The sequence below is a fragment of the Luteimonas composti genome, assembly GCF_042678665.1.
Taxonomy (GTDB): Bacteria; Pseudomonadota; Gammaproteobacteria; order Xanthomonadales; family Xanthomonadaceae; genus Luteimonas; species Luteimonas composti.
This window is the reverse complement of record NZ_JBHTKU010000001.1, coordinates 955781-1010967: the sequence shown is the minus strand read 5'-3', so window position 1 is coordinate 1010967 and position 55187 is coordinate 955781. Positions and strand designations below refer to the sequence as shown.

Here is a 55187-nt window from a genome sequence, read left to right as displayed (position 1 = left end):
GCGCGGCCGTACCGGGACGAAGTGCAGTACTGGAACATCAACCCGGGCGCGACGTTCTGGTTCGGCGAGAATGACGGCATCAAGCTCGACGTGCAGGCCAACTGGAGCCGCAGCTGGTTCTTCCGCGAGTCGCCGACGATCATGCCGGCCTCGCCGTTCACCACGGTGGAGTACCGCAACGACGGCAACCACCCGGTGTTCGAGCCCACCGGCCTGGACCTCAACGATCCCGACGCCGGCTGGCGATGGGAGGGCGGCCGCGTCAACCTCAACAACGAAAAGCGCGTCACCGAGGCCGGCCGCCTGCGCGCAGACCTGCAGTTCGGCGAGGACGACCGCAACATCAAGGTGGGTGTGTCGCAGGACCGCTTCCGCCGCACCATCGTCGGCTTCGACAACAGCGCCGCCTGGCAGGCCAACGCGTTCCAGGCCGTTCCCAACGGCGAACTGCCGAACTTCCTGCGTCCCGGTCCCTACGGCTTCATCACCGTGGACTTCGACCGGTTCATGGACGCGACCAACTACGGCCAGTTCTTCGACGAGGCGCCGGAAGTCAATTCCTCGCAGTCGGTGGGCGCCGCGACCGGCGGCGTGGACGAGAAGAACACGTCGGCCTACGTCGAGTTCAATGGCGAGACCGAGATCTGGAACCGCAACCTGCGCTTCAACGGCGGCGTGCGCTACGTCGAGACCGACCAGGAGATCAGCGGCCCGGTCACCCTGGGCAGCGTGCGAGCCTGGCAGACGCTGGGCAGCACCTACGACGAATGGCTGCCCTCGTTCAACGTCGCCTGGGACGTGGCGGACAACTGGGTCCTGCGCCTGGCCAGTTCCCGCACCATGACCCGCCCCAACCCGCGTTCGATGCTGCCCGCGACGACGTTCTCCGACCCGTCCGCGGAGATCGCCGACCAAGGCAACCCCAACCTCTCGCCATACCTGTCGACCAACTTCGACCTGGGCCTGGAGTGGTACACGGGCAACGAGGGGCTGGTGGCGCTGACCATGTTCAACAAGCGCGTGTCCGGCTATACCTACCAAGGCGTCAATGTGCGGCCGTTCCGCGACCTCGGCATTCCGCTCGACGCGCTGACCGAGAACCAGCTGGCCGCGCTCAACGCCAACGGCGGCCTCGACGCCCCGATCAACGTGCGCCAGCAGGTCAATGCCGACGCCACGCTGGACATCCAGGGCTGGGAGCTGATCTGGGTGCAGCCGCTCGACTTCGTGTTCGAGGGCCTGGGCTTCATGGCCAACTACACCGATATCGACCTCGAACCCACGGGCCAGGAAGCCGGCCAGCTGGCGGGCAACCTGTTCGGGATCGCGCCGGTGATGTGGAACGCCACCGCCTACTGGGAGAACGACGTCGCGTCCGTGCGCCTGTCCTACAACTGGGTGGAGGGTTCGGCCCAGCGGGCGCGTGGCAACAACGAGGGCGGCATCAACTACGGCCAGTACTTCGGGGAGGATCGCGGCCAGTTCGACCTGTCGGCGAGCTACACCCTGTCTTCGCTGCCGTCGCAGCCGCAGCTCACCTTCAACGTGCTGAACATCACCAACGAGCAGACCCGCAACTACATCTCGTTCCCGAACGTGCCGGGCGAGATCTACGAGCCGGGCCGGACCTTCCTGGTCGGGATCCGCGGGACCTTCTGACGGCGGTGCCTTTTTACTCCCCACGATCCTCCCGGCGGCGAGTGCCCGCCGGGCGGATCGTGTTTTTTTTGTGCGGTGGGCGGGGCAGGGGCGGCGTGGTTGCACGGACAACCATCGCGCGGCGCGATTCCGAACGCCGCGCACGACATGCCATAGTTTGGATAGGTCCGTCGATTTCATCGGGGCGTGCGCTTGCGCGCCTCCGCCACGGTTAGGATAGGTGCGACCGGCGGTCGGTTCCGCCAGCGCGTACAGCAGGGGTCATTCTTGAATACGAGTACCGAGCGGCTATCGGTCACCGAAAAGGTGGGTTACAGCCTTGGCGACCTTGCAGCCAACCTCATCTTCCAGACGTTGATGACGTTCCTGGCGTACTTCTACACCGACATCTACCGCATCCCCGCCGCGACCGCAGCCACCATCATCTTCGTGGTCGGCCTGCTGGGCGCGTTCGTGTTCACGCCGCTGGTGGCGGTGCTGGCAGACCGCACCAGCACCCGCTGGGGCAAGTTCAGGCCCTGGATCCTGTGGACCGCGGTGCCGTTCGGCGTGCTGTCGCTGCTGGCCTTCAGCACCCCGGACCTGGGCGCGCAGGGCAAGGTGTTCTACGCCGCCGCCACCTATACCCTGCTGGTGCTGGTGTACGCGGCCAACAACCTGCCGTATTCGGCGCTCAGCGGCGTGCTCACCGGCAACATGGGCGAGCGCAACAGCCTGTCGGCCTACCGCTTCGTGGCGGTGATGGTGGCGCAGCTGGTGGTGCAGGCGCTGTTGCTGCCGCTGGTCAACATCCTGGGCGACGGCGACCGCGTGCGTGGCTTCGAGAACACCATGCTGCTGTTCGCGGTGGTCGGCACCGTGTTCTTCCTCATCACCTTCCTCACCACCCGCGAGCGCGTGGTCCCGGCGCAGGAGCAGAAGTCCAGCATCGGCCGCGACCTGGCCGACCTGGCCGGCAACCGGCCCTGGCTGGTGGTCCTGCTGGTCACGATCCTGGTGTTCACCACCCTGGCGCTGAAGGGCGGCACCTACGTCTACTACTTCGAGAACTACCTGCAGGAGCCGGCGATGGCCCGCTTCCTGGACTCGATCGGCTTCTACAGCGTGCTCGGCGGGATCAACTCGGCGCTGGTCGGCATGGGGCTGGCCGGCTTCGAGCTGCCGGAGGACGCGACCACCTCCGCCTTCGGCCTGTTCAACGCCGGCGGCATCGTCCTGATGGTGGTGGGGATCGGCTTCTCGCGGAAGCTGGCCGACCGCTTCGGCAAGCGCGATGTCTTCGGCGTGTTCCTGGTCATCTCGACCCTGTTCATGCTCGCCTTCTACATCATCCCGCCGGACCGCATCGGCCTGGTGTTCGGCGCGCAGATCCTGCACGGCTTCTTCTACGGCATCACCATCCCGCTGCTGTGGGCGATGGTGGCCGACGTGGCCGACTATTCCGAGTGGAAGAACCACCGCCGCGCCACTGCCATCATCTTCTCGGCCATCCTGTGCGGCCTGAAGGTGGGCCTGAGCGTCGGGGGCGCCCTGGTCGCCGGCATCCTCGCCCATTACGGCTACGACGCCGACCTGCCGGCGCAGGCCCCCGACACGGTCGATGGCATCCGCCTGGCGGTGAGCCTGTACTGCTCGGCGCCGTTCCTGGTGGCCGCAGCCCTGCTGTTCTTCTACAAGATCAACAAGCCGATGGAATCGCAGATCGAGCACGACCTGGCCGCGCGCCGCGTCGCCCGGCCGGCCTGAACCATCGGCAGAGCAACCGAGGATTTCCATGGCAGACCGCGAATACACCGAGGCCGAACTGAAGGCGCTGGCCGACAAGGCCATTTCCCAGCCCCTGGTGCGCCACATCTACACCGCCGACCCGTCGGCCCACGTGTTCGAAGGGAAGCTGTACATCTATCCCTCGCACGACATCGAGGGCGGCACCGCCTTCGACGACGACGGCGGCCACTTCCAGATGCGCGACTACCACGTGCTGCGCCAGGATTCGCCGGACGGCCCTGCCACCGACTGCGGCCTGGCGCTGGACATCAGGGACGTGCCCTGGGCCGACCGGCAGATGTGGGCGCCGGACGCGGCGACCAGGGACGGCAGGTACTACTTCTATTTTCCGGCCAAGAAGGCGGACGGCCTGTTCCAGATCGGCGTTGCCGTGGGCGATCGCCCGGAAGGCCCGTTCAAGCCGGAGCCGGAGCCGATCGCCGGCACGTACTCGATCGACCCGGCGGTCTATGCCGATGCCGATGGCGCGCACTACATGTACTTCGGCGGCATCTGGGGCGGGCAGCTGCAGAAGTATCGCGACAACGCCTACGACGCCGCGCACGAGGAACCGGTGGGCGATGCGCCCGCGCTCGGTCCGCGCGTGGCCCGGCTGTCGGACGACATGAAGCAGCTGGCCGAACCGAGCCGCGAGATCGTGATCCTCGACGAGCACGGCCAGCCGCTGCGGGCCGACGACCACGACCGGCGGTACTTCGAAGGCCCGTGGATGCACAGGTACCAGGGCAAGTACTACCTGTCGTACTCGACCGGCAACACCCACTACCTGTGCTACGCGGTTGGCGACAGCCCCTACGGGCCGTTCACCTACGGCGGACGCATCCTCGAGCCGGTGCTGGGCTGGACCACGCACCATTCGATCGTCGAATTCGACGGCCGCTGGTGGTTGTACTACCACGACTCGCTGCTGTCTGGCGGGGTGACCCACCTGCGCGCGGTGAAGGTGGCCGAGCTCGAGTACGACGCCGACGGCGGTATCCGCACCCTGCGTCCCTATGGCTGAAGACGCGGAGCGCGCCGGTGCGCTGACGCTCTTGGCGCCCGGCCCGCTGCTGACGATCGGCAACGGCGCGCTGTCGGTCGACATCGCGCCGCAGGCCGGCGGGCGCATCGCCCAGATCCGCTGCGACGGCGTCGAGCAGCTGGTCGGCCATGGCGAGCACGGCAGCGATGCGGCCATCGCCTGGGGCTGCTACCCGATGGTGCCCTGGTGCGGCCGCATCCGTGGCGGCCGTTTCGCGTTCGCGGGACGCTCCTACGTCGTGCCGCCCGACCTGGGCGACCACGCGATCCATGGCGTCGGTTACGTCATGCCCTGGGCCGTGACGGCGCAAGGGGCGGAGCATGTCGAGATGACGCTGGCGCTGCCGACGGATGCGCGCTGGCCGTTCGGAGGCGTGGCGAGCCAGCGAGTCCGGTTGCAGGGCAGGGCGCTGCGCCTGTCGCTGGCGGTCCAGGCGACGGACCAGTCCATGCCCGCGTCGCTGGGCTGGCATCCCTGGTTCCGCAAGCCCGAACGGCTGGAGTTCTCGCCGGAGGCGATGTATCCGCGCGACCGGCACGGCATGACCGTGCTACCCGCGGGGCCTGTCCGGCCCGGGCCCTGGGACGACTGCTTCGTGAACCGGCGCGAGGTGGTACTGCATCGCGGCGGCCAGCGGCTGGTGGTGTCCTCGGACTGCACCGACTGGGTGGTCTACGACGCGACGGCGCATGCCACCTGCGTCGAGCCGCAGACCGCGCCGCCCGACGCCTTCAACCTGCTGCCGGACCTTGCGCTGCAGCCAGGCGAGACGTTGTCGATGGACTGCACCCTGCGCTGGGATTGACCCGCTCGCCTGGGAAAGCGGGGGACAGGCGGGAGTCCATGGCAAATGCCCCGCTTCTGCGCGGGGCATTCGCGATCCTGCGTTGTGCGTGCGTCAAGCCGCTTCCTGCGCGGCCCGCTGGTTGCCGCCGCCCTCTGCCAGCAGGGTGAGCTTTTCGTCGGTCGACTTTTCCTCAGCCAGCGTCTCTTTCAGCAGCGCGAGCGCCTCGGTATAGCCAAGCTGCTTGGCCAGCGCGCAGAGCGTGCCGTAGGCCGCGATCTCGTAGTGCTCGACCTTCTGCGCTCCGCCGATCAGGGCCGCATCGCGCAGGGCACCGGCCTCGATGGAATCGATGACCTCCTTGCCCTCTTCGACCAGGCCTTCCATCGCAGCGCACTTGATGCGCTTGAGCTTGATGTCCAGCACTTCGACCACCTGGTCGATGCGCTCGATCTGGCCCTGGGTTTCTTCCAGGTGCAGTTCGAAGGCGGCGACCAGCTCGGGCGCCTCCGCGGCGCGCGCCAGGCGCGGCAGCGCCTTGGTCAGCTGCTTCTCCGCACTGTAGATGTCGGAGAGTTCGTGGATGAAGAGTTCCTCGATGGATTTGACTGCCATGTGCGTCCCTCGCGGACGGGGGTGGAGCGGCGACTGTAGGTAGAGGAGGACGAAAGACCGGTGAAGGATCGACGCCACCCGCTTCACCTTCGACAAACGCTTCTCCGGCGCACCGGCCCCCGCGGGCGATGCTGCGATCCGCGGGCGACGGCCTGGGTCTTCGCAACGCCTGCGACGGCGCGCGTGCAACCTGGCTGCCGTTCGAAGCACCCACCGCAATGCCGGCCTGCTATCTCTACATCCTGCCGCTGCCCAACGAGGACCTGGCCAAGGTCGGCATCTCGGTCGATCCGCTGGCGCGGGTGCGGGCCTTCGCGCCGCGCTACTACGAGTGCTTCGACCTGGAGCACAGCGGCCTGGTCGGCTACGACAGCGTCGCCGAGGCGCGGCGGCGGGAGACGGCACTGCACCGTCGGCTGCGTGCCTGGAACGCGACCGCGCCGCTGACCGTCCCCTTGCGTGCCGGCGGGCACACCGAGTGGTTCCGGGGCGCGTTGGCGATCCTGCACGACGAGGCCGAGGCCGATCGTGCGGCCGGACACCTGGTCCATCTGCCCGCAGGCGACTGGTGGAGGCATCGGCTCCGGCAGGAGCAGGCCCAGCTGTACGAATGGATCGAGCAGTACCTGCACGACGTGCCCGCGCAGGAACTGCCGGGAACTGCGCTGTGGCAGGGGATCGTCGACGTGCTGGACGCCTGGCCGGCCATGGGACTGGGCGTGGACGAGGTGCTGCCCGATGCTTTCCAGGGCGTATACCGCGCCTATCGGCGGGCATGGTCGGCGGTGCTCTGACGCATTGCCGGAGCAGCTGAACACTCCACGCCGGGATAACGCCGGCTAGGCGCGGGTTTTACCTGGGGATGGATAGCGTGGCGCAATCGCGGCCCGAGGCCCGCCCAGACAGGACCAGCGCATGCCGAGCCGGAACCGTCGCCCCCATGCCTTGCGAATGCTCGCCGTTGCGCTGCTCGTCGGCGCGACGGGGGCTGCGGTGTCCCAGGACGCCAGTCAGGGCGGCGGCGATCGCGCCGTGAGCGGCCGTGATTCAGCCCGGTCGATGGACGACACCTGGATCGCCACCAGGGTCAAGACCGAACTGCTGGCGAGCAGGGGCGTGTCGGGGCTGGCGCTGAATGTCGAGACCACCGACGGCGTGGCTTCGCTGACCGGCGAACTGGGCAGCCAGTCCGAGCTGGACAAGGCCGTGCAGGTCGCGCGCGGCGTCGACGGCGTGGTGCGCGTGGACACCAGCGGCATCCGGATCAGCGCCGACGCCGACCGCTGAGCCCAATTCCCGTCATCGCCGGACTGCCAGCCGAACCTGGACCCTGCGGTATCGGACTGTTCGACGGCCGGCGCTGGACAGGGCGTTTGCCGCCAACCTCCCAGGCCCTGTCCGTCAAAAGGAGACCGCCCATGAAATTCCATCCCACGCTGCTGGCTGCCGCACTGACCCTCGCGCTCGCTGCCTGCGCCAATGACAGCGATGCCGACAACCCGCCGGCCGATCCGGTCGCGGCCGACACCGCCCCGACCGAACCGGCGGCCGCACCGGATGCAGCCACGGCGCCTGGCGCGTCCGCCGGGTCCCTGGCCGATCACGACCGCCGTGCGCTGCTCGCCGTGCAGGAGGTCGATCGCCATGAGATCGCGGCGGCCGAGGATGCGCTGGCCAAGAACGTGCAGGGCGACGTGCGGGCCTACGCCGAGACGCTGCGCGACGACCATGGACGCAACCTCGAAGCCACGCGCGGTCTGCTGGGCGGCGTCGCCGGCGAATCCGGCGACGGCCAGCACTACGCCGAGAACGGCCCCAACCGGGACATCGCCGCCGGCACGGCCGACGTGCAGCCTGCAGGCGCCGGCCAGGCAGCACACACGCCCGAAGGCGACACCGCGTCGGACTCTCCGGAGCTGGCCGCGATGCGCGACAAGCACGAGGCCGAACGACGCCGGCTGTCGGCGCTGGAAGGCGACGAGTTCAGCCGCGAATGGATCGCCGCGATGGTGAAGGGCCATGAGGAAGCGCTGGCCAAGCTGGACAACGAGCTGATCCCCGGCGCTGGCGACGCTGCGGTCGCCCAGCACCTGCAGTCCACCCGCGCGGCGATCTCGCGGCATCTGGATACCGCGCGCTCGCTGCAGGGAGCGCGTTGACGGCAGTCCGCGGCGCGGGTCCCGATCCGCGCCGCGGCAAGCAGGAAGAGGCGGCCCGATGGCCGCCTCCTGCTTTATCTCGTCGCGGTTTGCGATGGCGCGTCCTGTCCCGAGGCCGGACTGGCGGCCCCGCCGTCCACGCCGGCGAGCTTCCAGTGTCCCCAGTCGTCCTGGACATCGTGGCCGGTGGTGGTCCGTGCGCCGCGGTCGCCCGCATAGCGGTACAGCGGCTTGCCGTGGTAGGTCACGTGATGCGCGCCGGACGGCGTCTGCAGGGTTGCGACCGCCGGTTGCTGCAGGCCGGGGCCCGCCACCGGCGCGTCGCCGCTGCCCAGCATGACCGGGGGCCACACCTGCTGGCAGGCATCGTCGCACTTGCTGCCGTCGGTGTTGCCTTCCAGGTAATACAGGGCGGCACCGCTGGCGTCGGCCACATAGCCGGTCTCGCCGCCCTCGAGCATCAGCGTGGCGCCGCCGGCCGACGCGTTGGTGGATGCGTGTCCGCTGTCCGCCGGTGCGGCTTCGGCATCGACCGGGGCACGCGCGGCTTCGCCGCCGGTGGCACCGCCGTCGGGTGGCGTGACGTCCTGCCCGCATGCGACCAGCAGGGCGAGGGCGAGGGCGGACAGGACGGGTCTGGGCAGCATGCGCGTGCTCCTGCGGAGGGGGACATCGCGATGGTGCGCGGCGGATCGTGACCGCACGATCAAGGCATCCGGCACGGCGTGGCGCGCGCCGCGACGTCCCGATCGCTGGAAAAGGGCAAAAAAAACCCCGCGGCTGGCGGGGTTCTTCTTTCGGCGTTCCGCGTTGCGCGGTGGCCGGACCAACTTGGTGCCCAGGAGAGGACTCGAACCTCCACGGTTTTACCCGCTAGTACCTGAAACTAGTGCGTCTACCAATTCCGCCACCTGGGCAGGTGGCCGCGTATGTTGCGGCGCGGTGCGGGTATTGTCAACGGGTTTCTGCATCCGCGCCACACGCGGCGGCGTGTACCATGCCGCCGATGGCGAAAACACCCAGCAAGCGCAGCGCCCGTAGCGGCAAGGGACGGGGCGACAAGCCCGCATCGGGCCAAGGCCCGCAACGCAACCGCGGCGCCAGGTCCGCGCAGCCGGGCTGGCTGCCCCCAGCGCCGCCGGCCCGTTCGGGAACGCGTGCCGGAAGCGGAGGCGGTGGCTTCGTCGATCCCCACGCCGGTCGGGAGGCCGAGCGCTACGCGCAGCCCATCGCCAGCCGCGAAGCCATCCTGCAGCTGCTGGAGGAGGCCGATGGCCCGCTCACCATGGAGATGCTGGCGGAGCGGCTGGACCTGACCGCGCCCGACCGCGCCGCGGCGCTCGGCAAGCGCCTCGGCGCCATGGTCCGCGACGGACAGCTGCTGCAGAACCGGCGCGGCGGCTACGTGCCGGCGGGTCCGCTGGACCTGATCGCCGGCACCGTCATCGCCAATCCCGATGGCTTCGGCTTCCTGCGTCCCGACAAGGGCGTGGGCGACGACCTGTTCCTGCCGCCGGTGGAAATGCGCAAGGTCATGCACGGCGATCGCGCCATGGCCAGCGTCACCGGGATGGACCGGCGCGGTCGCCGCGAGGGCGTGATCGTCGAGGTGCTCGAGCGCCGCCTCAACCGGCTGATCGGACGCTTCACCATCGAGTCGGGCATCAGCTTCGTGGTGCCCGACGACCGCCGCATCCAGCGCAACGTGCAGGTCCCCTCCGACGCGCGCCTGGGCGCGCAACACGGGCAGCTGGTGGTCTGCGAGATCACCACGCCCGCCGATGAGCGGCGCCCGCCGATCGGCAAGGTCCTGGCGGTGCTGGGCGATGCGCTGACGCCCTCGCTGGTGGTCGAAGCCGCGATCCACGGCCACGAGCTGCCACACGAATTTCCGGCCGCGGTGCTGGCCGAGGCCGCCGCGGTGCCGCTGCAGGTGGACGCCAATGCCGCCGCCGGTCGCCGGGACCTGCGCGAGCTGCCGCTGGTCACGATCGATGGCGAGGACGCCAAGGACTTCGACGACGCGGTCTACTGCGAGCCCAACGCGCGCGGTTTCCGCCTGGTGGTGGCGATCGCGGACGTGTCGAGCTACGTGCGGCCCGGCACGCCGCTGGACGACGAGGCGCAGCTGCGCGCGACCAGCGTGTACTTCCCGGGCTTCGTCGTGCCGATGCTGCCCGAGACGCTGTCCAACGGCATCTGTTCGCTCAACCCGAACGTCGACCGGCTGTGCTTCGCCTGCGACATGCAGGTCGACCGCGACGGCGAGGTGGTGTCGTCCACCTTCCATGAAGCGGTGATGCGTTCGCATGCGCGGCTGACCTACAACCAGGTCTGGAAGGCCGTCGGCGAGGGGGATGCCGAGGCGCGCGAGCAGATCGGATCCCTCATCCCGCAGGTCGAGCGCCTGCACCAGCTCTACAAGGTGCTGGCCAAGGCGCGCGCCAGGCGCGGCGCGATCGAGTTCGAGTCGTCGGAAGTGCGCTTCGTGCTCGACAACCGCGGCGAGGTGGTGCAGGCCGGGATGCTCCAGCGCAACGACGCGCACAAGCTGATCGAGGAGTGCATGATCGCGGCCAACGTCGAGGCCGCCAGGTTCCTGCTGGAAGCGAAGATCCCGGCGCCGTACCGCATCCACGACAAGCCGCCGGAGTCCAAGTACGCCGACCTGCTCGAGTTCCTCAAGGAATTCGCATTGCGCATGCCCGCGTGGGGCCGCCTCCAGCCCAAGGACTTCGCCAACCTGCTCAAGAAGGTGCGCGACCGGCCGGACGCGACCCTGCTCGAGTCGGTGATCCTGCGCAGCCAGAGCCAGGCGGTGTATTCGCCGGACAACATCGGCCACTTCGGACTGGCGCTGCAGGCCTATGCGCATTTCACCTCGCCGATCCGGCGCTACCCCGACCTGCTGGTGCACCGCGCGATCAAGCACATCCTCAGGAGCGGCCGGCGCGAGGCCTTCCACAGCCCGAGCCAGATGGCGTCGCTGGCGCTGCAGTGTTCCGAGCGCGAGCGCCGGGCCGACGAAGCCGAGCGCGAGGTCGACGAGCGCTACCGCGCGGCGTGGATGGAGCAGCACGTCGGTGGCGAGTTCGACGGCACCATCAGCGGCGTGACCAGCTTCGGCCTGTTCGTGGAGCTCGACCAGTCCAAGGTCAACGGCCTGGTCCACGTGACCCAGCTGCCCAGCGATTTCTACCACTTCGACCCGGTGCGCAAGACCCTGACCGGCGAGCGCGCCGGGCGCGAGTTCCGCCTCGGCGACCGGGTGAGCATCATCGTGCTCAAGGCCAGCCTGGAAGAGCGCAAGATCGATTTCCGCCTCGCCGGCGAGCGCGGGCCCGGCGCGCCGCCGCGCGGCCAGCCCGCCCGGCGCAAGAAGCAGAAATACTGACGCGGCGGGCGGCCGCAGCCCGGTCGCCCGTACAATCCGCAGCCCGACACCGGTAACCAGCCCCCGCATGTCCAAGCAGAACCAGTGGATCGTCGGCATCAACGCCGTCGCCTCGGCCGTCGAGCACGATGCCGAGCACGTGCGCGAGGTGCTGGTCGAGGCGGGGGCGAAGAATCCGCGCCTGGCCGAGATCGAAACCGCCGCCCGGCGGCGCGACATCGACGTGCGCCGCGTGGCGCAGCAGGCGCTCGACGGCGTGGCCGGCGGCGTGCGCCACCAGGGCGTGGCGGCGCGCTATGCCGCGGCGAAGACCTGGGACGAACACGACCTGTCCGACCTGGTCGGGCAGGCCGGTGGGCGCGCGCTGCTGCTGGTGCTCGACGGCGTGCAGGATCCGCACAACCTTGGCGCCTGCCTGCGCAGCGCGGCCGCGGCGGGCGCGACCGCGGTGGTGATCCCCAAGGACAAGGCGGTGCAGGTCAACGCCACGGTGCGCAAGACCTCGGCCGGTGCCGCCGACAGCATCCCCGTGGTGCGCGTGACCAATCTTTCGCGCACCCTGGCCGAGCTGCAGAAGCTGGGCGTGTGGATCTACGGCCTCGCCGGCGATGCAAAGGCGTCGCTCTATGCGCTCGACCTGCGCGGCAACGTGGCCCTGGTGCTGGGCGGCGAGGCCGACGGCCTGCGCCGGCTCACGCGGGAGCACTGCGACCAGCTGGTGTCCGTGCCGATGCCCGGGCTGGAAACTTCTCCCGGCGTCGAGAGTCTCAACGTCTCGGTGGCCGCTGGCGTGACCCTGTTCGAGGCGGTCCGCCAGCGCAGCGGTTGACCCGGGGCGAGGAGGATCGAGGATGGCGGCACTGGCGTGGCAGGACTGGCTCGGATTCGCCGGTGCGGCGCTGATGCTGCTGGCCCTGTTCCTGCTGCTGTTCGCGCCGCGCGCCGACGGGCGCGCCCGCGCGCGCGCGGCGCTGGGCCTGCTGGGCGCGGCCGCGCTGCTGCCTGCGGCCCTGCGGTATTTCAACCCGCCGCTGTTCTTCCTGCTGGTGGCGTGGCTGTTGCTCAACGCCTACGGCCTGTTCCGGCGGCCCGGCGGCGCCTGACCCGGCCGGCCCCGCGTGCGAACATGGCCCCGCGCAGGGACGACCCTGCGCCTGCGGCTGCCCCGGGGACGACCCCATTGAAGATGGAGGTTGCGCGATGCCCTGGATCATCCTGTTGCTGGCCGGCGTGTTCGAGATCGGCTGGGCGATCGGACTGAAATACACCGAAGGCTTCACCCGTCTGTGGCCGACCCTTGGCACGGTGGCGGCGATGGCGATCAGCCTCGGCCTGCTGGGCGTGGCGATGAAGTCGCTGCCGGTGGGCACCGCCTATGCGGTGTGGGTGGGTGTCGGTGCGGTGGGTACCGCGATCCTCGGCATCGTGCTGCTGGGCGAGCCCGCCAACCCGGGCCGCCTGGTGAGCCTGGGCCTGATCGTACTGGGCATCATCGGGCTCAAGCTCGCCTCGCCGGCCTGACCGGGCGCGGCGCCCGGTCTGCGCGATCGCGTAACCGCAGGTGTTGGTCGCTCAGTCGTCGGCCTGGCCGCGATGGTCGCGCTTGCCCTGGTTCACCCGGTCGCGGGTGCTGATGCTGCCCTGGTTGGCCGGGAGCCGGATTTCGGCCGCGTGCAGGCGCCTGGCGCGGCGCTCTGCACTGGCGGACTGGTAGCCGGGTTCGCCCGCCGCGGGGCCCGTGCCGCCGATGTCCTCCCAGGGCTTGGGTTCGCTGTCGCGGACCTGCTTGGCCTCGAGCAGTGCCTGGGTCTGGGCCAGCGCCTCCTCGGGCGTGATGCGGCGCTTGCGCGACCGGCGACGGACACCGTCCTGGGGCGGTGCCTTCGCAGCCGGGCTGCGTCCGGCCTTGCCGCCGCCCTGCTTCCCCGCTGCATTGCGGGTGGCCTCGCTCGCTGTGGGTCCGGCGTTGCCTGCGGGCTTCGCGCTGGCAGGCTGGCGCGCGGTCTTCGCAGGCGCCGGAGCCGCCCGCCTGGTCGGGGACGCCGCGGCCGGACGTGTCGACTGTCCGGTCGCCGTCGCCGGCTTGGCCGGCCCGGATGCCCTCGCGGTCTTCGTGGTCTTTGTCGTCCTGGTGGTCCGGGTGGCGTTGGTGGATGTGGCGGTCTTCTTGCTTCCGGCCTTGGTGGTCGCAGTGCTCCCGGCGGGGTTCGCCGGCGTGCCGCCGCGGGACTTCTTCGCCGGGGCCGACTTGCGCGCCTTGCCGGCCGTCCCCTCGACCTCGCGCAGGCGCGTCTCGAAGCGGTCGAGGATGTCGGCCAGCAGCTCGGCCTTGTCCTTGCTGCGCTGGTTGGCGCCGCCGCTGCTGCCGCGCTTGCTGCCAGTGCGCTCGCGCGAGGCGAGCTTCTGCCGGCGGACGATGTCGCGCGCGCGGTCGCGGGCGGTACGCGCGCGGGCGACGCGCGTCGCCAGTGCCCTGCCGTCGAGCTGGCGCAGGCCGTTGATGCGGCTGTCGTCGTAGAGTGCCATCTCGCGCTGGTTGAGCAGCTGGCTGGCCTTGGCGCGGGTGATCGGCATCGCGGTCTCCTCTCGTGCGGACGCATCGAGTGGAGCACAGGCGATGTTCAGCCGGGGTCGACGGCGGTGCCGCCGCGATGTGCGCGGATCAGGCGCGCTGCGGCGCCGGCCAGGCGTTGACGATGGTGCAGAACAGCTTCGCGGTCTGCTCGGCGTCGTACAGCGCCGAATGCGCGTCTTCGCTGCTCCAGCTGAAGCCGGCGGCCTGCACCGCACGCGCCAGCACCGTCTGTCCGTAGGCCACGCCGGCGAGGGTGACGGTGTCGAACACGCTGAAGGGATGGAAGGGGTTGCGCTTGTGCCCGGTGCGGGCGACCGCGGCGTTGACGAAGTTCAGGTCGAAATGCGCGTTGTGGCCGACCAGGATCGCGCGCTGGCAGCCGTGCCTGCGCACGGCGGCGCGCACCCCCGCGAACACGTGGTCGAGCGCTTCGCGCTCCGGCTTGGCGAAGCGGAAGGGGTGGTCGATGTCGATCCCGGTGACTTCCAGCGACTGCGGGTCGATCTCGGTGCCGGGCGCGGGCACGACGTGGGCGCTGGTGGCGGGACCGGGCACCAGCGCGCCGGTCTCGTCCACGTCCAGCGGCACCGCGGCGATCTCCAGCAGTGCGTGCCGGTTCCAGTCGAAGCCGCCGGTTTCGACGTCCACCACCACCGGCAGGTAGCCGCGGAAACGGCGGGTGAGCAGGGTGACGTTGGGGGCGGGCGCTGCGGCTTGTTCCATGCGCAAAGCCTAGCAGAGCGTGCGTCCGCGCCCGCCATCGCCCGAGTGCCGATGCGGCGCTCAGGCAGCGCGCATGCCGCAGAGCGTGCTGTCGACGGCCATGCGCGCGAGCAGCGCCGCGCCGTCGGCGATCAGCGCATCCGGATCCGCCGAACCGGCTTCCCGGGCCAGCGCCTCCAGGCAGTCGCGGCCGCTGCGCGTGCCCGGCGCCAGCAGTTCGAGCAGGCGGAAGGCCAGCGGCGACAGTTCCGCGAAGCGCACCTCGCCGTCGGCGTCGCGACGTACCAGCAACAGGGTCGGCGCATCCGGCGCGCGGTCCGGCCGGAACGACGGGCCGATGCGCTGCACCGGCCAGCGGTAGGCGAGCGCCCAGGCCAGGGGCGAGACCACCGGGGCGGCGTCGAGCAGCGCCTCGCCCGCAGCGGTGGCGGGCAGTGGCGCAAGGTCCGCCGGCGGCAGCGCATCGGAGATCTGCAGCGCCAGCTCGACCCACTCGTAATGCGCCAGTTCTGCGATCCAGGGCGGGAGCCCGGGGTCGGGCTCGGTCTCGAGCCAGCGCACGAACTCGCGCCCGATCTCCGTGAACAGCGGCGTGCGGCAGCGATGGCCAGCGTAGAAGGCACGGACCAGCGCATGCCAGTCCTCGCCGGCCAGGATGCGCCGGATCACCGGGAAGTTGCCGGCCAGCAGGGACTGCAGGTTGTTGTAGAGCAGATCGCGATAGACCGCCAGGCGGTCGTCGCGGATGCCGTCCGGCGCAGGCACGCCCCGCGGGTCGCGCAAGTGGCGCGAGAGCGCGAACTGCTGCGCTCGCAGCAGGGACTCAGCCACGCGCCGGAACCGCAGCCGGTGCCGCGGCGGCGGCGCGCTGCAGCGCACGGATCGACGCGATCTCGTCGAGCAGTTCGGCGAAGGGCGGCAGGTTGAAGTCGCGCTCGAGCAGGGTCGGTCGCAACCCGTGCACGCGGTAGGCCTCGGCCAGCAGCGACCACACGTCGGGGATGACCGCCGCCCCATGCGTATCCACCTTCAGTCCCGGTGCCTCGTCGTGGTGCCCCGCGACGTGGTAGCAGGCGATCCGGTTCGAGGGCATGCGGCGCAGGAAGGCTGCGGCGTCGTATCCGTGGTTGACCGCGTTGACGAGGATGTTGTTGACGTCCAGCAGCAGGTCGCAGTCGGCTTCCGCCAGCACCGCCTCGACGAAACCGGCCTCGTCCAGCGCCTGCGCGGGGGCGGCGGGCAGGGCGGCGTAGTAGCTCACGTTCTCGATCGCGATGCGGCGGCCGAGGATGTCCTGCACGCGCCGGATCCGCGCCGAGACATGCGCCACCGCCTCCTCGGTGAAGGGCAGGGGCAGCAGGTCGTAGAGCTGGCCGTCGTCGCTGCACCAGCTCAGGTGCTCGCTGTAGAGGGCCACGCGATGACGGTCGAGGAATCGGCCCACGCGCGCCACGAAGGTCTCGTCCAGCGGCGCCGGGCCGCCCAGCGACAGCGACAGTCCGTGGCAGGTCAGTGGGTGCCGCTCGGCCAGCGCCTCGAAGGCCACGCCGAGCCGACCGCCGACGCCGATCCAGTTCTCCGGCGCGCATTCGAGGAAATCCACGTCGCCGGGCGCGGCGGCCTGCAGCGCGGACAGCAGTCCGCGCCGCAGGCCCAGGCCCGCGCTGGCCGCGGCCAGCGGTGGCGGCGACGTGGTCACGCGGGGCCGACCCTGCTCAGGCCATGCCGCCGCACTTGCCCTCGCCGCACTTGCCTTCCATGTCGCCCTTGGCGGCGGCCTTGTGGGCCTCGTGCTCGGCCTTGTCGACGAAGCCGTCGCCGTTGGCATCCATGGCGGCGAACTTCCCGCCCTCGTCCGGATGGACGGCATCGAACTCGGCGCGCGAGACCTTGCCGTCCTTGTCGGTATCGACGCGGTCGATGCCGCACTTGCCTTCGCCGGACTTGTGGGCGGCCTTGTCGCCACCGCAGCTGCCTTCCTGCGCCTTGGCGGCCGCGGCCTCGGGCGCGCCGGCCATGTAGCCCTGGGCGAGCGGAGTGACCGCGAAACTGGAGCCGGACAGCAGCAGGCCACCGGCGAGGGCGGTGCCGAGCCGGACCACGGCGGGCTTCTTGCTGGAATTCATGGTGGAGCTCCTCTCTGGACGGGTGCGCCCGCCTGCGATGGCGGGAGTCGGGAGGATAGTCCTCCGCTGGGCCGCGGCGGAGCGGCGTCGCGACGCGCGCCCGGGTGCCGTGCGGCCGTCGGACCTGCCTCCGGGCGGCAGTGTGGGCGCAGCCGCATTAAGCCGCGGTTAGTCCGATCCGCCGGTGGATCCGGACGGCGGGAGGTGCCCCGGGGCCTCAGCCCGGACCGCTGGTGTCGTCGCGCTTCTCGCGCGGCGGCAGCGCGTCGTCGCCATGCACCAGGAACCAGATGTTCTCCGCGATGTTGGTGGCGTGGTCGCCGATGCGCTCGAGGTTCTTGGCCATGAACAGCAGGTGGGTGCACGGGGTGATCGCCCGGGCGTCTTCCATCATGTAGGTCAGCAGTTCGCGGAACAGGCCGGTGTGCAGGGTGTCGACCTCGGCGTCCTGCGCGCGCACGCGCTGCGCGGCCTCAGCGTCGTCGGTCGCGAACGCCTCCAGCACGTCGCGCAGCTGGCGCACCACCCGCTGGCCGAGGATGGCCAGCCCGCGCGTGTGCGGCAGCGGCGGCGCGGAATTGAGCGCGGTCGAGCGCTTGGCGACGTTGGCGGCGTAATCGCCGATGCGTTCGATGTCCGAGGCGATCCGCAGGGCGGAGAGGATCTCGCGCAGGTCGCGTGCCATCGGCCCGCGCAGCGCCAGCCGCATCACGTCCTGGCTGACTTCGTGCTCAAGCAGGTCGATGGCCTCGTCGTTGGCGACGATGCGCGCGGCGGCCCTGTCGTCGCGGCGCTCGACGACGTCCAGCGCCGCCTCCAGCTGGGCCACCGCCATCTCGCCCATGCGCAGGATCTCGCCGGTCAACCGCTGCCGTTCCTCGTCGTAGCTCCTGACGATGTGGTCGTGGGGCTGGGTGCTCATGGGTGGGTGTCCGGATGGGAAGTGGGAGTGCGTCGCCGTCGCGATTCAGCCGAAGCGGCCGGTGATGTAGTCCTCGGTCTGCTGCTTCGAGGGGTTGGAGAAGATGGTCTCGGTGGTGCCGTGTTCGACCAGGTCGCCCAGGTACATGAAAGCCGTGAAATCCGACACGCGCGCGGCCTGCTGCATGTTGTGGGTGACGATGACGATGGTGTAATCGAGCTTGAGCTCTTCGATCAGCTGTTCGATGCGGCTGGTCGAGATCGGGTCGAGCGCGGAGGTCGGCTCGTCCAGCAACAGCACGTCCGGGCGCAGGGCGACCGCGCGCGCGATGCACAGGCGCTGCTGCTGGCCGCCGGACAGGCCGAGCGCAGACTGGCCCAGCTTGTCCTTGACCTCGTCCCACAGCGCGCCCTGGCGCAGCGCGTGCTCCACGCGCTCGTCGAGCTGCGCCTTCGAGAGCTTCTCGTGGTGGCGGATGGCGTAGGCGATGTTCTCGTAGATCGTCATCGGGAACGGCACCGGCTTCTGGAACACCATGCCGACCTTGCTGCGCAGGCGGTTCATCGGGTACTTCGGCGAGAGGATGTCCTCGCCGTCGAGCAGGATCTCGCCGCTGGCGCGCAGCTTCGGGTACAGCGCGTAGATCCGGTTGAAGATGCGCAGCAGGGTGGACTTGCCGCAGCCCGAGGGCCCGATCAGCGCGGTCACGCGCTTTTCCGGGATCTCCAGGTTGATGTTCTTCAGCGCGTGGAACCGGTCGTAGTGGAAGTCCAGGCCCTTGACCGCGATCTTGGTCGGCATCGGTGCCAGCGCGCCGCGCTGCTGCGTGGCCACGTTGAAGCGCTGCATCGGCACGGCGGATTGGAGGTCGTTCATGGACGGGTCCAGGGAAAGGTCAGTCATGGGAGATCCTGTTGCGCAGCAGCAGCGCGCGCGCCGACAGGCTGACCAGCAGCACGAACACGGTCAGCACGAAGGCGCCGGCCCAGGCGAGCTGCTGCCAGGATTCGTAGGGGCTGCCGGCGTACTGGTACATCACCACCGGCACGCTCGCCATCGGCTGCAGCACGTTCGAGTTCCAGTACTGGTTGCCGAAGGCGGTGAACAGCAGCGGCGCGGTTTCGCCGGAGATGCGGGCCAGCGAGAGCAGGATGCCGGTGACGATGCCCGCCGATGCGCTGCGGTACAGCACCTGCACGATCACCTTCCACTGCGGCACGCCCAGCGACAGCGCGGCCTCGCGCATCTGCACCGGCACCAGCTGCAGCATCTCGTCGGTAGTGCGCACCACCACCGGCAGCACGATGAAGGCCAGGGCGATGGCGCCTGCGAGGGCCGAGAAGCGGCCGCCGGTCTGCATCACCACCAGGGTATAGACGAACAGGCCGAGGACGATCGACGGCGCCGACAGCAGGATGTCGTTGACGAAGCGCACCACCGTGCCGGCCTTGCGCGCCTTGCCGTACTCCGACAGCCAGGTGCCGGCGGCCACGCCCAGCGGCGTGCCGATGGCGATGGCCATCGCGCACATCACCGCGCTGCCGAAGAAGGCGTTGAGCAGGCCGCCCTCCTGCATCGGCGGCGGGGTCATCTGCGTGAACAGCGCCCAGTCGATCCCGCCGACGGCCTTGCTGGCCAGGGTCCAGAGGATCCAGCCCAGGAAGAACAGGCCGAAGCAGGCGGTGAGGATGCCCAGCGCGATCGCCAGGCCGTTGCCGAAGCGGCGGCGTGCATAGAGACGGTCGGCGACGGCATGCTCGCGGGCGGTGGACGCGGACATCAGTTGCCCTCCCTGCGTGCCAGCTGCATCAGCATGAGGCGCGCGATCGCCAGCACCACGAAGGTCACCAGGAACAGCACGAAGCCGAGCAGCAGCAGGGCGGAGCGGTAGGTGTCGGTGGCCTCGCCGAAGTCGTTGGCAATCAGCGCGGCGATGGTGGTGCCCGGCTCCAGCAGCGAGGGCGACAGGCGTACCGAGTTGCCGACCACGAAGGCGACGGCCATGGTCTCGCCAAGCGCGCGGCCGAGGCCCAGGAAGATGCCGCCGATCACCGCCGAGCGGGTGTAGGGCAGGACGATGTCCCAGCTGACCTCCCACTTGGTCGAGCCCAGCGCATAGGCCGATTCCTTCAGCCGGGTCGGCACCGTGAGGAAGACCTCGCGCATCACCGAGGAGATGAAGGGGATCACCATGATCGCCAGCACGAAGCCGGCGGTGAGCATGCCGATGCCCAGCGGCGGGCCGCGGAACAGCACGCCGACGCCAGGCAGGGTGCCCAGGTGGTCGTTGAGCCAGGGCGTGACGTATTCGGTCATCACCGGCACCAGCACGAACAGGCCCCACATGCCGTAGATGATCGAGGGCACGCCGGCCAGCAGTTCGATCGCCGTGCCCACCGGCCCGCGCATCCAGCGCGGCGCCACCTCGGTGAGGAAGAAGGCGATGCCGAAGCTCACGGGAACGGCGATCACCATCGCGATGACGGCGGTGACGATGGTGCCGTAGATCGGCACCAGGGCGCCGTAGCGGTTCTCGACCGGATTCCACTCGGACGAGAAGAAGAAGCCCAGGCCCTGCGAGGCCAAGGCCTCGCGGCCGCCCCACAGCATGGACAGGGCGGCGCCGGCCAGCGCCACCAGCACCAGGCCGACCGTTGCGGTCAGCAGCCAGCGGAAGATGCGGTCGTTGCGCGCATCGCGCAGGTCGCGCGCCGTACCGTGCGGAGCCGAGAGGGAAATGGCGCTCATGGGGATTCCGGAACAGAGGTGTCGCCGTGTCCGCGAAGGCGGGGATCCGCCACCCGGGCGCTGCCGGGGAGGGTCGGACGCCCGGGCGCTGGACCCGCCGCCTTCGCGAAGATGGCGCGACGCCAACCGCGCAGGTTGCGCGGATGCGGCATCACTTGAACTCCGACGCCCAGTACGCCTCGATCTGCTGCACCAGTTCCGGCGGCAGCGGCACGTAATGCAGCTCGGCTGCCTGCGTCCGGCCGTGCTCGAACGCCCACCGGAAAAAGGCGCGCGTGGCCTGGCTGCGCGCGGGGTCCTTCGGCTGCTTGTGCATCAGCATGAAGTTGGTGGCGGTGATCGGCCAGGCGTCCGCGCCGGGCGCATCGGTGATGACCAGGTCGAAGTCGCTGGCGCTGGCCCAGTCGGCGGTGGCGGCCGCCGCCGCGAAGCTTTCTTCGCTGGGTCGCACGAAATGGCCGGCTGCGTTCTGCAGCGATGCGTACGGCATGCCGTTCTGCAGGGCGTAGGCCAGTTCGACGTAACCGATGGCGCCCTTGATCTGCTGCACGTACGAGGCGACGCCCTCGTTGCCCTTGCCGCCGACGCCGACCGGCCACTGCAGCGAGGTGCCTTCGCCAACCCTGGATTTCCAGTCGTCGCTGACCTTGGACAGGTAGTTGGAGAAGTTGAAGGTGGTGCCCGATCCGTCGGAGCGATGCACGACGCTGATCTTGCCTGCGGGCAGCGGCACGCCAGGATTGAGCGCGGCGATGGCGGGATCGTTCCAGGTCGCGATCTTGCCCAGGAAGATGTCGGCCAGCAGCGGGCCGGTGAGCTTCAGCTGGCCGGGCTGCAGGCCCTCGAGGTTGAGCACGGGCACCACGCCGCCGATCGCCGACGGGAACTGGCCCAGGCCTGCTTCGGCGAGTTCGTCGCTCGACAGCGGCTTGTCGCTGGAACCGAAATCGACGGTGCCGGCCTTGATCTGCGCGATGCCGCCGCCCGAGCCGATCGACTGGTAGTTGACCTTGGCGCCGGTGGCCGCGTTGTAGTCGGCCGACCACTTCGACACCAGCGGGAAGATGAAGGAGGCGCCTGCGCCGGAGATGTCGACGCTGACGCGGTCGCCCGCGGATGCGGCGGCATCGGCATCGGCGGCGGGCGCCGGGCCGGCCGGCGCGCCGCCCTCCGGCGAGCAGGCGGTCACGAGCAGGGCGGCCGACAGGGCCAGGAGGGTCGGGCGGACACGCGAAGCGATCATGGGCAATTCCGGAAGGCCTGGCAGGCCGTGGAGGGGATGCCGCTATGAAATGATGTTTTTGTTACAGCCGTATGACGCCCGCAGACGCGACTGCAAACGGCCCCGCCGCGGCCGCGGGGATGCGAACGGACCCAGAGGCGCGATCGCTGGGCGGCATCGGGCGGATGCCGCCCCAGCGCACCTGCGCGGCGTCCGTAAATTCTTGTGCTCAACGGCCGTCACCCCGGCTCCGGGCGGTCACTGGACGAAGCCCGCGGCAGGAATGCGCCGCGCCATCCCGCTGCAGCTGCGCGCGGAACCAGAAAGGCGGGCCCGAAGGCCCGCCAGGAAGATCGCCGGGAGAGGAAAGCGGATCAGTAGGGCAACGCGGTGGTCCAGTAGGACTCGACCTGGCGCACCAGCGAGTCGGGCAGCGGCACGTAGCCCAGCGTGCGCGCCTGGTCGTCGCCGTTGGCGTACACCCAGCGGAAGAATTCGCGGGCATTCTTCGCGCCTTCCGCGTTCCTGGGCTGCTTGCGCATCAGGATGAAGTTGGTGGCGGTGATCGGCCAGGCGTTCTCGCCCGGCGCGTTGGTCATCACCAGGTGGAAGTCGCTGGTCGAGCCCCAGTCGGCGCTGGCCGCTGCCGCGGAGAAGGTCTCCTCGCTCGGATTCACGAAGTTGCCGGCCGCGTTCTTCAGGCGCGAGTAGGCCAGCCGGTTCTGCAGTGCATACGACAGCTCGACGTAGCCGATGCCGCCCTTGATCTGCTTGACGTAGGCCGCGACGCCTTCATTGCCCTTGCCGCCGATGCCGACCGGCCATTTGACCGCGGTGCCTTCGCCCACCGCGTCCTTCCAGCCGGGGCTGACCTTGGACAGGTAGTTGGTGAAGTTGAAGCTGGTGCCCGAGCCATCCGAGCGGTGCACGACGGTGATCTTGGCATCCGGCAGCGGAATGCCGCCGTTGAGCGCGACGATGGCCGGATCGTTCCACCTGGTGATCTTGCCCAGGAAGATGTCGGCCAGCGTCGCGCCGTCGAGCTTCATCGCGCCCGCCTGTACGCCCTGCAGGTTGACGATCGGCACCACGCCGCCAATCACCGACGGGAACTGCGCCAGACCTGACTTGGCGAGCTCGTCGGGCTTGAGCGGTGCATCGGACGAGCCGAAATCGACGGTCGCCGCCTTGATCTGCGCGATACCCCCGCCCGAGCCGATCGACTGGTAGTTGATCTGCTTGCCGGTGGCCTGCCGGTAATCGGCCGACCAGCGCGAGATGGCCGGATACACGAAGGACGCGCCGGCACCGGTGGCGTCGTTGGCGCGGACGGTGGCGGCGGCGAGCGCGGCCGAGAGGCCGAGCGCGGCGATCGAGGTCTTGAAGATGGCGTGCATGGTGTCCCTGGAGTCAATGCGGGGGGAGTCCCGCTGCGGCGCCATTGCACGACCGTCAGATGACAGGCCGATGCCGCGCCGATGACGGTTGCATGACGCCGCGCGATGCAGGGCCGTGCGCGCTGCGACGCGCTGTCATTTGTCGGTCACGAAACCGCCCCATCCTGTGCACGCCCGGGTCGCCCCATCGGCAACCCACGCGCTCGCGTTGCGACGGCACCAGCCGCTGCGCACCTACTTCCTTCCATCATCGGGACTTCAGCACATGCGTCACACGATCCTCGCTGCCGCGCTTGCCACCGCACTCGGCTCGACCAGCTTCACCGCCGCCGCCCAGTCGGCACAGGACCGCGAAATCACCGAGCTCAAGGCCCAGATCTCTGCGCTGGCGGCCAAGGTCGAAGAGCTCGAAACGCGCACCGATGCGCAGTCGGACATCAACGTCGCCACCCAGGAGAACCTGGACAAGATCGCCACCGGCACGCCGGTGGTTGCCACCAAGGGCGGCCTGAAGGTGACATCGCCCGACAAGAAGTTCGAGGCCTCCCTGGGCGGCCGCATCCATTTCGACGCCTATGCCTTCGACCGCGACCTGGCCAGCACCACCGGCACCACCGAGTTCCGCCGCGCGCGCCTGACGCTGCAGGGCAAGGCCTATGGCTGGGACTACAAGCTCGAGCAGGATTTCGCCGCGGGCAGCAACCTCGACGGCCTGCGCGATGCCTACATCGCGAAGTCGGCGCTCGGCGGCAAGTTCACCATCGGCCACTTCAAGCCCTACCGCGCGATGGAGGAGCTGACCAGTTCCAACGAGATCCTGATGATGGAACGTCCGTTCGCGACCGCCACGGGCCTGTTCAGCGGCCGCCAGTTCCAGCAGGGCGTGGGCTACCTGCGCGGCGGCGGCAACTACACGGCCGGCTTCAGCGCCTTCAACCTGCGCGGCGCCAGCGGTTCGCGCAACGAAGGCGTGGGCTATGCAGGACGCGTGACGTTCGCCCCGATCAACACCGCCGACAGCACTCTCCACTTCGGGGCCTGGGCCAGTCACGAGAACGCCAACCAGGGATCGGCCGACCTGTCCGCGGTCGCCAACTACGCCGGCCGGCGTGGCCCATCGCAGGCCATCGCCACCGTGACCGGCGCCAGTCGCAGCGACATCTCGGCCTACGCGCTGGAGGCGGCCGGATCCTTCGGCCCGGTGTTCTTCCAGGGCGAATACGCCAATGCCTCGTTCGGCCAGCCGGTCGGGCCCGACCAGGACGTCACCGCCTGGTACCTGCAGGGCAGCTGGCATCTCAACGGCGGCCACAAGCCCTACAAGGCCGGCACCGGCGTGTTCGGCTCGGCACCGGTGGCCGACCGTGGCCTGTGGGAGCTGACCGCACGCTACGACTCGATCGAGAACAAGGACATCGCCGGACTCGACGTGAGCAGCTGGATCCTGGGCGTCAACTACTACGTCAATCCCGGCCTGCGCTTCATGTTCAACTACACCCGGGGCGACAACGGCTTGACCGGCGACGAGACCGGGCAGTACGCCTTGCGCACGCAGTTCTCCTGGTAGACGGCGGGGTCGCGGCCGGCTCCGAAGGCCCCGGGGAAGCCCGGGGCCTTTTCTGTTCGGGGGGCACGCCCCGGGCGATTCGATGCGCAGGTGGCGCCCCATGACCAATGGCATGGCCCCGACCCGCCGCACTGCGCTAAGGTCCCGCCATGGCGCCCGCCTGCACTGCGGTGCGCGCGCCAGGACAGCGGACGGTGCACGCGGCGCCAGCGGCGCCCGGGCATCGTTTTTTTTTGCATCGAATCGAGCGACAGGGGGCGGCGAGTGGCGAGCAGTACGCGGGGCTGGTTGTGGGGTGCGGGATTGGCGGTGCTGTGTGCCGCCGGGGCGGGACGGGCCGGCGAGCCGGTCGACCTGGACATGGTGGCGAAGATCCGCCACGAGGCCTTCGGGCGTTCGCAGGCGCCTGCGCTGCTCAAGGAACTCACCGAAACCATCGGTCCGCGCCTGACCAATTCGCCGGGGTACGAACGCTCGACCGCATGGGCGCGCGACAAGCTCTCGGGCTGGGGCCTGGCCAACGTGCACGACGAGGTCTACGATCCCGCCTTCGGCCGCGGCTGGGAATTCCGGTCCGCGCGCGTGGAGATGGTTTCGCCGCGGACGCTGCCGATCCACGCGCTGCCCAAGGCCTGGACGCCCGGCACCGACGGCCCGGTGGAAGGCGAAGTGGTGCGCGCCACGTTCAAGACCGTCGAGGACCTGGAGAAGCACAAGGGGAAGCTGCACGGCAAGATCGTGCTGCTCGACGAGGCGCGCGCCTACAAGCCTGCCGAGCGTCCCGACTTCCGCCGCTACAGCGAGGAAGAACTCGGCGAGCTGCAGACCTTCCCGGTGCCCCAGGACCGGGGCGAGGACGCGCAGGCCAGGCGCCTTGCCGAGTACCGCAAGCGCGAGGAGCTGAACCGCGCGCTCAATGCCTTCCTGGTGGAAGAGGGCGCCGTGGCGACGCTGTCGATCAGCTCCTGGGACAACGGCATCCTGCGCGTGGCCGGCGGCGGAGCGCGCAAGGCCGGCGAACCGGCCGGCGTGACCGGGCTGGTGGTCTCGGCCGAACACTACAACCAGCTGGTGCGTGCGGTGGAGCGCAAGCAGGACGTGCGCCTGCGCATCGACGTCGATGGCGGCTTTACCAGCGACGCCGACCTGCCGGCGAGCAACGTCTTCGCCGAACTGCCGGGCAAGGGCGGCAAGGCGTCCGAACTGGTGGTCATCGGCGCCCACCTGGATTCCTGGCACACCGGGACCGGAGCCAGCGACAACGGCGCCGGCGTGGTGGTGATGATGGAGGCCATGCGCATCCTCAAGGCGATCGGCGCGCGTCCCGACCGCACCATCCGCATCGCCCTGTGGGGCGGCGAGGAGCAGGGCCTCAACGGGTCCGCGGGCTATGTCTCGAAACACCTTGCCGCGTATCCCGAGCCCACCGATCCCGAGCAGCGGGCGCTGCCGCGCGCCTTCCAGCGCGGCACCGGACCACTGCAGCGCAAGCGCGGCTACGAGCGTTTTTCCACCTATTTCAACTTCGACAACGGCACCGGCCGGATCCGCGGCATCTATGCGCAGGAGAACCACGCCGCCGTACCGGTGTTCAAGGCCTGGCTGGAGCCGTTCAAGGACCTGGGCGCGGACATCGTCACCACCCGCAACACCGGCAGCACCGACCACATGTCCTTCGACCGCGTCGGCCTGCCGGGCTTCCAGTTCGTGCAGGATCCGGCCGACTACTTCTCGCACGTCCACCACACTCACCTGGATACCTACGACCACGTGGTGCCGGAGGACCTGAAGCAGGCTGCGGCCATCATCGCCTCCTTCGCCTGGCACGCGGCGACGCGCGCCGAGCGCATGCCGCGCAAGCCGTTCACCGAGCGCGACGTCGAGTGATTGGCGATCCGGCGCCGGCGAAGCCGGTGCCGGATCCGCTTCGCGGCCGTGAACGGCCGTTTCCTCGCCGCCATCCCGTGCTGGAAGCTTTCGGTCCGGGCGACGGCAGATGTCCCGGATGATGCAGCGCGGGCAGTCGGGCTTGCACGCCTCGTGCACGTCCTGGCCGGACAGCGAACGAACCGGCGCGGAAAGCTGCGGCATCGCGCCCGCGCGCGGAAACGCGTCCGCCACGCGCCGGCCGGCCGGCGTCTGGCGCGGTAGCTGCGGATGTCCTGGATGCTGCAGCGTGGGCAGCCGGGTCTGCGTAACTTGCACGCACGGCGCCCGGGCAGCGGGGGAATCGGCGTGCGAAGGTGCCGCACGGCGCCCGCGGGGCGGAAATGCGTCCGCCCGCGCGCCGGTCAGGCCAGCGTCTTGTCGGGGTAGCGGCAGAGATCGCGAATGATGCAGCGCGGGCAGTCGGGCTTGCGCGCCTTGCACACGTAGCGACCATGCAGGATCAGCCAGTGGTGCGCGCCCAGGAGGTATTCGGGCGGCACCACCGTCATCAGCCCGTCCTCGACCGCGCGCACGTCCTTGCCCGGCGCCAGGCCGGTGCGGTTGGACACGCGGAAGATATGCGTGTCGACGGCGATCGTGCCCTCGCCGAACAGGGTGTTGAGCACGACGTTGGCGGTCTTGCGCCCGACGCCCGGCAGCGCCTCGAGCGCTTCGCGGGTGCGCGGCACTTCGCCGCCATGCTGGTCGACCAGGATCCGGCACAGGGCCATGACGTTCTTCGCCTTCGCGTTGAACAGGCCGATGGTGGAGATATGCCGCTTGAGTCCTTCCTCGCCCAGGTCGAGGATCGCCTGCGGCGTATTGGCGACGGGGTACAGCCGCCGCGTCGCCTTGTTCACGCCCACGTCGGTGGCCTGGGCCGACAGCACCACCGCGACCAGCAGCTCGAAGGGGGTGGAATACTCGAGCTCGGTGGTCGGCTCGGGGTCGATCTCGGCGAGGCGGGAAAACAGTTCGTGGACTTCGTCCCGGGACAGCCGGCTGCGGCGGGGCGCGCGTGCGCGCGTCGATTTGCGGGGGGCGGTCATGGCTTGCCGCCCGCACGCGCGCGCGCGCGCGCCAGCGCGGCCGCCGCGGCCGGCGGCAGTGCGGGCGCGGGGCCAGCGCTGGCGGCGGGCGCGGGATTGCGCCGCGCCTCGCGTTCGGCCGCGCGACGGGCCAGGCGCGCGGCGCGCGCCCGGTAGCGATCGCGCGCGGCCCAGGCCTGCCGCAGCCGCTCGCGAGCCTGGACGACGACGGCGCGCGCGGCAGGATCGAGCGCGGGATCGTCGTCGACGAAGCCCATCAGCCCGGCGTCGATCGCCGCGTCGATCTCGCCGGCCTGCAGCAGCGCGGCCAGCCGCGCGCCGTCCGCACGGTCGGCCGGAGGTCGGGTTGCGGGCATGTCGCGGCTCAGCGGCCTTGGAACTCGGGTCTGCGCTTGGCGAGGAAGGCAGAGGTGCCCTCGCGCATGTCCTCGGTGGAGAACACTAGGCCGAACTGCGCGGCTTCGTAGGCCAGGCCTTCCTCGATGCCGCATTCGCCGCCGGTGTTCACGCAGTCCAGGATCCCGCGCAGCGCCAGCGGCGCGGCGGCCGCCAGCTGCGTGGCCAGCGCCATCGTGGCCGCTTCCAGCTCGGCAGCGGGTACCACGCGGTTGACGATGCCCAGCTGCAGCGCCCGCGCCGCGTCCACCGGCGCGCCGGCCAGGCACAGCTCCAGGGTGGCCGCACGCCCGGCCAGGCGCAGCAGGCGCTGGGTGCCGCCGAAGCCCGGGATCAGCCCCAGGTTGATCTCGGGCTGGCCGACCTTGGCGGTCTCCGAAGCGATGCGCAGGTGGCAGCACATCGCCAGTTCCAGGCCGCCGCCCAGGGCGAATCCGTTCACCATCGCGATCACCGGCTTGGGCAGGGTCTCCAGGCGCCGCATCATGCGCTGGCCGCGCAGGGCGAAGTCGCGTCCCTCGCTCGGCGTCAGGCCCGACATCTCCGCAATGTCCGCTCCGGCCACGAATGCCTTGGGACCCGCACCGGTCAGCACCACCACCCTCACCGACGCGTCGTCGGCGGCCGCGTCGGCGGCGGCGTGCAGGGCGGCGATGGTCGCCGAGTCCAGCGCGTTCAGGCGCTCGGGGCGGTGGATGGTGATGACGCGGACGGCGTCGCGGTCTTCGATCAGCAGGGGGGAGTCGGTCATCGGCTTCGCAAACATGAAGACGGCGGGGGCCGATTGAACTTGTCGGCCCCCGGCGGGTCGGAGGGGAGGCGTCAGTGGCGGTTAAGCCCAGCGGCCGCTATCCTAGCGCGTCCACTGGGGGCGGTTCGACCGCCCCCTGTCGTGTCCGGGCCGGTCCACCGGCCGACCGTATTTTCCTGGAGAGTGACCGAATGAAATTGCGTCTGCTTGCCGCCTCCCTCGCGGCAATCACCCTGGTCTCCGCGGCGGCTTCCGCCCAGGACACCACGTCCGAAAAAGGCAAGCTGAGCTATGCGATCGGCTTCAACACCGGCGTCGAACTGGCGGAACTGACCGCGCGCGGCGAGGCGGTCGACGTCAACACCGTGATCAAGGCGATCCAGGACGCTTACGCCAAGAAGCAGCCTGCCGTGCCGGTCGACCAGCTCAAGGCTGCGGTCGAGAACATGCAGAAGCGCCAGCAGGCCAAGATGGAGGCCGAGTTCACCCAGCTGGCCAACCAGAACAAGACCCAGAGCGACGCGTTCCTGGCGCAGAACCGCGCCAAGGCGGGCGTGCAGACCCTGTCGGGCAGCACCGTGCAGTATCGCGTGATCGAGAACGGCAGCGGCGCCAAGCCGACCCAGGCCAGCGACGTGCAGATCAGCTACAAGGGTTCGCTGCCCGACGGCACCGTGTTCGTCGACACCGCGCAGGCGCCGGAAGGCCAGCAGGCCGGCCCGGTGACGATGAAGGTCAGCCAGATCCCGCTCGCGGGCCTGCGCGAGGCGCTGCTGCAGATGCCGGCCGGCGCGCGCTGGGAAGTGGTGCTGCCGGGCGACAAGGCCTACGGCACCGACATGCGCGCCGGGCGCATGGCCAACCAGGCGGTCGTGTTCGACGTCAAGCTGGTCAGCGTCAAGTGACCGGAGGCCGCGCGACGCGCGGCCTACGCGGCACACGGCGGTAACATCGGGACTGCGTCCCGCGGCCACCGCCACACCGACAGCGCCGGCGTCCGCCGGCGCTGTCGTTTTTTTTCCGTCCCCGATCCACCTGGCGAGTCCCCCGAGTGCGCGCGATCCTCACCCCCTGTACCGGCGTCTGCACGCTCGACGAGCAGGGCCTGTGCCTGGGTTGCCATCGCAGCGCCGCGGAAATCACGCGCTGGGTGCAGATGGACGACGAGGAGCGCCGCCGGCTGATGGAGCGGGAACTGCCCAGGCGCGAGGCGCAGCGCACCGGGTGAACACGCGGGCGATGCCACTGGACCGGATCGTCCGCGCGCTGCATCCGCTGGGCGCGGAGCCGGTCGGACCGGAATGGAACCTGGCCGAACTCGACGGCCTGCTCGAGGCGATGCCGCCGCTGGATGCCGCGGTCCTGCTCGGGCTGGTGCCGCGGCAGGACGGACTGCAGGTCCTGCTCACGCGTCGCAACGACGGCCTGCGCCAGCATGCGGGCCAGGTCAGCCTGCCGGGTGGACGGATCGATCCGGGCGACGCGGGCGTGCTCGACGCTGCGCTGCGCGAGGCCAGCGAGGAAATCGGGCTGCCGCGCGCGCAGGCCACGCCGCTGGGCTACCTCGACCCGGTGCGGACCATTACCGGCTACCGGGTGGTGCCGCTGCTCGCACGGCTGGCGCCCGACTTCGTTCCGCGGCCGGACCCGGGCGAGGTCGCGGCGGTGTTCGAGGTGCCGCTGGACTTCCTGATGGGGCCCGAGCACCTGCGCGAACTGACGATCCAGTTCGCGGGCCGGCCGCGCAGGGTGCTCGAGTATGCTCCCTATCCCGGCGCGCCCGGTCAGCGCATCTGGGGCGTCACCGCCTCGATCCTGTTCAACCTGCGCCAGCGGCTGGAGGCCCTGCCATGAACGCGAGCGGATGGACCACGCTGGTGCAGCCGGAGGCCGTGGCCGCGTCGCTCGGCACGGCCGAAATGGTGGTCGTCGACTGCCGCTTTTCCCTCGCCGACCCCGCCGCCGGCGAGCGCGCCTACCTCGAATCGCACCTGCCGGGCGCGCGCTACGCGCACCTGGATCGCGACCTGTCCGGGCCGCCTGGTCCGGGACGGGGCCGCCATCCCTGGCCGGACGCGGACGCCTTCGCCTCACGCCTGTCGGCGTGGGGAATCGCGCCGCACAGCCGCGTGGTGGCCTACGACGCCGGCGACGGCGCCCACGCCGCGCGGCTCTGGTGCCTGCTGCGACTGCTGGGCCATGACGCGGTGGCGGTGCTTGACGGCGGCTGGGCGCGCTGGACCACGCTCGGCCTGCCGGTGGAGGCGGACCTGCCGGTGCCGTCGCCGACCGCCTACGCGGGCCGCTTCGATACCGCGAGGCTGTTCGATGCCGACGCGGTACGGCGCCACCTCGCCGGCGGCGGAATCCTGCTCGATGCGCGCGCCCCCGAGCGTTTCCGCGGCGAGGCCGAGCCGCTCGATGCGGTCGCCGGCCACGTGCCGGGTGCGGTCAACCGACCTTATGCGCGCAATCTCGAGGACGGACGTTTCAAGCCGGCCGGCCGCCTGCGCGAGGAATTCAGTGCGCTGCTGGGCGGGCGTGGCGCGCACGCCCTGGTCGCGATGTGCGGTTCGGGCGTCACCGCCTGCCATCATCTGCTGGCGCTGGAACATGCGGGCCTGGCCGGCGCCGGCCTCTACACCGGCTCCTGGAGCGGCTGGATCGACGATCCCGCACGACCGGTGGCGACCGGCGACGGTTGACGCCGCCGTCCGGCCGGCTGGTCTATTTGCCGAGCCTGGCCAGCAATGCGCGCAGCGCGGCCTGGGTGTCCGGATCGTTCCAGGAGGCGACGAAGCGGTCGAGTTCGAGCAGTTCGGGCTGCAGCGAGGCGACGACCTCGGCGCGTGCGATCGCGCGGGTCGCCAGCATCGGCTTGCGCGGCAGCGACAGCAGTTGCGCAAGCCATGCATGCGCACGTGCCGGCACCTCGGCGACCGGCGCCAGTTCGTCGACCAGCCCCATCGCCAGCGCCTGCTGCGCCTCGACCATCGCGCCGGCCACCAGCAGGCGTTCGGCGCGGTGCGCGCCGACCAGGCGGCGCATCAGCCGCTGGATGCCTTCGGGGACCACCAGCCCTACCTGCGTCTCGTTGAGCCCGATGCGGTAGTCGCCCGCGGCCATCACCCGGTAATCGCAGCACAGCGCCAGGACGCAGCCGCCCGCCGGCGCATGGCCGTTGATGGCCGCGACGACCGGTACCGGAGACTGCGCCAGCGCGCGGGCGGCGTCGATGAAGCCGGCCCAGGCATCGCGCAGCGCGGCGGCATCGAGGCCGACCAGGTGCGGCACGTCCAGTCCCGCGGAGAAGGGGCCGGGACCGCCGCTCAGCACGATGCCGTGCGCACCGGCCTCGATCGCTTCGGCGACCGCCTCGCGCAGCGACCGGCACAGGTCCGGGTCGAGCGCATTGACCGGCGGCCGTGCCAGGCGCAGTTCGTGGATGCCGTCGTGCTGGCTGCGTTCGATCATGCGTCGGGTCCGTGGCAGGAACTGCCATCATAGCGGCGCCGGCGCGCGGCCCGATGTTGCGTCGATGCAACACGAGGCCGCGCGCGGCCAGGCCCGCATGGGCTGCGGCCGGCAGGCGCTTGTGGCGGACGACGCCCGGGCGTTGCGCCTGCACATCGTTGCAGCGCTGAAACATTTCCAGCGTAGAACCGTGCGCCCGGCCGCAGGTCGATGCGATCCGCCGCGTGCAAATCCAGCTGTTTCAACGTGTTGCGCATGCCGCGCGTGCTTGGCATCGCTCTTGCGGAAAGGCTGCAGCGCGAATGCCGGCCATGACGGCCGGTCTTTGGCGCACGAACCCGAAGGAGTCAGACCAATGCGCATTCGACACAGCGTTCTCACCGCGGCCGTCCTGGTCGTGCTCGGCGCCTCGGGCCAGCTCATGGCCCAGGACCAGAACGAGGCAGGAGCCGGCGACAACAATGCCACCAGCGGCAACAACCGCGACAACATGACCCAGGCCGTCGCCTCCGGCGCGGGCAGTGCCGCGGCGGACAACAACAGCACGGCGACCGCCAGCACCACCAATACCGCCACCGATTCGTTCAATACGAGTTCCAACACCGTGGTGGCCACCACCCAGCTCAGCGGCACGGTCACCGGCAACGGCGTATCGGGCCTGGGCAACGTCGCCAACAACGCGGGCAGCGCCGGCGGCGGCGCGGGCGGCGCCGGCGGTGCCGGTGTCGGTGGCGCGGGCGTCGGCGGTGCGGGCACCGGTGGCGCCGGCGGCGACGGCGGCGACGCGGGTTCGGCAAGCGATCGCGCCGGCGATTCGGCCAGCGCGACGCAGACGGCCGCAGCCGGACAGTCGGCTTCCGATGCCTATGCCGAGGCACGCAGCCGCGCGCGCGAACGCGGAGCGGGCGCTGCCAGCGCGGACAGCCAGTCGCAGGCGGATGCCTGGTCGAACGCCGACACCTCGGCCACCGGCGGCGACAGCACGGCCAGCAACAGCGGCAGCAGCGGCGATGCCGCGGCCTGGGGCGGCGCGGGCGGTGCCGGCGGTGCCGGAACCGGCGGCGACGGCACGGGCGGCGACGGCAACGGCGGCTCGGGCGGCGCAGGCGGCGCGGGCGGCGTGGCCTATGCCCACTCGGGCAGTTTCGACATGTCCAACGCCATGAACGGCTCCGGAAACGCGGCCGCCGGCATCATGGTCATGGCGCAGAACAGCGGTGCCGCCTCCCTGATCCAGCAGGGCATCACGGTGCAGGCCAACCTCACGGTCGGTCCGTGACCGCCTGATGCGTCCCGCATTGGCGGGGCGCGACCCGGCCGGTCGCGAGGCGCGCCCGCGCAGCGCGACCGGCTGGTCCAGTTCCAGCACAGGCTGCGGCGCGCGCCGCGGCAGGAGGAAGGATCCATGCACGCACACCCTGTGCGGCGTCTCGCCCTGGCGTTGGCGTTGGCGTTGGCGGCCGCGACGCTTCCCGCGATGGCGGCACAGCCGCCAAAGGAAGCGGCCCATGTGGCGCGCGATGCCGGGCTGGGCCCGGCGCTCGCCACGGATGCCCTGGCCGGGCTGCGCGGCGGCGACAGCCAGGTCACGGTGGAGGTCGACAACCAGGGCGTGGTCGAGGGCAATACCGCGAGCCAGGTCGTCGCCGGCGACAACAGGATCGACGGCGGCGCCTTCGCCAATGCCGCTGGCCTGAACACCGTGATCCAGAACAGCGGATCGAATGTGCTGATCCAGAACGGCACCTCGGTCAACGTGCGCTTCGGCGGCCCGTGATGCGAAGCGCGTGGCTGCCGGTGGTGCTGACGGGCCTGCTGGCGCTTCCGGCCCCGGCCCGCGCGATCGACCTGCGCGTGCCGCACGGCGGCGGCTATTCGGTCCCCGTCACCAGCCTCAAGGAAGCGCGCTTCCGCACCACCGTGCGCCAGCAGTACGACTTCAGCTGCGGCTCGGCCGCCGTCGCGACCCTGCTGACCTACCAGTACGGCGTCGCGGTCGACGAGGCCGAGGTGTTCAGCCGGATGTATGCCAGCGGCGACCAGGCGCGCATCCGCGCCGAAGGCTTCTCTCTCCTGGACATGCGCCGTTACCTGGCCACGCGCGGATTCCAGGCGGACGGTTTCCAGGTGCCGCTGGACAAGCTGCTCGAGCAGGGCCTGCCTGCGATCGTGCTCATCAACGACCGGGGTTATCGGCATTTCGTGGTGGTGCGCGGCCTGCGGCAGGGCCGCGTGCTGGTCGCCGATCCCGCGCGCGGTTCCCGGGCGATTCCACGCCGTGATTTCGACCGCCTGTGGGACAACCGCGTGCTGTTCGTGGTGCACAGCCATCGCGAGCTGGCCAGCTTCAACCAGGCTCGCGACTGGAACCTGGCGCCGTCGGCCCCGCTGCACACGGCGATCCAGCGGCAGGGCCTGCGCGAGATCGTGATCCCGCGCCGCGGACCCGGAGACATCTGATGAAGACGCACGCAGCGCTGGTGCTGGTCCTGGTCGCTTGGCTGATGGCGTGCATGCCCGCCCGGGCGGCGGATGCGTCCGCATCCGACCTGGCCTCATGGCCACGGCTCGCCCGCGGCGAACTCGACGCGCAACGCGGCGGCTTCCAGCTGCCCTCCGGGCTGCACGTGTCGTTCGGTTTCGAACGCACTGTGCACGTCAATGGCGAACTGGTTTCGGCGCTGCGCGTGCAGGTCGCCGACGTCAGCCGGATCAGCGCGGAAGAGGCGGGCCAGCTGGCGGCCCTGGGCCGCACGCACTGGGTGCGCATCGGCGGCGGCGATGCCGTGCAAGCGGCGGGCGCCGGCCTGGTCGTCCAGAACGCCCTCGATGGCCAGCGCATCCAGGTACGGAGCACGCTGGATGCGAGCTCCAGCGGGCTGGACATGCTGCAGGCACTGAACACCGCACGGACGCTGCAGGCGGCGACCGCCGCTTCCGTCGGCGGCCTCTAGGCGAACCCATGCGACAGGGACGTACGCGATGAACGTTCGATCGATCCGATCCATTCCCACAGTCCACTGCACGCGCACCGCGTTTCCCCAGCGCACGGCCCTGGCCGTGCTGACCGGCTGCTCGCTGCTGCTGGCCGGGCCGCTCTGCGCGCAGGGCAGCGACCCGGCCCATCTCCTGCGCCGGATGGAGGCGCGGATGGCCGAGCAGGACCGCAGGATCGGCGAACTGCAGCAGCAGGTCGCCCGGCAGCAGGCGGTGCTCGACAGCCTCGAACAGGACCTCGCGGACGCGCGCCTGGAGGCGCTGCGCGCGCGCGGGAACAGCCAGGCCCCGGTGCTGCCGCTGGTTGCGGGACAGGCGGCGGCCGTGCACGCGCCGGGCGCGACGGTGCAGGCAGACGCCGGCGTCGCCGCGCAGGGCGACGCGGTGGCAGCCGCGGACACGCAGGTCGGCCGGCCACCGGATCCCGAGGAGCGGCCTCCGGAAGTCGCGCGCATCTTCGAGCAGCCCGGGGTGCTGACCCCGGCTGGCAAGCTGGTGCTCGAACCCTCGCTGCAGTTCGGCTATTCCAGCAACGATCGCGTGGCCCTGGTGGGCTACACCGTGATCCCGGCGATCCTGATCGGCCTGATCGACGTGCGCCAGGTCAAGACCACCAGCCTGACTGCCGCGGTGGCCGCGCGTTACGGACTGGGCGGTCGCTTCGAACTGGAGGCGAAGGTGCCGTTCTCCTACATCAGCAGCGACACGGTCAGCCGCGAGATCTTCACCGGCTCCGCGCAGGACGCCGTCTTCCAGGCCGACGGCAAGGGCCTGGGCGACATCGAACTCACCGCCCGCTACCAGCTCGACCAGGGCGCCGCCGACAAGCCCTTCTACGTCCTGTGGCTGCGCTACAAGACGCGCACCGGCCGCGACCTGTTCGAAGTGGTGACCGATTGCGTGACGCGCTGCGTGGCCAACGCCACCGGCACCGGACTGCCGCTGGACCTGCCCACCGGAAGCGGCTTCGCCTCGCTGCAGCCGGGCGTCACCTGGCTGTACGCCTCCGACCCGGTGGTGTTCTTCGGCAGCCTGAGCTACCTGCACAACTTCGAGCGCGACAACGTGTCCAGGACCGTGCTGTCGGGAGCGCCCGAGGGCTATCCGCAGACGACCACCGAGCTGCTGGGCACGATCGATGCAGGCGACATCATCGGCTTCAACTTCGGCATGGGCCTGGCGCTCAACGAGCGCGCCGCGGTGAGCTTCGGCTACGACCAGAGCATCGTCGACCGCACCAAGCAGAACGGCGAGGACGCGCCCGGCGCGGTGCGCGTGGTGCTCGGCACCCTGGTGATCGGCGGCTCCTACCGCCTGAGCGAGCGCGCCAGCCTCAACGTCGCGCTGGGCGTCGGCGTCACCCGCGACACGCCGGACGTGTCGCTCGCCGTGCGCATGCCCATCAGTTTCTAGCAGCGACTCCGCAGTCGCCCGTCGTGGTGGCCACGCCGGGCGACCGCGCGTGGCTGTTCAGCGATGTGCAGGCCGCCGTGTCCGCCACCGGCGACTGCCCGCGTTCGGATGACAACAACAAGAACAGGAACAGGCATCCGCCAGGGGGAGGATGCGGGGAGTGATCCCGCATGTCGCAACCCGAAACGCGCACCCTGGTCCATCTGCAGCCGCACCTGTTCGACGACGGCGGCCTGCTCGAAGACGATCTGCGCGGCATCGGATGGCAGGTGGCCGCTACGGTCGCCGTCGCCCGGCTGCAGCACGACCAGCTGCCGCAGCCGGGTGCGCCGGGGGTGGGCCTGCTCGACCTGCGCGGCGTGGCCGATGCGGACGCTGCCGCGCTGGCCGGCGATCCCGCGCTGCTCCAGGCGCTGGCGCATCCGGCCCTCGAGTGGGTGGCCGTGCTGCAGGTGCGGCAGCCGGACTGCGAGGCGCTGGGCCGGCTCGTGCACGGCTATTGCCGGGATTACGTCGTCCATCCCTGCGAGCCGGGCACGCTGTCGGTGGTGCTGGGCCACGCGCTGGGAATGGCCCGGCTGCCCGGCGGCCTGGTGTCGACCTGCCCGGAGGTCGAGCCGATCGCCGGCATGGTGGGCGCCAGCGAGGTGATGCGGCGCCTGGCGCAGCGGATCCGCAAGGCCGCGCGCAGCGAGGCGCCCGTGTTCCTGGCCGGCGAGACCGGCACCGGCAAGGAGCTCGCCGCGGCCGCGATCCATCGCCAGTCGCGCCGCGGCGGCATGCCGTTCGTGGCGATCAACTGCGGCGCCATTCCGCACAGCCTGATGCAGTCGGAGCTGTTCGGCTACGAACGCGGCGCGTTCACCGGCGCGGTGCAGCGCAAGCTGGGCCGGGTCGAGCAGGCCGATGGCGGCACCCTGTTCCTGGACGAGATCGCGGACCTGCCGATGGAGTCGCAGTCGGCGCTGCTGCGTTTCCTGGAAGAGGGCAGCATCGAGCGGCTGGGCGGAAGGGAATCGATCCGGGTCGACGCGAGGATCGTGTCGGCGACCCACGTCGACCTGCAGGCGGCGGTGGCGGAGGGACGGTTCCGCGCCGACCTCTACCATCGCCTGCGCGTGATCGAGCTGCGGATGCCGGCCCTGCGCGAGCGCGGCGGCGACATCGCGATGATCGCGCAGCACGCGCTGCAGCGGCACGCGGGCGAGGTGCCCAGCCGGCCCAAGGGCTTCAAGGCCTGCGCCCTGCGTGCCATGCAGGGCTACCCCTGGCCCGGCAACGTCCGCGAACTGATCAACCGGGTGCGCGAGGCGATGGTGATGGCGGAGGGCTGCTACATCTCCGCGCGCGACCTGCAGCTGGAGGACGGCGAGCCGCCACCGTGCGGCGGCGTGACCATCGAGCTGGCCCGGCGCGAGGGCGAGCGCGCCGCCATCGAGCGTGCGCTGGCCCGCAACGACCAGCGCGTGGGCCCGGCCGCGGACGAACTCGGGATCTCCCGCGTCACCCTGTACCGGCTGATGCTCCGCCATGGCCTGCACGAGGCGCGCCCGGAGGCGCGCTGGAGCAGGCTTGCCGTGGTGAAGGGCGGCCGCGAGAAGGCCTGAGCGCGGCGCCGCCTCAGCCGCCCGCGATCCGGCGCACGGCCGCCGGCAGCGGGGTCGGGCGTCCGCTGGCCCGGTCGATCCACACGATCACCACGTGCCCGTCGGCGTACAGCACGGTGCCGTCGTCGCTGCAGATCCGGTGGCCGATGGTGACGCTGGTCGTGCCCACGCGGTCGGCAAACAGTTCGACCACCACCCGGGCCGGATACGGGATCGGCGTGCGGTAGCTCATCTGCACCGCGGCCAGGAGCGGTGCGAACGCGTCCGTCAGCCAGGGCTCGCCCAGCGACTCGAACCAGCGGATCCGCGCCTCCTCCAGGTAGGTCATGAAGTTGGAGTTGTTGACGTGGTTGAAGGCGTCGAGGTCGCGCCAGCGCAGTTCGATCGGCAGGCGGAACAGGGCGGTGCGGTTGTCCAGGCTCATGGTGCGCGACTCGGGCGATGCGATGGAAACGACGGATCAGGCGGCCGACCGGCGCCGCGCCGGCTTGGCGTCCAGCCCGAGGGTGCGGGCCAGGAAGCGGCCGGTATGCGAGGCGGGGAGCCGCGCGATCTCCTCCGGGGTGCCCTTGCCGATGATGGTGCCGCCGCGGTGCCCGCCTTCGGGCCCCAGGTCCACGACCCAGTCGGCGGTCTTGATCACGTCCAGGTTGTGCTCGATCACCACCACCGTGTTGCCGTCGTCGCGCAGCTTGTGCAGCACGGCGAGGAGGTGCTCGATGTCGTGGAAGTGCAGGCCGGTGGTGGGCTCGTCGAGGATGTAGAGCGTGCGGCCGGTGTCGCGGCGCGAGAGCTCCTTGGACAGCTTCACGCGCTGTGCCTCGCCGCCGGAGAGGGTGGTCGCCGGCTGGCCGAGCTTGACGTAGCTCAGGCCGACGTCGACCAGGGTCTCGAGCTTGCGCGCGATCGACGGCACCGGCTCGAACAGGGCCAGCGCGTCCTCCACCGTCATCTCCAGCACGTCGTGGATGCTGTAGCCCTTGTAGAGGATCTCCAGCGTCTCGCGGTTGTAGCGCTTGCCCGCGCAGACGTCGCAGGGCACGTACACGTCGGGCAGGAAGTGCATCTCGACCTTGAGCAGGCCGTCGCCCTGGCAGGCCTCGCAGCGGCCGCCGCGCACGTTGAAGCTGAAGCGGCCCGGCGAATAGCCGCGCGCGCGCGCCTCCGGCACCTGGGCGAACAGCTCGCGCAGCGGCGTGAACAGGCCGGTGTAGGTGGCCGGATTGCTGCGCGGGGTGCGGCCGATCGGCGACTGGTCGATGTCGACCACCTTGTCGAACAGGTCCAGGCCCTGGATCTCGCGGAACGGGGCCGGGGTGTGCGAGGCGCCGTTGATCTCGTTGGCGGCCAGGGCGTACAGGGTGTCGTTGATCAGGGTCGACTTGCCCGAGCCGGAGACGCCGGTGATCGCCGTGAACAGCCCCGACGGGATCTCCAGATCGACGTTCTTGAGGTTGTTGCCGGTCGCGCCGAGCAGCCGCAGCTGCATCTTCGGGTTGGGCTTGTGGCGCTTGGCCGGGATGGCGATCTGGCGCTTGCCCGACAGGTACTGGCCCGTCAGCGAGCGCGGCGCCTTGAGGATATCGGCCGGGGCGCCCTCGGCCACCACCTCGCCGCCGTGCACGCCGGCACCGGGGCCGATGTCGACCACGTGGTCGGCCAGGCGGATGGCGTCCTCGTCGTGCTCGACCACGATCACCGTGTTGCCGAGGTCGCGCAGGCGGGTGAGGGTGCCCAGCAGGCGCTCGTTGTCGCGCTGGTGCAGGCCGATCGAGGGCTCGTCGAGGACGTACATCACGCCCACCAGGCCGGCGCCGATCTGGCTGGCCAGGCGGATGCGCTGCGCCTCGCCGCCCGACAGGGTGTCGGCCTTGCGCTCCAGGGTGAGGTAGTCCAGCCCGACGTCCACCAGGAAGCCCAGGCGCTCGTTGATCTCCTTGACGATCTTGGTCGCGATCTCGCCGCGCCAGCCGGCCAGCTGCAGGCTGGCGAAGAAGGCGCGCGCCTCGTCGATGGGCAGCACCACCAGGTCGGACAGCGGGCGGTCGTCGACGAACACGTTGCGAGCGGCCCGGTTCAGGCGCGCGCCGCCGCAATCGGTGCAGGCGCGTTCGCTGATGTACTTGGCCAGTTCCTCGCGCACCGCGGCCGACTCGGTCTCGCGGTAGCGGCGCTCCAGGTTGGGCACGATGCCCTCGAAGCGGTGTTTGCGCTGGGTGCGCCCGCCGGCGTCGGTGATGTAGCTGAAGGTGATGGTGGTGCCGCCGCTGCCAAACAGCACCGCTTCGCGCGATTTCTCCGGCAGGTCCTGCCAGGGCGTGTCGACGCTGAATCCGTAGTGCCTGGCCAGCGACTGGATCAGCTGGAAGTAATACGCGTTGCGCCGGTCCCAGCCCCGGACCGCGCCGGCGGCCAGCGACAGCTCGGGGTGCACGACCACGCGCGCGGGGTCGAAGAACTGGGAGACGCCCAGGCCGTCGCAGGTCGGGCAGGCGCCCTGGGGCGAATTGAACGAGAACAGGCGCGGTTCCAGTTCCGGCAGCGCGTACTCGCACACCGGGCAGGAGTACTTGGAGGAGAACAGCAGCGGCGCGGCGGCCTCGTCGTCCATGGACTGGACCGAGGCCATGCCCTCGCCGAGCTTGAGTGCGGTCTCGAATGACTCGGTCAGGCGCTGGCGCAGGCCGGCGGCGGATTCCTCGTCGGCGCTGCGCACCTTGAAGCGGTCGATCACCGCTTCGACGGTGTGCTTCTGGCGCAGGGCCAGGGCCGGCACGGCGTCGATCTCGTGCAGCACGCCGTCCACCCGCACCCGCACGTAACCCTGGGCGCGCAGCTGCTCGAACACCTGGGCGTGCTCGCCCTTGCGTTCGCGCACCACTGGAGCAAGCAGCATCCAGCGGCGCTCCGGGTCGAGCGCCAGCACCTGGTCCACCATCTGGCTCACCGTCTGCGCCTCCAGCGGATAGCCGTGGTCCGGGCAGCGCGGCAGGCCCACGCGGGCGTACAGCAGGCGCAGGTAGTCGTAGATTTCCGTGATGGTGCCCACGGTCGAGCGGGGGTTGTGGCTGGTCGACTTCTGTTCGATCGAGATCGCCGGGGACAGGCCCTCGATATGGTCGACGTCCGGCTTCTCCATCACGCTCAGGAACTGGCGCGCGTAGGCCGACAGAGACTCGACGTAGCGGCGCTGGCCCTCGGCGTAGATGGTGTCGAAGGCCAGCGACGACTTGCCCGACCCGGACAGGCCGGTGAAGACGATCAGGCGGTCGCGCGGCAGGTCGAGGTCTACGTTCTTGAGGTTGTGGGTGCGGGCACCGCGAATGCGGATGGTGTCCATCGCCATCGGGACGGGATTCCGTGTGGGGGCTGGGGGGCGGGGCGGCCGGGGAGAACCGGTCAGCCTAGCGAGCCGCCGATATGGGGGCAAATGCGGCGGAAGCCAGTTTCATGATTGGCCGTCTCAGGCTGTGAGACAGTGCAAGCCGGGGAGGTGGGAGCCGAAGCCAGCCGTTCGTCCGGGTCAAGCCGGAGGTGGTTGAAAGTTATACGGTTGTTAACATGCCCTTCACGGCGATAAACCTAAGCTGCCGCCGTGCGTTCAGTCAGCAGTTCTGGGGCTGGGCAGGACAGGGCGCCGGACGTCGCACCAGTGGGACACGGGGTCGCAATCTGAATGGGAAGTCCTTTCAAGGAACCGGAAATGACGAAGACGAAACTCCTCACCCTCGCGCTGCTCGGCAGCCTCGGCCTGACGCAGGCCGCGTCCGCGCAGGAATTCGATGATCGCTGGTACCTGACCGGTTCGGTCGGCTTCAACCTCCAGGACGAGGACCGCCGTACGGACGACGCGTACGCGCTGGGCCTGGGCCTGGGCAAGTTCATCAGCCCGGAGTGGTCGGTGGAAGGTGCGCTGAACTACCAGAACCCGAACTTCGAGCACAACAAGGACCTGCTGTGGAGCCAGTACGGCGTGTCGCTGGACTTCCGCCGCCACTTCATCTCCGCCGAGCGCAACTGGGCGCCGTACGTGCTGTTCGGCCTGGGCTACCAGCGCTCGGAAGAAGAGTACGTGGTCGCGACCTCGCCGGAGCTGTTCCAGCGTGAGGACGGCAACCTGGCCGCGAAGGTCGGCGTGGGCCTGCAGAGCGACTTCAGCCGTCGCGTGGCGGTGCGTGCCGAACTGGCCGCCCGCTTCGACTTCGACGACCAGAGCTATGCGGCCGAGTCGGGCACGGATGGTTCGGGCTACCCGCACCAGCAGGAAGAGAGCTACTTCGCCGACGTGATCGCGTCGGTGGGCGTGGTGATCCCGCTGGGTCCGGAGCCGACCGCCCCGGTGGCCCCGCCGCCGCCGCCGCCGCCGGCCGAGCCGGCTCCGCCGCCGCCGCCGGCGCCGATCACGATCGACCTGAACGGCGTGAACTTCGACTTCGACAAGTCGACGCTGCGTCCTGACGCGGTGCAGATCCTGAACGAGGCCGTGGAGATCCTGAAGCGCTATCCGGATCTGCGCGTGGAAGTGGCGGGCCACACCGACCTGTGCGGTTCGGACGCCTACAACCAGAGCCTGTCGGAGCGCCGTGCGCGCGCGGTGTACGACTACATGACCAGCAACGGCATCGACGCCGGGCGTCTGTCGGGTCCGGTGGGTTACGGCGAGAGCCGTCCGCTGGAGCCGACCGCGCAGACGCTGCCGGGTTGCAAGAGCGAGGTCAACCGCCGCACCGAGCTCAACGTCCAGAACTGATCCGAAGGCGGCCGCCCCCTGGGACGGCCGCCTCTTCCCGGTTTGTTAAGAATCCGTTTCGACCGTGTTATCCTGTTCAGGCAGGCCAAACAACGGCTTGGGGCAACCAGTTCGCCCCGGACACGAGCCGGATTCAGACGTGTGAACCGCTTTACCTCTACAGACGCTTCCCCCTAAGGAGTTTCCAATGAAGATCCGCTTGTTGAGTGCTGCCCTGCTCGCGGGCATGGCCGTGACGTCCGTCGCGTCCGCGCAGGAATTCGATGATCGCTGGTACCTGACCGGTTCGGTCGGCTTCAACCTCCAGGACGAGGACCGCCGTACGGACGACGCGTACGCGCTGGGCCTGGGCCTGGGCAAGTTCATCAGCCCGGAGTGGTCGGTGGAAGGTGCGCTGAACTACCAGAACCCGAACTTCGAGCACAACAAGGACCTGCTGTGGAGCCAGTACGGCGTGTCGCTGGACTTCCGCCGCCACTTCATCTCCGCCGAGCGCAACTGGGCGCCGTACGTGCTGTTCGGCCTGGGCTACCAGCGCTCGGAAGAAGAGTACGTGGTCGCGACCTCGCCGGAGCTGTTCCAGCGTGAGGACGGCAACCTGGCCGCGAAGGTCGGCGTGGGCCTGCAGAGCGACTTCAGCCGTCGCGTGGCGGTGCGTGCCGAACTGGCCGCCCGCTTCGACTTCGACGACCAGAGCTATGCGGCCGAGTCGGGCACGGATGGTTCGGGCTACCCGCACCAGCAGGAAGAGAGCTACTTCGCCGACGTGATCGCGTCGGTGGGCGTGGTGATCCCGCTGGGTCCGGAGCCGACCGCCCCGGTGGCCCCGCCGCCGCCGCCGCCGCCGGCCGAGCCGGCTCCGCCGCCGCCGCCGGCGCCGATCACGATCGACCTGAACGGCGTGAACTTCGACTTCGACAAGTCGACGCTGCGTCCTGACGCGGTGCAGATCCTGAACGAGGCCGTGGAGATCCTGAAGCGCTATCCGGATCTGCGCGTGGAAGTGGCGGGCCACACCGACCTGTGCGGTTCGGACGCCTACAACCAGAGCCTGTCGGAGCGCCGTGCGCGCGCGGTGTACGACTACATGACCAGCAACGGCATCGACGCCGGGCGTCTGTCGGGTCCGGTGGGTTACGGCGAGAGCCGTCCGCTGGAGCCGACCGCGCAGACGCTGCCGGGTTGCAAGAGCGAGGTCAACCGCCGCACCGAGCTCAACGTCCAGAACTGATCGGACGCGAGTTGCTGTACACGGGAAGCCCGGCCTAGTGCCGGGCTTCTCGTTTCTGCGGACCTGCATTCGCAAAGGGATTCCTGCGCTTGCCTGTGCGCATTGCGCTGCTACACTCGCGCCAGATTTTTCAAGCCGGGAGACGCGGAATGCGCGGATGGACCATGTTGCTGTTGTCGCTGGGCGCCGTGTCCGCCCACGCGTCCACCCAGTGCCCCGGCGCGACCGCGCAGCCGCTCGCGGTGCGTCCGACCGTGCTGCCGCCCGTCGCCGACGGTTTCGCCAGCGTCAACCCGCAGCTCGGTTCGCAGCGCGGCGTGCTCGCCCCTGCGTTCGACGAGTCGCAGTCGGTCGACAACGTACTGTGGCGCCTGCGCCTGGAAGGCTGCCAGCCGGCGGCCGCCACCACCCCGGCGTCGACACTGGCCGCGCCGAACGCTTCGACCTACGTCAAGCGCACGGAGCACGACAACACGCCATACCGCTTCAACATGACCCAGAACGGCAAGCGCATGACGGCCGACGACTTCGACGCCTGGCTGCAGGCCAATGGCTACAGCGCCGGGCGCCGCGCGGCGCCGGCGTCGGAGGCGCCTGCCGCGGCCGAGCCACCTGTGGAAGGCCAGTCGCAGTAGTCCTGCGGGCGCGTCCGCGCCAGCGGATCCAGGCCGTGCCCGCGACGCAGGCGCGGCCTGTTGCGTTTCAGGCCTGGAGGACGCCCAGTTCGCGTCCGATCCGGGTGAACGCATCGACGGCGCGGTCGATGTGCTCCGGCGTGTGCGCCGCCGACATCTGCGTGCGGATCCGTGCCTGGCCCTTGGGCACCACCGGGAAGAAAAAGCCGATCGCGTAGACGCCTTCCTCGAGCAGGCGCTCGGCGAAACGCTGCGCCAATGGCGCGTCGTACAGCATCACCGGGCAGATCGGGTGGATTCCCGGGCGCAGGTCGAAGCCGGCGGCGGTCATGCGCTCGCGGAAGCGGGCGGTGTTGGCGGCGAGGCGCTCGCGCAGTTCGCCGGCGGCGTCCAGCATGCCGAACGCCCTGGTTCCCGCGGCGACCACGTGCGGGGGCAGGGAGTTGGAGAACAGGTAGGGACGCGAACGCTGTCTGAGCAGTTCCACCACCTCGGACTTCGCCGTCGTGAAGCCGCCCAGCGCGCCGCCCATCGCCTTGCCCAGCGTGCCGGTGATGATGTCGATCTTCTCCAGTACGCCCTTGACCTCGGCCGAGCCGCGGCCGGTCGCGCCGAGGAAGCCGGTGGCATGGCACTCGTCGATGTGGACCAGGGCGCCGTACCGATCCGCCAGCGTGGTGATCTCGTCGAGCGGAGCGATGAAACCGTCCATCGAGAACACGCCGTCGGTCGTGATCATGATCGTGCGCGCGCCGTCGGACTTCGCCTGCTGCAGCTGCTTCTCCAGGTCGGCCATGTCGCAGTTGGCGTAGCGGTAGCGCCGGGCCTTGCACAGGCGCACGCCGTCGATGATCGAGGCGTGGTTGAGCGCATCGGAGATGATCGCGTCGTTCTCGTCGAGCAGGGGTTCGAACAGGCCGCCGTTGGCGTCGAAGCAGGCGGCGTAGAGGATCGTGTCCTCCTTGCCGAAAAAGTCCGCGATGGTCTTTTCGAGCTGCTTGTGCAGATCCTGGGTGCCGCAGATGAACCGCACCGAGGCCATGCCGAAACCGTGGGTGTCGAGCGCGTCACGCGCGGCGGCGATGATGTCCGGGTGGTCGGCCAGGCCCAGGTAGTTGTTGGCGCAGAAGTTCAGCACCCTGCGGCCGTCTGCGAGGGTGATCTCGGCCGACTGCGGGCTGGTGATGATGCGTTCGGACTTATACAGCCCCGCGTCGCGGATCTCATTCAGGGTGTTGGAATAGCGTGCGGTCCTGGACATGTCGTGGTCCTGCGAGAACATGGCGACATTCTATCCGGTCCGGTTTGCTAGTCCTTCGATACCACCTGCTGCAGCCAGGCGCTCCAGCGTGCCTCCAAGAGCGGCAGCGTGGCCGGCAGTCCGAACGATGCGCCTTGGTCCGCGAGCCATGTCTCGAAGTCGGCGCCCGCCACCGCGGCATTGGTGACGTGTCGCAGGATGCGCGGATCCCCGCTGGCATCCACCAAAAAGCCGGCGAATACAAGTGCATGGCCGTAGAACATCGTCAGCGCGTCGGAAGTATGTCCGGCCGGGAGTTGCATCGACACGACGCCCGATTGTGTGGCTCGTCCATTAGTGCGCATCGTTTCCGCCAGTGCGAGCGCCGGGTGCGGCATGCGCAGGAAGTGCTCCAACCGCGGCACGCGGTCGGGCGATGCGCGCCAGGCGGCCATGAACGCGGACGCGCGCGCACGCTGGGAGTCCGCGGGCTCGAGCAGCATTGCCACAGCTTCGTCCAGCCAGTCCGCTGCCGGGCCGCCGTACTGCGCCTCCACTGCCCGGCTGTCCGGCCAGAAGGTCGCGACGTAGATCGCGTGGCCGAGCTCGTGGCGCAGGATGCCTTCGTGGTCCGGCGGGCGTGCTCCGCGACGCCCCGCGCTGCGTCCGGTACGGGAGTCGGGGCGCGAGAGCAGCCCGGCCGATGCAGGCAGCCAGGACATGCCGAATCCCAGCCCTTGGCCACGTGCGAAATCCCGGGCGTCGCCCGAGCTATAGCTGGTGCTCAGGACCAGCACCCCCGGAGGGGGCCGCACGCCGAGATAGAACTCGAAGGGCGCGGCGGCCGCCTCAAGCGCCCTTGCGGCCATCGCAGCATCCTTCTCGACTTCGGCATACGCCAACCCGTAAGGGCCGGCAATGCAGACTGCGGCGGGTGGTGCGTCCAGGTCGGGGCAGCTGGGGCGAGCTGTCGCCGGCATGGCCAGGCAGGCCATCAGGAGAAGCGAGAGTTTCTGCATCATGTCGAACCTTCCTTGGGTGTCGCGCTGGCCCGCCGCGGGGCGGGCCACGCTGGGAGCGTCAATGCCAGTCGAGCACGACCTTGCCCGACTTGCCCGACTCCATCAGGTCGAAGCCCTTCTGGAAATCGTCGGCGCGCAGCTGGTGGCTGAGCACCTTGCCCAGCGGGAAGCCCGACAGCACGAGCTGGGTCATCTTGTACCAGGTCTCGTACATGCGGCGGCCGTAGATGCCCTGCACGGTCAGGCCCTTGAAGATGATGCGGTCCCAGTCGATGCCCGCGCCCTTGGGCAGGATGCCGAGCAGGGCGACCTTGCCGCCGTGGTACATGCAGTCGAGCATGTCGTTGAAGGCGCGCGGGTTGCCGCTCATTTCCAGGCCCACGTCGAAGCCTTCCAGGTGCAGGTCGGCCATTACCTCCCGCAGCGAGGCGTTGGCGACGTTGACCACCCGCGTGGCGCCCATGTCGGCGGCCAGCTTGAGGCGGTAGTCGTTGACGTCGGTGACCACCACGTTGCGCGCGCCGATGTGCTTGCAGATGCCCGCCGCCATCACCCCGATCGGGCCGGCGCCGGTGATCAGCACGTCCTCGCCGACCACGTCGAACTCCAGCGCGCAGTGCGCGGCGTTGCCGTAGGGGTCGAAGAACGCGGCCAGCTCGCTCGGCACCTGGTCCGGCACCGGCCACAGGTTGCTGGCGGGCATGACGATGTATTCGGCGAAGGCGCCGTTGCGGTTCACGCCGATGCCCACGGTGTTCGGGCACAGGTGCTGCTTGCCGGCGCGGCAGTTGCGGCAGTGGCCACAGACGATGTGGCCTTCGGCGGACACGCGCTGGCCAATGCTGTAGCCCGACACGCCCGGGCCCAGCTCGGCGATGCGCCCGACGAACTCGTGGCCGATCACCAGGCCCTGCGGGATGGTGCGCTGCGCCCACTCGTCCCAGAGGTAGATGTGCAGGTCGGTCCCGCAGATGGCGGTCTTCTCCACCCGCACCAGCACCTCGTTGGGCCCCGGCACGGGAACAGGCACCTGTTCCATCCACAGGCCCTTGGTGGTCTCGCGCTTGACCAGCGCCTTCATGGTTGCGGACATCGGAAACGCCGTCGGGGAAGGGCGCCCATTATAGGTTGCGGGGGAAACGGCCGGGCGAAGGGCGGGGGCGTGGACGGGGAGGGGGCTACAATCCCGCGGTCCTTTCAGGTGGAACCGTTGCATGCGCCTTTCCCTGCTGAGCCTGTCCGCCGCTGCCGCCCTGGCCGCGCTTCCCGCCACCCATGCCGCCGAGGGCATGTGGGTGCCGCAGCAGCTGCCGGAGATCGCCGGCCCGCTGAAGAAGGCCGGGCTCAAGCTCGATCCGAAGCAGCTGGCCGACCTGACCGGCGACCCGCTGGGCGCGGTGGTGTCGCTGGGCGGCTGCACCGCCAGCTTCGTGTCGCCGCAGGGCCTGGTGGTGACCAACCACCACTGCGCGTACGGCGCGATTCAGCTCAATTCCACGCCCGAGAACAACCTGATGCGGGACGGCTTCAACGCCGCCGCGCCGGCCGACGAGATCACTGCCGGCCCGAACGCACGCATCTACGTGCTCGACGACATCACCGACGTCACCGACCAGGTGCGCGCGGCCATCGACGCGGCCCCCGATCCGCTGGCCCGCACCCAGGCCCTGGACGCAGTCGAGAAGCGCCTGGTCGCCGGCTGCGAGGCCGAGCCCGGCTACCGCTGCCGCCTCTACAGCTTCCTCGGCGGCAACGACTACCGCCTGTTCCGCAACCTCGAGATCCGCGACGTGCGCCTGGCCTACGCGCCGCCCGGCAGCGTGGGCAACTACGGCGGCGAGATCGACAACTGGATGTGGCCGCGCCACACCGGCGACTTCGCGTTCTATCGCGCCTACGTGGGGCCCGACGGCAAGCCGGCGGCGCACTCGCCGGGGAACGTGCCCTACCGGCCGAAGCACTGGCTGAAGATCGCCGACAAGCCGCTGCGCGAGGGCGATTTCGTGATGGCGGCCGGCTATCCGGGGCGCACCAGCCGCTATGCGCTGGCAGGCGAGTTCGAGGACACCGAGCAGTGGGGCTATCCCACCACCAGCCGCCACTACCGCGCCCTGATCGCGCTGGTCGAGGCGCGCGGCAAGGCCGACCCCGACATCGAGGTCAAGTACGCCAGCACCGTGCGCGGCTGGGAAAATACGATGAAGAACTACGAGGGCCAGCTGGCCGGCTTCGAGCGTACCGGCGCCGCCGGCACCAAGCGCGCCCAGGAGGCGGCGGTGCTGGAGTGGCTGCGTGGACGCGGCGAAGAGGGCGCAGACGCGCTGGCCGCGCATCAGCGCCTGGTGGCGCTGGACGAAGCCGAGCGCGCCACCCGCGAGCGCGACCTGGTGCTGCGCATGCTCAACGGCACCGGCGCGATCTCCGCCGCCAGCACGCTCTACCGCCTCGCGATCGAGCGCGGCAAGCCGGATGCCGAACGCGAGCAGGGCTACCAGGACCGCGACCTGCCCACCATCGAGGGCGGCCTGCGGCAGATGGACCGACGCTACGTGCCGGCGATGGACCGCGAACTGCAGGCCTACTGGCTGGCCGAATACGTCAAGCTGCCGCAGCCGCAGCGGGTGAAGGCGATCGACGACTGGCTGGGCGGCAGCGACGCGAAGGCCATCGAGCGCGCCCTCGACCGGCTGGCCGGCACGCGCCTGGGCGACACCGAATACCGCATGGCCCTGCTGTCGGCTGATCGCAAGACGCTGGAGGCGAGCCGGGATCCGGCGATCCGCTACGCGGTGGCGCTGATGCCGACCCAGCTCGAGCTCGAGCGGGAGAGCAAGATCCGCGCAGGCGAGCGGCTGGCGGCGCGCGCGACCTATCTTGCCGCCGTCGCCGAGCACCGCCGCAGCCAGGGCGGTCATGTGTATCCGGACGCCAACTCCTCGCTGCGCATCACCTTCGGCAACGTCCGCCCCTACACCAAGCTCGACGGCACGCGCCAGCAGGCGTTCACCCGGCTCGAGGAAGTCGCCGCCAAGGCGACCGGCGAGGAACCGTTCGACGCGCCGCAGGCCCTGCTCGACGCGGTCCAGGCCAAGCGCCACGGCGGCCTGGCCGACCGCAGGTTGCGCACCGTGCCGGTCAACTTCCTGTCCGATCTCGACGTCACCGGCGGCAATTCCGGATCGCCGGTGCTCGACGCGCAGGGTCGCCTGACCGGACTGCTGTTCGACATGAACTGGGAGGCGGTGGTGTCGAACTGGGTGTTCGACGGGGAGATGACCCGCACCATCTCGCTCGACCAGCGCTACATGCGCTGGATCATGCAGGAGGTGTATCCGGCACCGGCCCTGCTGGAAGAGATGGGGGTCGCCCCGCGCCGTTAGTTGCAGCCGACAGCGCCCGGCCAGCGGCGCGCCGCATCGATTAGACTTGCGGCGCGCCCGGGGGAGCCACGGGCGCTCCCCCCGACCCGCACCGGAACCGCCTGCCGCATGAGAATCCTGCTTGCCCGCCACGGTGAGACGCCGTGGAACGCCGAAGGCCGCTACCAGGGACAGGAGGACATCCCGCTTTCGCCGGTGGGCGAGAACCAGGCGCGCCTGCTGGGCGAGCGCCTGCGCGACGTGCGCATCGACAAGGCGGTGAGCTCGCCGCTGACCCGCGCCTACCAGACCGCGCAGTTCGCGCTGGGCGAGGTACGCGCGCCGATGCTCACCACCGAGATGGGCTTCATGGAGATCGCCCACGGCACCTGGGAAGGGCTGCTGGCCAGCGAGATCGCCGCGCGTGATCCGGACCGCCTGCGCGCCTGGCGCGACGCGCCCGATACGGTGCAGATGCCCGGCGGCGAGTCGCTCAAGCAGGTGTTCCGCCGCGCCTGGGAAGCGCTGCAGTGGTCCACCGAAGGCCTGGGCGGCAACGACACCCTGCTGGTGGTCGCGCACGATGCGGTCAACCGCGTGCTGCTGTGCCATGTGCTGGGTATCCCGATGTCGCGGCTGTGGACCTTCCGCCAGGCGCCGACCACGCTCAACCTGCTCGAGGGCGAGAGCCTGGACAGCCTCGAGGTGGTGCGCCTGAACGACTGTTCGCACCACACCGCCTTCTTCGGCGAGGCCGTGCACCGCGCGCTGTAGCGGTGTCGCGAGGCGTCCGCCGGCGGGTGCCGGCCACGGCGCCGTGTCCCGATCGACGTGCTTGCCGCGCCCGCCGCGGCGGTCCATCTTTGCCCGCCTATGGTGCCCTCCGGCGCCTGCCATGACTGTCCGGCCTCTTGCCATGCCCACCACCCTCGCCGACTGGCTCGGCCACATCGAGCGCCAGCATCCGCAGGCGATCGAGATGGGACTCGACCGCGTGCGGGCGGTCGCCGACGCGCTGGCGCTGCCCCGGCCGGCCCCGAGGGTGGTCACGGTCGCCGGCACCAACGGAAAGGGCTCGACGGTGGCCTTCCTCGAGGCGATCGCGCGCGAGGCGGGGCTGCGCGTGGGCACCTACACCTCGCCGCACCTGCTGGCCTACGGCGAGCGCGTACGCATCGACGGCGCACAGGCCGGCGAGGCGGAACTGGTCGAGGCCTTCGCCGCGGTCGAATCCGCGCGCGGGACCACGCCGCTGACGTATTTCGAGTTCGGCACGCTGGCGGCGTTGTGGCTGTTCGCGCGTGCCGGCCTCGACCTGGCGATCCTCGAGGTCGGGCTGGGCGGGCGGCTGGACGCCACCAACCTGGTGGACGCGGACGTCGCGGTGATCACCACCGTCGATCTCGACCACCAGGACTGGCTGGGCGAGGACCGCGAGGCCATCGGCGCCGAGAAGGCCGGCATCGCCCGCGCCTGGCGGCCGCTGGTACTGGGCGACGACGACCCGCCGGCCAGCGTGCTGCGCCATGCCTATGCCATCGGCGCCTCCGCGCTGCGGATCGGCTGCGATTTCTTCTTCGAACCGGTGGACGACGCGCGCTGGCGCTGGCGCGAAGTCGGCTGCGAGCTGGATCTGCCCATGCCCGCACTGGCCGCGCCGGTGCAGCTGCGCAATGCCGCGGTCGCGATCGCGGCGCTGCGGGCGCTGGACCTGGACCTGCCCGAGGCGGCCTTCGCCGCAGGCGTGGCATCGGCCCGGCTGGACGGACGGCTGCAGCGGTTCGAGCGCGGCGGCGTGGCGATCGCGGTGGACGTGGGCCACAACCCGCAGGCGGCGCGCGCGCTCGCCGCGTGGCTGCGATCCAGCCCCGCGCCGGGGCGCACGCACGTCGTGTACGCGGCCCTGGCGGACAAGGACGTGGTCGCGGTGGCCGGCGCGTTCGACGGGCTAGTCGATGCCTGGTGGCTGGGCGGATCGCTCGGCGCGGGCGCGCGCGGCCTCGGCGTCGACGGGCTGGCGCAGCGGCTCCATGGCGCCGGCATCCTGCCGGCCGGCCGCTCGCCCGATCCCGCCGCGGCGCTGGCGGCGGCGCTGCAGGCGGCGGCGGCGGGCGACCGCGTGCTGGTGTTCGGCTCGTTCCATGCGGCGGAGGAAGCGTTGCGTGCGCTGCGGGGTCCGGGTTCAGAAGCCGCAGCACGCCGCGTCGTATAATTCGCGCGCCCTGCCGCTCTCGCAGAACCCGATGGATGCCGGATTGAAACAGCGCCTGATCGGTGCCGCCGTGCTCGTGGCGCTGGCCGTGATCTTCCTGCCGATGCTGGTCAAGGGCCCGGCGCCGGACAGCGGCGTGTCCGACCTGTCGATGCGCATGCCCGATGCGCCCGAGGGCGGCTACCGGACCGTGGACCTGCCCCTGGTGGTCCCGGCCGATGCGCCCGAAGGCGGTGTGCTGGGCACGCCGCAGCCGCTTGAGGATGGCCAGCTGCCGACCGTCGACACCGCCACCGCGCCGCCGGCCGATGGTCTGGCCGAGGAAGCCGCCGCTGGGAATGAAGACGCGACGGCGCATCCGGATGCGGCCGACCTTGCGCCCGGGACAGGCGCGCAGACCGCCGCGACCCCGGTCGAGCCGCCTGCGTCCGCTGCCGCGGAACCGGCAGCGCCCAGGCCCGCCGCGGCGCCGGAGGCCAGGCCGCTGCCGCCCACCGTGGCCGGGGGCGACTACGCGGTGCATTACGGCGCGTTCCGCAGCGAGCGCGACGCGCAGCTGATCGTGCGCCAGCTCTCCGAGGCTGGCCTGAGCGCCTACAGCGAGCCGTTCACCCTCAACGGCAACCCCGCCCAGCGCGTGCGTCTGGGGCCGTTCGCCTCGCGCGAAGCGGCCGAGGCGGCGCGGGTGCGCGCCGCCCAGGTGCGCGGCGACGTGACTCCGCGCGTGGTGGCCCTGGATGCAGCGCCGTCCCGTGCGGCCCCGACGCCCGCGAGCGCGCCGGAGCGCGCGGCCGCCTCGCCCGCGCCGGCCCCAGCCAGGCCCGCCGCCGCCGCCAGCCCGGCGCCGGATGCCGCCCGCGCCGCGCCCGCGGCCAGCGGCGTCGGTTTCGCCGTCCAGGTCGGCGCCTTCAGCAACGCCGCCGAGGCCACGCGCCTGCGCGATCGCCTGCGCGGCATGGGCATCGGTGCCTTCACCGACACCGTCGATACCGATCGTGGCCGCCTGACCCGGGTCAAGGCGGGCCCGGTGCCCAGCCGCGACGACGCCGAGCGCCTCAAGGCGCAGGTGAAGTCGAAGGCCGGCATCGACGGCATGGTCCGCCCGCATCCCTGAGATCCGCGGGCCCAGGCTTCTCTCTCTCGCAACACGCAACGGGAAACACTGCCATGTGCGGCATCATCGGCATCGTCGCCACCACCGAGGTCGCGACCGCGCTGTACGACGGCCTGACCGTCCTCCAGCACCGCGGCCAGGACGCGGCCGGCATCGCCACGGCCAGCGGCACGCAGATGCGCGTGCACAAGGGCAATGGCCTGGTGCGCGACGTCTTCAACACGCGCGCGATGTCCCTGCTGGAAGGGCGCGTGGGTATTGCCCACTGCCGCTATCCCACCGCCGGCAGCGAGGGCAGCGACGAGGCGCAGCCGTTCTACGTCAACTCGCCCTACGGCATCGCGCTGGCGCACAACGGCAACCTGATCAACACCGACGCGCTGCGGCGCGAGGTGTTCGAACAGGACCGGCGCAACATCAACACCCAGTCCGATTCGGAAGTGCTGCTCAACGTGTTCGCGCACGAACTCGACCGCAGCCGCACCCTGACCCCGGAAGCGGCTTTCCGCGCCATCGAGGGCATCAACCGCCGCGCGCGCGGCGGCTACGCCGGCGTGGCCACGGTACTGGGGCTGGGCCTGGTGGCGTTCCGCGACCCGCACGGCATCCGCCCGCTGGTGCTGGGCAAGCGCGAGACCGAGGCCGGCAACGAGTACGCCATCGCCTCCGAGTCGGTGGCGCTGGACATCCTCGGCTTCGAGCTGGTGCGCGACGTCGCACCGGGCGAGGGCGTGGTGGTCACCCCGCGCGGCGAGCTGCACACGCGCCAGTGCGCGGAAGCCATGTCGCGAGCGCCCTGCATCTTCGAGTACGTGTACTTCGCGCGCCCGGACTCGATGATCGAGAACATCTCGGTGCACAAGGCGCGCATGCGCATGGGCACTGCGCTGGGCGAGAAGATCCTGCGCCTGCGCCCGGACCACGACATCGACACGGTGATCCCGATCCCGGACACCTCGCGCGACGCGGCGATGGAGATCGCCAACGTGCTCGGGGTGAAGTACCGCGAGGGGTTCGTCAAGAACCGCTACGTCGGGCGCACCTTCATCATGCCGGGGCAGGGCGAGCGGGTGAAGTCGGTCAAGCGCAAGCTCAACCCGATCAAGCTCGAGTTCCGCAACCGCGTGGTGCTGCTGGTGGACGATTCGATCGTGCGCGGGACCACCTCGCAACAGATTGTGCAGATGGCGCGGGAGGCCGGCGCGCGCAAGGTCTACCTGGCGTCGGCGGCGCCGCCGGTGCGCCATCCCAACATCTACGGCATCGACATGCCGACCCCCGAGGAGCTGATCGCGCACGGCCGCA

At 70.3% G+C, this 55187-nt stretch carries 50 protein-coding genes, 1 tRNA gene and 2 pseudogenes (2 of these 53 running past the window's edge); 30 read left to right on the top strand and 23 right to left on the bottom strand.

What is annotated here, in order from left to right; genetic code table 11:
• The 4 genes from ACFQ2D_RS04650 to ACFQ2D_RS04635 form a co-directional block, all read left to right on the top strand.
• A protein-coding gene (locus ACFQ2D_RS04650) for a TonB-dependent receptor (RefSeq protein ID WP_280942703.1) crosses the window boundary here: on the top strand, positions 1-1659 show its 3' portion. Its footprint begins 1236 nt before the window's first position; 1659 of the gene's 2895 nt are visible here — the last part of the coding sequence; its start codon lies off the left edge, out of view; it ends in the stop codon at positions 1657-1659.
• A gap of 267 nt (positions 1660-1926) precedes the next feature.
• Positions 1927-3405, top strand: coding sequence for an MFS transporter (locus tag ACFQ2D_RS04645; protein ID WP_280942702.1), 1479 nt, complete (start codon positions 1927-1929; stop codon positions 3403-3405).
• A 28-nt stretch (positions 3406-3433) separates the two neighbouring features.
• Complete coding sequence (locus ACFQ2D_RS04640) at positions 3434-4450, top strand: glycoside hydrolase family 43 protein (protein ID WP_280942701.1); 1017 nt, start codon at positions 3434-3436, stop codon at positions 4448-4450.
• Positions 4443-5276, top strand: a complete 834-nt coding sequence (locus ACFQ2D_RS04635; protein ID WP_280942699.1) for an aldose epimerase family protein — start codon at positions 4443-4445, stop codon at positions 5274-5276. Before ACFQ2D_RS04640 ends, ACFQ2D_RS04635 begins: the two co-directional genes overlap by 8 nt.
• Positions 5277-5369: 93 nt before the next feature.
• Here the strand turns inward: ACFQ2D_RS04635 and ACFQ2D_RS04630 are convergent, their stop codons facing one another.
• Positions 5370-5870, bottom strand: coding sequence for a YciE/YciF ferroxidase family protein (locus tag ACFQ2D_RS04630; RefSeq protein ID WP_280942698.1), 501 nt, complete (start codon positions 5868-5870; stop codon positions 5370-5372).
• Positions 5871-5998: 128 nt separating this feature from the next.
• Here ACFQ2D_RS04630 and ACFQ2D_RS04625 point away from each other — a divergent pair, with 128 nt between their 5' ends.
• The 3 genes from ACFQ2D_RS04625 (at position 5999) to ACFQ2D_RS04615 (ending at position 8029) form a co-directional block, all read left to right on the top strand.
• Complete coding sequence (locus tag ACFQ2D_RS04625) at positions 5999-6664, top strand: GIY-YIG nuclease family protein (RefSeq protein WP_280942697.1); 666 nt, start codon at positions 5999-6001, stop codon at positions 6662-6664.
• Positions 6665-6929: 265 nt separating this feature from the next.
• A complete protein-coding gene (locus ACFQ2D_RS04620; protein ID WP_280942696.1) occupies positions 6930-7157 on the top strand; it encodes a BON domain-containing protein in 228 nt (75 codons plus the stop codon).
• A 131-nt stretch (positions 7158-7288) separates the two neighbouring features.
• A complete protein-coding gene (locus ACFQ2D_RS04615) occupies positions 7289-8029 on the top strand; it encodes a DUF4142 domain-containing protein (protein ID WP_280942695.1) in 741 nt (246 codons plus the stop codon).
• Between the two features lie 74 nt (positions 8030-8103).
• On the opposite strand, the gene ACFQ2D_RS04610 is transcribed toward ACFQ2D_RS04615, so the two are convergent.
• Both ACFQ2D_RS04610 and ACFQ2D_RS04605 read right to left on the bottom strand, forming a co-directional pair.
• Complete coding sequence (locus tag ACFQ2D_RS04610; RefSeq protein ID WP_280942694.1) at positions 8104-8676, bottom strand: COG4315 family predicted lipoprotein; 573 nt, start codon at positions 8674-8676, stop codon at positions 8104-8106.
• Positions 8677-8861: 185 nt separating this feature from the next.
• Positions 8862-8946 (bottom strand) — tRNA-Leu (locus tag ACFQ2D_RS04605).
• A gap of 89 nt (positions 8947-9035) precedes the next feature.
• Here ACFQ2D_RS04605 and rnr point away from each other — a divergent pair.
• From rnr to sugE, 4 genes are all read left to right on the top strand, one after another.
• The gene (gene rnr / locus ACFQ2D_RS04600) at positions 9036-11423 is read left to right on the top strand and encodes a ribonuclease R (protein WP_280942693.1); all 2388 of its coding nucleotides are present in this window, start codon (positions 9036-9038) and stop codon (positions 11421-11423) included.
• Positions 11424-11490: 67 nt separating this feature from the next.
• Positions 11491-12252: a 23S rRNA (guanosine(2251)-2'-O)-methyltransferase RlmB gene (rlmB, locus tag ACFQ2D_RS04595; RefSeq protein WP_280942691.1), complete on the top strand. Its 762-nt coding sequence runs from the start codon at positions 11491-11493 to the stop codon at positions 12250-12252.
• Positions 12253-12274: 22 nt separating this feature from the next.
• The gene (locus ACFQ2D_RS04590; protein ID WP_280942690.1) at positions 12275-12526 is read left to right on the top strand and encodes a CBU_0592 family membrane protein; all 252 of its coding nucleotides are present in this window, start codon (positions 12275-12277) and stop codon (positions 12524-12526) included.
• A 97-nt stretch (positions 12527-12623) separates the two neighbouring features.
• Positions 12624-12944, top strand: coding sequence for a quaternary ammonium compound efflux SMR transporter SugE (sugE, locus tag ACFQ2D_RS04585; RefSeq protein ID WP_280942689.1), 321 nt, complete (start codon positions 12624-12626; stop codon positions 12942-12944).
• Positions 12945-12995: 51 nt separating this feature from the next.
• Here the strand turns inward: sugE and ACFQ2D_RS04580 are convergent, their stop codons facing one another.
• The 11 genes from ACFQ2D_RS04580 to pstS (ACFQ2D_RS04530) all read right to left on the bottom strand — a co-directional run bounded on the left by ACFQ2D_RS04580 (position 12996) and on the right by pstS (ACFQ2D_RS04530) (position 23136).
• Positions 12996-13997 (bottom strand): hypothetical protein, encoded by a 1002-nt coding sequence (locus tag ACFQ2D_RS04580; RefSeq protein WP_280942688.1) that lies wholly within the window; start codon positions 13995-13997, stop codon positions 12996-12998.
• An 88-nt stretch (positions 13998-14085) separates the two neighbouring features.
• A complete protein-coding gene (rnt, locus tag ACFQ2D_RS04575) occupies positions 14086-14721 on the bottom strand; it encodes a ribonuclease T (RefSeq protein ID WP_280942687.1) in 636 nt (211 codons plus the stop codon).
• A gap of 60 nt (positions 14722-14781) precedes the next feature.
• Positions 14782-15552, bottom strand: a complete 771-nt coding sequence (locus ACFQ2D_RS04570) for an HvfC family RiPP maturation protein (RefSeq protein WP_280942686.1) — start codon at positions 15550-15552, stop codon at positions 14782-14784.
• Complete coding sequence (locus ACFQ2D_RS04565; protein WP_280942685.1) at positions 15545-16420, bottom strand: HvfB family MNIO-type RiPP peptide maturase; 876 nt, start codon at positions 16418-16420, stop codon at positions 15545-15547. Before ACFQ2D_RS04565 ends, ACFQ2D_RS04570 begins: the two co-directional genes overlap by 8 nt.
• Positions 16421-16436: 16 nt before the next feature.
• Positions 16437-16847 (bottom strand): HvfA family oxazolone/thioamide-modified RiPP metallophore, encoded by a 411-nt coding sequence (locus ACFQ2D_RS04560; RefSeq protein ID WP_280942684.1) that lies wholly within the window; start codon positions 16845-16847, stop codon positions 16437-16439.
• 217 nt (positions 16848-17064) lie between these two features.
• Positions 17065-17769, bottom strand: coding sequence for a phosphate signaling complex protein PhoU (gene phoU, locus ACFQ2D_RS04555; RefSeq protein WP_280942683.1), 705 nt, complete (start codon positions 17767-17769; stop codon positions 17065-17067).
• 45 nt (positions 17770-17814) lie between these two features.
• A complete protein-coding gene (gene pstB, locus ACFQ2D_RS04550; protein WP_280942716.1) occupies positions 17815-18645 on the bottom strand; it encodes a phosphate ABC transporter ATP-binding protein PstB in 831 nt (276 codons plus the stop codon).
• Between the two features lie 19 nt (positions 18646-18664).
• Positions 18665-19549 (bottom strand): phosphate ABC transporter permease PstA, encoded by an 885-nt coding sequence (gene pstA / locus ACFQ2D_RS04545; RefSeq protein WP_280942682.1) that lies wholly within the window; start codon positions 19547-19549, stop codon positions 18665-18667.
• The gene (gene pstC, locus ACFQ2D_RS04540; RefSeq protein ID WP_386795537.1) at positions 19549-20517 is read right to left on the bottom strand and encodes a phosphate ABC transporter permease subunit PstC; all 969 of its coding nucleotides are present in this window, start codon (positions 20515-20517) and stop codon (positions 19549-19551) included. Before pstC ends, pstA begins: the two co-directional genes overlap by 1 nt.
• Positions 20518-20668: 151 nt before the next feature.
• Positions 20669-21760: a phosphate ABC transporter substrate-binding protein PstS gene (gene pstS / locus ACFQ2D_RS04535; protein WP_280942681.1), complete on the bottom strand. Its 1092-nt coding sequence runs from the start codon at positions 21758-21760 to the stop codon at positions 20669-20671.
• 353 nt (positions 21761-22113) lie between these two features.
• The gene (gene pstS, locus ACFQ2D_RS04530; RefSeq protein WP_280942680.1) at positions 22114-23136 is read right to left on the bottom strand and encodes a phosphate ABC transporter substrate-binding protein PstS; all 1023 of its coding nucleotides are present in this window, start codon (positions 23134-23136) and stop codon (positions 22114-22116) included.
• 265 nt (positions 23137-23401) lie between these two features.
• Between pstS (ACFQ2D_RS04530) and ACFQ2D_RS04525 the strand changes: the two genes are divergently transcribed.
• Positions 23402-24703: an OprO/OprP family phosphate-selective porin gene (locus tag ACFQ2D_RS04525; RefSeq protein ID WP_280942679.1), complete on the top strand. Its 1302-nt coding sequence runs from the start codon at positions 23402-23404 to the stop codon at positions 24701-24703.
• A gap of 360 nt (positions 24704-25063) precedes the next feature.
• The gene (locus ACFQ2D_RS04520; protein ID WP_280942714.1) at positions 25064-26590 is read left to right on the top strand and encodes a M28 family metallopeptidase; all 1527 of its coding nucleotides are present in this window, start codon (positions 25064-25066) and stop codon (positions 26588-26590) included.
• Positions 26591-26994: 404 nt separating this feature from the next.
• On the opposite strand, the gene nth is transcribed toward ACFQ2D_RS04520, so the two are convergent.
• The 3 genes from nth to ACFQ2D_RS04505 are packed head-to-tail and all read right to left on the bottom strand — an operon-like array spanning position 26995 to position 28828.
• A complete protein-coding gene (gene nth, locus ACFQ2D_RS04515) occupies positions 26995-27681 on the bottom strand; it encodes an endonuclease III (protein ID WP_386795536.1) in 687 nt (228 codons plus the stop codon).
• Positions 27678-28037 carry a hypothetical protein gene (locus ACFQ2D_RS04510; protein ID WP_386795535.1) on the bottom strand — a complete coding sequence of 120 codons (360 nt, stop codon included), beginning with the start codon at positions 28035-28037 and terminating at the stop codon, positions 27678-27680. Before ACFQ2D_RS04510 ends, nth begins: the two co-directional genes overlap by 4 nt.
• Before the next feature lie 8 nt (positions 28038-28045).
• Positions 28046-28828 carry an enoyl-CoA hydratase/isomerase family protein gene (locus ACFQ2D_RS04505; RefSeq protein ID WP_280942127.1) on the bottom strand — a complete coding sequence of 261 codons (783 nt, stop codon included), beginning with the start codon at positions 28826-28828 and terminating at the stop codon, positions 28046-28048.
• A 191-nt stretch (positions 28829-29019) separates the two neighbouring features.
• Here ACFQ2D_RS04505 and ACFQ2D_RS04500 point away from each other — a divergent pair, with 191 nt between their 5' ends.
• The 3 genes and pseudogenes from ACFQ2D_RS04500 (at position 29020) to ACFQ2D_RS04490 (ending at position 31533) form a co-directional block, all read left to right on the top strand.
• The gene (locus tag ACFQ2D_RS04500) at positions 29020-29733 is read left to right on the top strand and encodes an FKBP-type peptidyl-prolyl cis-trans isomerase N-terminal domain-containing protein (RefSeq protein WP_280942128.1); all 714 of its coding nucleotides are present in this window, start codon (positions 29020-29022) and stop codon (positions 29731-29733) included.
• 200 nt (positions 29734-29933) lie between these two features.
• Positions 29934-30682: pseudogene (locus tag ACFQ2D_RS04495) on the top strand (NUDIX hydrolase).
• The gene (locus tag ACFQ2D_RS04490; protein WP_280942129.1) at positions 30679-31533 is read left to right on the top strand and encodes a sulfurtransferase; all 855 of its coding nucleotides are present in this window, start codon (positions 30679-30681) and stop codon (positions 31531-31533) included. The pseudogene ACFQ2D_RS04495 and the gene ACFQ2D_RS04490 overlap by 4 nt, the downstream one beginning before the upstream one ends.
• Positions 31534-31555: 22 nt before the next feature.
• Here ACFQ2D_RS04490 and ACFQ2D_RS04485 read toward each other — a convergent pair whose 3' ends face one another.
• The gene (locus ACFQ2D_RS04485) at positions 31556-32302 is read right to left on the bottom strand and encodes an enoyl-CoA hydratase/isomerase family protein (protein ID WP_280942130.1); all 747 of its coding nucleotides are present in this window, start codon (positions 32300-32302) and stop codon (positions 31556-31558) included.
• Between the two features lie 64 nt (positions 32303-32366).
• Here ACFQ2D_RS04485 and ACFQ2D_RS04480 point away from each other — a divergent pair, with 64 nt between their 5' ends.
• The 6 genes from ACFQ2D_RS04480 to ACFQ2D_RS04455 all read left to right on the top strand — a co-directional run bounded on the left by ACFQ2D_RS04480 (position 32367) and on the right by ACFQ2D_RS04455 (position 38319).
• Positions 32367-33581, top strand: a complete 1215-nt coding sequence (locus tag ACFQ2D_RS04480) for a hypothetical protein (protein WP_386795534.1) — start codon at positions 32367-32369, stop codon at positions 33579-33581.
• Between the two features lie 126 nt (positions 33582-33707).
• The gene (locus tag ACFQ2D_RS04475) at positions 33708-34079 is read left to right on the top strand and encodes a hypothetical protein (RefSeq protein WP_280942132.1); all 372 of its coding nucleotides are present in this window, start codon (positions 33708-33710) and stop codon (positions 34077-34079) included.
• On the top strand, positions 34079-34762 hold the full coding sequence (locus ACFQ2D_RS04470) for a C39 family peptidase (protein ID WP_280942133.1): 684 nt from the start codon (positions 34079-34081) through the stop codon (positions 34760-34762). The genes ACFQ2D_RS04475 and ACFQ2D_RS04470 overlap by 1 nt, the downstream gene beginning before the upstream one ends.
• Positions 34762-35256: a hypothetical protein gene (locus ACFQ2D_RS04465; RefSeq protein ID WP_280942134.1), complete on the top strand. Its 495-nt coding sequence runs from the start codon at positions 34762-34764 to the stop codon at positions 35254-35256. Before ACFQ2D_RS04470 ends, ACFQ2D_RS04465 begins: the two co-directional genes overlap by 1 nt.
• A 28-nt stretch (positions 35257-35284) precedes the next feature.
• Positions 35285-36712 carry an acetate kinase gene (locus ACFQ2D_RS04460; RefSeq protein WP_280942135.1) on the top strand — a complete coding sequence of 476 codons (1428 nt, stop codon included), beginning with the start codon at positions 35285-35287 and terminating at the stop codon, positions 36710-36712.
• A gap of 170 nt (positions 36713-36882) precedes the next feature.
• Positions 36883-38319: a sigma-54 dependent transcriptional regulator gene (locus ACFQ2D_RS04455; RefSeq protein ID WP_280942136.1), complete on the top strand. Its 1437-nt coding sequence runs from the start codon at positions 36883-36885 to the stop codon at positions 38317-38319.
• 13 nt (positions 38320-38332) lie between these two features.
• Here the strand turns inward: ACFQ2D_RS04455 and ACFQ2D_RS04450 are convergent, their stop codons facing one another.
• Together ACFQ2D_RS04450 and uvrA are read right to left on the bottom strand one after the other, a co-directional pair.
• Positions 38333-38743 carry an acyl-CoA thioesterase gene (locus ACFQ2D_RS04450; protein ID WP_280942137.1) on the bottom strand — a complete coding sequence of 137 codons (411 nt, stop codon included), beginning with the start codon at positions 38741-38743 and terminating at the stop codon, positions 38333-38335.
• A gap of 39 nt (positions 38744-38782) precedes the next feature.
• Positions 38783-41665, bottom strand: a pseudogene (uvrA, locus tag ACFQ2D_RS04445) (excinuclease ABC subunit UvrA); the annotation flags it as partial.
• A 357-nt stretch (positions 41666-42022) separates the two neighbouring features.
• Here uvrA and ACFQ2D_RS04440 point away from each other — a divergent pair.
• From ACFQ2D_RS04440 to ACFQ2D_RS04430, 3 genes are all read left to right on the top strand, one after another.
• Positions 42023-43069, top strand: coding sequence for an OmpA family protein (locus ACFQ2D_RS04440; protein WP_386795533.1), 1047 nt, complete (start codon positions 42023-42025; stop codon positions 43067-43069).
• Positions 43070-43256: 187 nt separating this feature from the next.
• Entirely contained in the window at positions 43257-44300 is a 1044-nt protein-coding gene (locus ACFQ2D_RS04435) for an OmpA family protein (protein ID WP_386795532.1), read from the top strand.
• A gap of 149 nt (positions 44301-44449) precedes the next feature.
• A complete protein-coding gene (locus tag ACFQ2D_RS04430) occupies positions 44450-44935 on the top strand; it encodes a hypothetical protein (RefSeq protein WP_386795531.1) in 486 nt (161 codons plus the stop codon).
• A gap of 67 nt (positions 44936-45002) precedes the next feature.
• Here the strand turns inward: ACFQ2D_RS04430 and kbl are convergent, their stop codons facing one another.
• The 3 genes from kbl to tdh are packed head-to-tail and all read right to left on the bottom strand — an operon-like array spanning position 45003 to position 48290.
• Positions 45003-46196 (bottom strand): glycine C-acetyltransferase, encoded by a 1194-nt coding sequence (gene kbl, locus ACFQ2D_RS04425; protein WP_280941612.1) that lies wholly within the window; start codon positions 46194-46196, stop codon positions 45003-45005.
• A gap of 47 nt (positions 46197-46243) precedes the next feature.
• Positions 46244-47197 (bottom strand): hypothetical protein, encoded by a 954-nt coding sequence (locus tag ACFQ2D_RS04420; protein ID WP_280941613.1) that lies wholly within the window; start codon positions 47195-47197, stop codon positions 46244-46246.
• A 58-nt stretch (positions 47198-47255) separates the two neighbouring features.
• Positions 47256-48290, bottom strand: a complete 1035-nt coding sequence (gene tdh / locus ACFQ2D_RS04415) for an L-threonine 3-dehydrogenase (RefSeq protein ID WP_280941614.1) — start codon at positions 48288-48290, stop codon at positions 47256-47258.
• 121 nt (positions 48291-48411) lie between these two features.
• Here tdh and ACFQ2D_RS04410 point away from each other — a divergent pair, with 121 nt between their 5' ends.
• The 5 genes from ACFQ2D_RS04410 to purF form a co-directional block, all read left to right on the top strand.
• Entirely contained in the window at positions 48412-50577 is a 2166-nt protein-coding gene (locus ACFQ2D_RS04410; RefSeq protein ID WP_280941615.1) for a S46 family peptidase, read from the top strand.
• A gap of 108 nt (positions 50578-50685) precedes the next feature.
• Complete coding sequence (locus tag ACFQ2D_RS04405; RefSeq protein WP_280941616.1) at positions 50686-51330, top strand: histidine phosphatase family protein; 645 nt, start codon at positions 50686-50688, stop codon at positions 51328-51330.
• Between the two features lie 142 nt (positions 51331-51472).
• Entirely contained in the window at positions 51473-52768 is a 1296-nt protein-coding gene (folC, locus tag ACFQ2D_RS04400; protein ID WP_280941617.1) for a bifunctional tetrahydrofolate synthase/dihydrofolate synthase, read from the top strand.
• A gap of 31 nt (positions 52769-52799) precedes the next feature.
• A complete protein-coding gene (locus tag ACFQ2D_RS04395) occupies positions 52800-53882 on the top strand; it encodes an SPOR domain-containing protein (RefSeq protein WP_386795552.1) in 1083 nt (360 codons plus the stop codon).
• A 53-nt stretch (positions 53883-53935) separates the two neighbouring features.
• Positions 53936-55187 carry the 5' portion of an amidophosphoribosyltransferase gene (purF, locus tag ACFQ2D_RS04390; protein ID WP_280940699.1) on the top strand. It continues 221 nt past the right edge of the window, so the window shows 1252 of its 1473 coding nt (coding positions 1-1252); the start codon lies at positions 53936-53938; its stop codon lies beyond the right edge, outside the window.

Bases quoted from the DNA above. Each gene is read 5' to 3' on its own strand.
- ACFQ2D_RS04640 (WP_280942701.1), top strand. From the start codon at position 3,434: ATGGCAGACCGCGAATACACCGAGGCCGAACTGAAGGCGCTGGCCGAC.
- ACFQ2D_RS04635 (WP_280942699.1), top strand. From the start codon at position 4,443: ATGGCTGAAGACGCGGAGCGCGCCGGTGCGCTGACGCTCTTGGCGCCC.
- ACFQ2D_RS04630 (WP_280942698.1), bottom strand. From the start codon at position 5,870: ATGGCAGTCAAATCCATCGAGGAACTCTTCATCCACGAACTCTCCGAC.
- ACFQ2D_RS04625 (WP_280942697.1), top strand. From the start codon at position 5,999: ATGCTGCGATCCGCGGGCGACGGCCTGGGTCTTCGCAACGCCTGCGAC.
- ACFQ2D_RS04620 (WP_280942696.1), top strand. From the start codon at position 6,930: ATGGACGACACCTGGATCGCCACCAGGGTCAAGACCGAACTGCTGGCG.
- ACFQ2D_RS04615 (WP_280942695.1), top strand. From the start codon at position 7,289: ATGAAATTCCATCCCACGCTGCTGGCTGCCGCACTGACCCTCGCGCTC.
- ACFQ2D_RS04610 (WP_280942694.1), bottom strand. From the start codon at position 8,676: ATGCTGCCCAGACCCGTCCTGTCCGCCCTCGCCCTCGCCCTGCTGGTC.
- rnr (WP_280942693.1), top strand. From the start codon at position 9,036: ATGGCGAAAACACCCAGCAAGCGCAGCGCCCGTAGCGGCAAGGGACGG.
- rlmB (WP_280942691.1), top strand. From the start codon at position 11,491: ATGTCCAAGCAGAACCAGTGGATCGTCGGCATCAACGCCGTCGCCTCG.
- ACFQ2D_RS04590 (WP_280942690.1), top strand. From the start codon at position 12,275: ATGGCGGCACTGGCGTGGCAGGACTGGCTCGGATTCGCCGGTGCGGCG.
- sugE (WP_280942689.1), top strand. From the start codon at position 12,624: ATGCCCTGGATCATCCTGTTGCTGGCCGGCGTGTTCGAGATCGGCTGG.
- ACFQ2D_RS04580 (WP_280942688.1), bottom strand. From the start codon at position 13,997: ATGCCGATCACCCGCGCCAAGGCCAGCCAGCTGCTCAACCAGCGCGAG.
- rnt (WP_280942687.1), bottom strand. From the start codon at position 14,721: ATGGAACAAGCCGCAGCGCCCGCCCCCAACGTCACCCTGCTCACCCGC.
- ACFQ2D_RS04560 (WP_280942684.1), bottom strand. From the start codon at position 16,847: ATGAATTCCAGCAAGAAGCCCGCCGTGGTCCGGCTCGGCACCGCCCTC.
- phoU (WP_280942683.1), bottom strand. From the start codon at position 17,769: ATGAGCACCCAGCCCCACGACCACATCGTCAGGAGCTACGACGAGGAA.
- pstB (WP_280942716.1), bottom strand. From the start codon at position 18,645: ATGAACGACCTCCAATCCGCCGTGCCGATGCAGCGCTTCAACGTGGCC.
- pstA (WP_280942682.1), bottom strand. From the start codon at position 19,549: ATGTCCGCGTCCACCGCCCGCGAGCATGCCGTCGCCGACCGTCTCTAT.
- pstC (WP_386795537.1), bottom strand. From the start codon at position 20,517: ATGAGCGCCATTTCCCTCTCGGCTCCGCACGGTACGGCGCGCGACCTG.
- pstS (WP_280942681.1), bottom strand. From the start codon at position 21,760: ATGATCGCTTCGCGTGTCCGCCCGACCCTCCTGGCCCTGTCGGCCGCC.
- pstS (WP_280942680.1), bottom strand. From the start codon at position 23,136: ATGCACGCCATCTTCAAGACCTCGATCGCCGCGCTCGGCCTCTCGGCC.
- ACFQ2D_RS04525 (WP_280942679.1), top strand. From the start codon at position 23,402: ATGCGTCACACGATCCTCGCTGCCGCGCTTGCCACCGCACTCGGCTCG.
- ACFQ2D_RS04520 (WP_280942714.1), top strand. From the start codon at position 25,064: ATGGTGGCGAAGATCCGCCACGAGGCCTTCGGGCGTTCGCAGGCGCCT.
- nth (WP_386795536.1), bottom strand. From the start codon at position 27,681: ATGACCGCCCCCCGCAAATCGACGCGCGCACGCGCGCCCCGCCGCAGC.
- ACFQ2D_RS04510 (WP_386795535.1), bottom strand. From the start codon at position 28,037: ATGCCCGCAACCCGACCTCCGGCCGACCGTGCGGACGGCGCGCGGCTG.
- ACFQ2D_RS04505 (WP_280942127.1), bottom strand. From the start codon at position 28,828: ATGACCGACTCCCCCCTGCTGATCGAAGACCGCGACGCCGTCCGCGTC.
- ACFQ2D_RS04500 (WP_280942128.1), top strand. From the start codon at position 29,020: ATGAAATTGCGTCTGCTTGCCGCCTCCCTCGCGGCAATCACCCTGGTC.
- ACFQ2D_RS04490 (WP_280942129.1), top strand. From the start codon at position 30,679: ATGAACGCGAGCGGATGGACCACGCTGGTGCAGCCGGAGGCCGTGGCC.
- ACFQ2D_RS04485 (WP_280942130.1), bottom strand. From the start codon at position 32,302: ATGATCGAACGCAGCCAGCACGACGGCATCCACGAACTGCGCCTGGCA.
- ACFQ2D_RS04480 (WP_386795534.1), top strand. From the start codon at position 32,367: ATGCAACACGAGGCCGCGCGCGGCCAGGCCCGCATGGGCTGCGGCCGG.
- ACFQ2D_RS04475 (WP_280942132.1), top strand. From the start codon at position 33,708: ATGCACGCACACCCTGTGCGGCGTCTCGCCCTGGCGTTGGCGTTGGCG.
- ACFQ2D_RS04470 (WP_280942133.1), top strand. From the start codon at position 34,079: ATGCGAAGCGCGTGGCTGCCGGTGGTGCTGACGGGCCTGCTGGCGCTT.
- ACFQ2D_RS04465 (WP_280942134.1), top strand. From the start codon at position 34,762: ATGAAGACGCACGCAGCGCTGGTGCTGGTCCTGGTCGCTTGGCTGATG.
- ACFQ2D_RS04460 (WP_280942135.1), top strand. From the start codon at position 35,285: ATGAACGTTCGATCGATCCGATCCATTCCCACAGTCCACTGCACGCGC.
- ACFQ2D_RS04455 (WP_280942136.1), top strand. From the start codon at position 36,883: ATGTCGCAACCCGAAACGCGCACCCTGGTCCATCTGCAGCCGCACCTG.
- ACFQ2D_RS04450 (WP_280942137.1), bottom strand. From the start codon at position 38,743: ATGAGCCTGGACAACCGCACCGCCCTGTTCCGCCTGCCGATCGAACTG.
- ACFQ2D_RS04440 (WP_386795533.1), top strand. From the start codon at position 42,023: ATGACGAAGACGAAACTCCTCACCCTCGCGCTGCTCGGCAGCCTCGGC.
- ACFQ2D_RS04435 (WP_386795532.1), top strand. From the start codon at position 43,257: ATGAAGATCCGCTTGTTGAGTGCTGCCCTGCTCGCGGGCATGGCCGTG.
- ACFQ2D_RS04430 (WP_386795531.1), top strand. From the start codon at position 44,450: ATGCGCGGATGGACCATGTTGCTGTTGTCGCTGGGCGCCGTGTCCGCC.
- kbl (WP_280941612.1), bottom strand. From the start codon at position 46,196: ATGTCCAGGACCGCACGCTATTCCAACACCCTGAATGAGATCCGCGAC.
- ACFQ2D_RS04420 (WP_280941613.1), bottom strand. From the start codon at position 47,197: ATGATGCAGAAACTCTCGCTTCTCCTGATGGCCTGCCTGGCCATGCCG.
- tdh (WP_280941614.1), bottom strand. From the start codon at position 48,290: ATGTCCGCAACCATGAAGGCGCTGGTCAAGCGCGAGACCACCAAGGGC.
- ACFQ2D_RS04410 (WP_280941615.1), top strand. From the start codon at position 48,412: ATGCGCCTTTCCCTGCTGAGCCTGTCCGCCGCTGCCGCCCTGGCCGCG.
- ACFQ2D_RS04405 (WP_280941616.1), top strand. From the start codon at position 50,686: ATGAGAATCCTGCTTGCCCGCCACGGTGAGACGCCGTGGAACGCCGAA.
- folC (WP_280941617.1), top strand. From the start codon at position 51,473: ATGCCCACCACCCTCGCCGACTGGCTCGGCCACATCGAGCGCCAGCAT.
- ACFQ2D_RS04395 (WP_386795552.1), top strand. From the start codon at position 52,800: ATGGATGCCGGATTGAAACAGCGCCTGATCGGTGCCGCCGTGCTCGTG.